The 56,753-nt window shown below is 69.7% G+C and carries 54 protein-coding genes, 4 tRNA genes and 1 pseudogene (1 of these 59 running past the window's edge); 24 read left to right on the forward strand and 35 right to left on the reverse strand.

Annotated features, from left to right (window positions below):
• The 19 genes from B9S57_RS24390 to B9S57_RS24480 form a co-directional block, all read right to left on the reverse strand.
• Window positions 1–337 (reverse strand): hypothetical protein (locus tag B9S57_RS24390; RefSeq protein WP_146057802.1); only part of this gene is annotated, 337 nt, incomplete at its 3' end.
• On the reverse strand, window positions 334–1,638 hold the full coding sequence (locus B9S57_RS24395; protein WP_103517750.1) for a pitrilysin family protein: 1,305 nt from the start codon (window positions 1,636–1,638) through the stop codon (window positions 334–336). The genes B9S57_RS24390 and B9S57_RS24395, both read right to left, overlap by 4 nt.
• Entirely contained in the window at window positions 1,635–2,159 is a 525-nt protein-coding gene (locus tag B9S57_RS24400) for a GNAT family N-acetyltransferase (RefSeq protein ID WP_103517751.1), read from the reverse strand. Before B9S57_RS24400 ends, B9S57_RS24395 begins: the two co-directional genes overlap by 4 nt.
• Window positions 2,156–3,109, reverse strand: coding sequence for an aminoglycoside N(3)-acetyltransferase (locus tag B9S57_RS24405; RefSeq protein WP_181011453.1), 954 nt, complete (start codon window positions 3,107–3,109; stop codon window positions 2,156–2,158). The genes B9S57_RS24400 and B9S57_RS24405 overlap by 4 nt, the downstream gene beginning before the upstream one ends.
• The gene (locus B9S57_RS36280) at window positions 3,106–5,097 is read right to left on the reverse strand and encodes a S9 family peptidase (RefSeq protein WP_103517753.1); all 1,992 of its coding nucleotides are present in this window, start codon (window positions 5,095–5,097) and stop codon (window positions 3,106–3,108) included. The genes B9S57_RS24405 and B9S57_RS36280 overlap by 4 nt, the downstream gene beginning before the upstream one ends.
• The gene (locus tag B9S57_RS24415) at window positions 5,097–6,365 is read right to left on the reverse strand and encodes a TfuA-like protein (RefSeq protein WP_103517754.1); all 1,269 of its coding nucleotides are present in this window, start codon (window positions 6,363–6,365) and stop codon (window positions 5,097–5,099) included. The genes B9S57_RS36280 and B9S57_RS24415 overlap by 1 nt, the downstream gene beginning before the upstream one ends.
• Window positions 6,362–7,519, reverse strand: a complete 1,158-nt coding sequence (locus tag B9S57_RS24420; RefSeq protein WP_103517755.1) for a YcaO-like family protein — start codon at window positions 7,517–7,519, stop codon at window positions 6,362–6,364. The genes B9S57_RS24415 and B9S57_RS24420 overlap by 4 nt, the downstream gene beginning before the upstream one ends.
• Window positions 7,520–7,539: 20 nt before the next feature.
• Window positions 7,540–8,466 carry a JmjC domain-containing protein gene (locus tag B9S57_RS24425; RefSeq protein ID WP_103517756.1) on the reverse strand — a complete coding sequence of 309 codons (927 nt, stop codon included), beginning with the start codon at window positions 8,464–8,466 and terminating at the stop codon, window positions 7,540–7,542.
• Entirely contained in the window at window positions 8,466–9,332 is an 867-nt protein-coding gene (locus B9S57_RS24430; RefSeq protein ID WP_103517757.1) for a JmjC domain-containing protein, read from the reverse strand. The genes B9S57_RS24425 and B9S57_RS24430 overlap by 1 nt, the downstream gene beginning before the upstream one ends.
• Window positions 9,333–9,408: 76 nt before the next feature.
• A complete protein-coding gene (locus B9S57_RS34600; protein WP_018550653.1) occupies window positions 9,409–9,582 on the reverse strand; it encodes a hypothetical protein in 174 nt (57 codons plus the stop codon).
• A 210-nt stretch (window positions 9,583–9,792) separates the two neighbouring features.
• Window positions 9,793–13,692, reverse strand: coding sequence for a DNA-directed RNA polymerase subunit beta' (locus tag B9S57_RS24435; RefSeq protein WP_103517758.1), 3,900 nt, complete (start codon window positions 13,690–13,692; stop codon window positions 9,793–9,795).
• 129 nt (window positions 13,693–13,821) lie between these two features.
• The gene (rpoB, locus tag B9S57_RS24440) at window positions 13,822–17,307 is read right to left on the reverse strand and encodes a DNA-directed RNA polymerase subunit beta (protein ID WP_103517759.1); all 3,486 of its coding nucleotides are present in this window, start codon (window positions 17,305–17,307) and stop codon (window positions 13,822–13,824) included.
• 610 nt (window positions 17,308–17,917) lie between these two features.
• The gene (rplL, locus tag B9S57_RS24450) at window positions 17,918–18,301 is read right to left on the reverse strand and encodes a 50S ribosomal protein L7/L12 (RefSeq protein WP_103517760.1); all 384 of its coding nucleotides are present in this window, start codon (window positions 18,299–18,301) and stop codon (window positions 17,918–17,920) included.
• Between the two features lie 85 nt (window positions 18,302–18,386).
• Window positions 18,387–18,950: a 50S ribosomal protein L10 gene (gene rplJ / locus B9S57_RS24455; protein ID WP_103517761.1), complete on the reverse strand. Its 564-nt coding sequence runs from the start codon at window positions 18,948–18,950 to the stop codon at window positions 18,387–18,389.
• Between the two features lie 397 nt (window positions 18,951–19,347).
• A complete protein-coding gene (rplA, locus tag B9S57_RS24460) occupies window positions 19,348–20,070 on the reverse strand; it encodes a 50S ribosomal protein L1 (RefSeq protein ID WP_103517762.1) in 723 nt (240 codons plus the stop codon).
• A gap of 84 nt (window positions 20,071–20,154) precedes the next feature.
• Window positions 20,155–20,589 carry a 50S ribosomal protein L11 gene (rplK, locus tag B9S57_RS24465; RefSeq protein WP_010058817.1) on the reverse strand — a complete coding sequence of 145 codons (435 nt, stop codon included), beginning with the start codon at window positions 20,587–20,589 and terminating at the stop codon, window positions 20,155–20,157.
• 177 nt (window positions 20,590–20,766) lie between these two features.
• A complete protein-coding gene (gene nusG, locus B9S57_RS24470) occupies window positions 20,767–21,666 on the reverse strand; it encodes a transcription termination/antitermination protein NusG (protein WP_103517763.1) in 900 nt (299 codons plus the stop codon).
• 76 nt (window positions 21,667–21,742) lie between these two features.
• Window positions 21,743–22,030 (reverse strand): preprotein translocase subunit SecE, encoded by a 288-nt coding sequence (secE, locus tag B9S57_RS24475; RefSeq protein WP_103517764.1) that lies wholly within the window; start codon window positions 22,028–22,030, stop codon window positions 21,743–21,745.
• A gap of 106 nt (window positions 22,031–22,136) precedes the next feature.
• Window positions 22,137–22,209 (reverse strand) — tRNA-Trp (locus B9S57_RS24480).
• Window positions 22,210–22,422: 213 nt separating this feature from the next.
• Between B9S57_RS24480 and B9S57_RS24485 the strand changes: the two genes are divergently transcribed.
• Together B9S57_RS24485 and B9S57_RS24490 are read left to right on the forward strand one after the other, a co-directional pair.
• The gene (locus tag B9S57_RS24485; protein ID WP_103517801.1) at window positions 22,423–23,649 is read left to right on the forward strand and encodes a pyridoxal phosphate-dependent aminotransferase; all 1,227 of its coding nucleotides are present in this window, start codon (window positions 22,423–22,425) and stop codon (window positions 23,647–23,649) included.
• A 187-nt stretch (window positions 23,650–23,836) separates the two neighbouring features.
• Entirely contained in the window at window positions 23,837–24,850 is a 1,014-nt protein-coding gene (locus B9S57_RS24490) for an adenosine deaminase (protein ID WP_103517765.1), read from the forward strand.
• On the opposite strand, the gene B9S57_RS24495 is transcribed toward B9S57_RS24490, so the two are convergent.
• Complete coding sequence (locus B9S57_RS24495; protein WP_103517766.1) at window positions 24,843–25,424, reverse strand: TetR/AcrR family transcriptional regulator; 582 nt, start codon at window positions 25,422–25,424, stop codon at window positions 24,843–24,845. The two genes, B9S57_RS24490 and B9S57_RS24495, sit on opposite strands and share 8 nt — an antisense overlap.
• Before the next feature lie 87 nt (window positions 25,425–25,511).
• Between B9S57_RS24495 and B9S57_RS24500 the strand changes: the two genes are divergently transcribed.
• Complete coding sequence (locus B9S57_RS24500) at window positions 25,512–26,147, forward strand: NAD(P)-dependent oxidoreductase (RefSeq protein ID WP_103517767.1); 636 nt, start codon at window positions 25,512–25,514, stop codon at window positions 26,145–26,147.
• A gap of 30 nt (window positions 26,148–26,177) precedes the next feature.
• Here B9S57_RS24500 and B9S57_RS24505 read toward each other — a convergent pair whose 3' ends face one another.
• From B9S57_RS24505 to B9S57_RS24530, 6 genes are all read right to left on the reverse strand, one after another.
• The gene (locus B9S57_RS24505) at window positions 26,178–27,233 is read right to left on the reverse strand and encodes a UDP-N-acetylmuramate dehydrogenase (protein WP_103517768.1); all 1,056 of its coding nucleotides are present in this window, start codon (window positions 27,231–27,233) and stop codon (window positions 26,178–26,180) included.
• Window positions 27,234–27,341: 108 nt separating this feature from the next.
• Window positions 27,342–27,770: a MaoC family dehydratase gene (locus tag B9S57_RS24510; RefSeq protein ID WP_103517769.1), complete on the reverse strand. Its 429-nt coding sequence runs from the start codon at window positions 27,768–27,770 to the stop codon at window positions 27,342–27,344.
• Window positions 27,770–28,222, reverse strand: coding sequence for a MaoC family dehydratase N-terminal domain-containing protein (locus tag B9S57_RS24515; RefSeq protein ID WP_103517770.1), 453 nt, complete (start codon window positions 28,220–28,222; stop codon window positions 27,770–27,772). Before B9S57_RS24515 ends, B9S57_RS24510 begins: the two co-directional genes overlap by 1 nt.
• A gap of 111 nt (window positions 28,223–28,333) precedes the next feature.
• Window positions 28,334–28,498: a 50S ribosomal protein L33 gene (rpmG, locus tag B9S57_RS24520; protein ID WP_003956487.1), complete on the reverse strand. Its 165-nt coding sequence runs from the start codon at window positions 28,496–28,498 to the stop codon at window positions 28,334–28,336.
• A gap of 89 nt (window positions 28,499–28,587) precedes the next feature.
• Window positions 28,588–28,660: transfer RNA gene (locus B9S57_RS24525), tRNA-Met, on the reverse strand.
• A gap of 45 nt (window positions 28,661–28,705) precedes the next feature.
• Window positions 28,706–28,778 (reverse strand) — tRNA-Thr (locus B9S57_RS24530).
• Window positions 28,779–29,085: 307 nt separating this feature from the next.
• On the opposite strand from B9S57_RS24530, the gene B9S57_RS24540 reads away from it, so the two are divergent.
• From B9S57_RS24540 to B9S57_RS24565, 4 genes are all read left to right on the forward strand, one after another.
• On the forward strand, window positions 29,086–30,306 hold the full coding sequence (locus B9S57_RS24540; protein WP_103517772.1) for an amidohydrolase family protein: 1,221 nt from the start codon (window positions 29,086–29,088) through the stop codon (window positions 30,304–30,306).
• A gap of 34 nt (window positions 30,307–30,340) precedes the next feature.
• Complete coding sequence (locus B9S57_RS24545; protein WP_103517773.1) at window positions 30,341–30,997, forward strand: SDR family oxidoreductase; 657 nt, start codon at window positions 30,341–30,343, stop codon at window positions 30,995–30,997.
• Between the two features lie 177 nt (window positions 30,998–31,174).
• Complete coding sequence (locus tag B9S57_RS24550) at window positions 31,175–32,374, forward strand: MFS transporter (RefSeq protein WP_103517774.1); 1,200 nt, start codon at window positions 31,175–31,177, stop codon at window positions 32,372–32,374.
• A 756-nt stretch (window positions 32,375–33,130) separates the two neighbouring features.
• The gene (locus B9S57_RS24565) at window positions 33,131–33,967 is read left to right on the forward strand and encodes a hypothetical protein (RefSeq protein WP_103517775.1); all 837 of its coding nucleotides are present in this window, start codon (window positions 33,131–33,133) and stop codon (window positions 33,965–33,967) included.
• Window positions 33,968–35,126: 1,159 nt separating this feature from the next.
• Here B9S57_RS24565 and B9S57_RS34245 read toward each other — a convergent pair.
• Window positions 35,127–36,143: an RNA-binding domain-containing protein gene (locus B9S57_RS34245; RefSeq protein WP_146057804.1), complete on the reverse strand. Its 1,017-nt coding sequence runs from the start codon at window positions 36,141–36,143 to the stop codon at window positions 35,127–35,129.
• A 197-nt stretch (window positions 36,144–36,340) separates the two neighbouring features.
• On the opposite strand from B9S57_RS34245, the gene B9S57_RS24575 reads away from it, so the two are divergent.
• Window positions 36,341–37,129: an NUDIX domain-containing protein gene (locus B9S57_RS24575; RefSeq protein WP_103517776.1), complete on the forward strand. Its 789-nt coding sequence runs from the start codon at window positions 36,341–36,343 to the stop codon at window positions 37,127–37,129.
• On the opposite strand, the gene B9S57_RS24580 is transcribed toward B9S57_RS24575, so the two are convergent.
• Window positions 37,113–38,120, reverse strand: coding sequence for a regulator (locus tag B9S57_RS24580; RefSeq protein WP_103517802.1), 1,008 nt, complete (start codon window positions 38,118–38,120; stop codon window positions 37,113–37,115). The two genes, B9S57_RS24575 and B9S57_RS24580, sit on opposite strands and share 17 nt — an antisense overlap.
• Window positions 38,121–39,209: 1,089 nt before the next feature.
• On the opposite strand from B9S57_RS24580, the gene B9S57_RS24585 reads away from it, so the two are divergent.
• The 15 genes and pseudogenes from B9S57_RS24585 (at window position 39,210) to B9S57_RS24655 (ending at window position 51,490) form a co-directional block, all read left to right on the forward strand.
• Complete coding sequence (locus tag B9S57_RS24585) at window positions 39,210–39,506, forward strand: hypothetical protein (protein ID WP_103517777.1); 297 nt, start codon at window positions 39,210–39,212, stop codon at window positions 39,504–39,506.
• A complete protein-coding gene (locus B9S57_RS24590) occupies window positions 39,503–40,531 on the forward strand; it encodes a DUF2637 domain-containing protein (protein ID WP_103517778.1) in 1,029 nt (342 codons plus the stop codon). The genes B9S57_RS24585 and B9S57_RS24590 overlap by 4 nt, the downstream gene beginning before the upstream one ends.
• Window positions 40,528–41,157, forward strand: coding sequence for a GGDEF domain-containing protein (locus tag B9S57_RS24595; protein WP_103517779.1), 630 nt, complete (start codon window positions 40,528–40,530; stop codon window positions 41,155–41,157). The genes B9S57_RS24590 and B9S57_RS24595 overlap by 4 nt, the downstream gene beginning before the upstream one ends.
• A pseudogene (locus B9S57_RS36490) lies at window positions 41,154–41,633 on the forward strand (DNA cytosine methyltransferase); the annotation flags it as partial. The gene B9S57_RS24595 and the pseudogene B9S57_RS36490, both read left to right, overlap by 4 nt.
• Before the next feature lie 558 nt (window positions 41,634–42,191).
• Entirely contained in the window at window positions 42,192–42,389 is a 198-nt protein-coding gene (locus B9S57_RS36495) for a hypothetical protein (protein WP_374935983.1), read from the forward strand.
• Entirely contained in the window at window positions 42,389–42,718 is a 330-nt protein-coding gene (locus tag B9S57_RS24605; RefSeq protein WP_103517804.1) for a hypothetical protein, read from the forward strand. Before B9S57_RS36495 ends, B9S57_RS24605 begins: the two co-directional genes overlap by 1 nt.
• A gap of 89 nt (window positions 42,719–42,807) precedes the next feature.
• Window positions 42,808–45,030: a cell division protein FtsK gene (locus tag B9S57_RS24610; RefSeq protein ID WP_103517780.1), complete on the forward strand. Its 2,223-nt coding sequence runs from the start codon at window positions 42,808–42,810 to the stop codon at window positions 45,028–45,030.
• Between the two features lie 139 nt (window positions 45,031–45,169).
• Window positions 45,170–45,421, forward strand: a complete 252-nt coding sequence (locus tag B9S57_RS24615) for a hypothetical protein (protein ID WP_103517781.1) — start codon at window positions 45,170–45,172, stop codon at window positions 45,419–45,421.
• 34 nt (window positions 45,422–45,455) lie between these two features.
• Complete coding sequence (locus B9S57_RS24620; protein WP_103517782.1) at window positions 45,456–45,644, forward strand: hypothetical protein; 189 nt, start codon at window positions 45,456–45,458, stop codon at window positions 45,642–45,644.
• Window positions 45,645–45,655: 11 nt separating this feature from the next.
• Window positions 45,656–46,264, forward strand: coding sequence for a hypothetical protein (locus tag B9S57_RS24625; protein ID WP_103517783.1), 609 nt, complete (start codon window positions 45,656–45,658; stop codon window positions 46,262–46,264).
• Between the two features lies 1 nt (window position 46,265).
• Window positions 46,266–46,589, forward strand: a complete 324-nt coding sequence (locus tag B9S57_RS24630) for a hypothetical protein (protein ID WP_103517784.1) — start codon at window positions 46,266–46,268, stop codon at window positions 46,587–46,589.
• Between the two features lie 84 nt (window positions 46,590–46,673).
• Entirely contained in the window at window positions 46,674–47,543 is an 870-nt protein-coding gene (locus B9S57_RS24635; protein WP_103517785.1) for a bifunctional DNA primase/polymerase, read from the forward strand.
• Window positions 47,544–47,545: 2 nt separating this feature from the next.
• A complete protein-coding gene (locus B9S57_RS24640) occupies window positions 47,546–49,021 on the forward strand; it encodes an ATP-binding protein (protein ID WP_103517786.1) in 1,476 nt (491 codons plus the stop codon).
• Between the two features lie 853 nt (window positions 49,022–49,874).
• Entirely contained in the window at window positions 49,875–50,063 is a 189-nt protein-coding gene (locus B9S57_RS24650; RefSeq protein ID WP_103517788.1) for an AlpA family transcriptional regulator, read from the forward strand.
• A gap of 62 nt (window positions 50,064–50,125) precedes the next feature.
• On the forward strand, window positions 50,126–51,490 hold the full coding sequence (locus B9S57_RS24655; RefSeq protein WP_103517789.1) for a tyrosine-type recombinase/integrase: 1,365 nt from the start codon (window positions 50,126–50,128) through the stop codon (window positions 51,488–51,490).
• A gap of 161 nt (window positions 51,491–51,651) precedes the next feature.
• Here B9S57_RS24655 and B9S57_RS24660 read toward each other — a convergent pair.
• A tRNA-Tyr gene (locus tag B9S57_RS24660) sits at window positions 51,652–51,733 on the reverse strand.
• 162 nt (window positions 51,734–51,895) lie between these two features.
• Here B9S57_RS24660 and B9S57_RS24665 point away from each other — a divergent pair.
• Window positions 51,896–52,384, forward strand: a complete 489-nt coding sequence (locus B9S57_RS24665) for a YajQ family cyclic di-GMP-binding protein (protein WP_103517790.1) — start codon at window positions 51,896–51,898, stop codon at window positions 52,382–52,384.
• 118 nt (window positions 52,385–52,502) lie between these two features.
• Here B9S57_RS24665 and B9S57_RS24670 read toward each other — a convergent pair whose 3' ends face one another.
• The 6 genes from B9S57_RS24670 to B9S57_RS24695 all read right to left on the reverse strand — a co-directional run.
• Window positions 52,503–52,775: a GlsB/YeaQ/YmgE family stress response membrane protein gene (locus tag B9S57_RS24670; protein WP_103517791.1), complete on the reverse strand. Its 273-nt coding sequence runs from the start codon at window positions 52,773–52,775 to the stop codon at window positions 52,503–52,505.
• 79 nt (window positions 52,776–52,854) lie between these two features.
• The gene (locus tag B9S57_RS24675; RefSeq protein ID WP_103517792.1) at window positions 52,855–53,247 is read right to left on the reverse strand and encodes a YccF domain-containing protein; all 393 of its coding nucleotides are present in this window, start codon (window positions 53,245–53,247) and stop codon (window positions 52,855–52,857) included.
• Window positions 53,244–54,107 (reverse strand): zinc metalloprotease HtpX, encoded by an 864-nt coding sequence (htpX, locus tag B9S57_RS24680; RefSeq protein WP_103517793.1) that lies wholly within the window; start codon window positions 54,105–54,107, stop codon window positions 53,244–53,246. The genes B9S57_RS24675 and htpX overlap by 4 nt, the downstream gene beginning before the upstream one ends.
• Window positions 54,108–54,330: 223 nt before the next feature.
• Window positions 54,331–54,795 (reverse strand): large conductance mechanosensitive channel protein MscL, encoded by a 465-nt coding sequence (mscL, locus tag B9S57_RS24685; RefSeq protein ID WP_103517794.1) that lies wholly within the window; start codon window positions 54,793–54,795, stop codon window positions 54,331–54,333.
• Window positions 54,796–54,911: 116 nt separating this feature from the next.
• Entirely contained in the window at window positions 54,912–56,447 is a 1,536-nt protein-coding gene (locus B9S57_RS24690; protein WP_103517795.1) for an NADH-quinone oxidoreductase subunit N, read from the reverse strand.
• Window positions 56,444–56,753, reverse strand: partial view of a NuoM family protein gene (locus B9S57_RS24695; protein WP_103517805.1) — the final stretch only. It continues 1,241 nt past the right edge of the window; only the last 310 of its 1,551 coding nucleotides appear in the window; the start codon falls outside the window, past its right edge — the gene reads right to left on this strand; the stop codon is at window positions 56,444–56,446. Before B9S57_RS24695 ends, B9S57_RS24690 begins: the two co-directional genes overlap by 4 nt.

Genomic DNA, 56,753 nt, shown 5'->3' on the forward strand with positions numbered 1-56,753 from the left:
CGAGGGTGTCGGCGACCCGGCCGCAGACCTCGGCCAGATCGTCCCGGAAGGTGCGCAGCGCGATCACCAGCCGGTCACCGCGCGCCTCGGTCCGGATCACCGCCAGCGCCCCCGCGGCCTCTTCGAGCGCGGCCCCGACCACCTCGGCCGCGACCTTCGTGCGGGTGGTGTGTGCCGAGGGGGCCGGTGCGAGCGGAAGCAGCAGGCGGGCCTCCGCGAGCCCACCGGTCCCCGGCCGGGCGACGGCGACCGCCGTGCCGCGCGGGCCGGCCTCGTCCAGATGCTCCGGCGGCGCGAAGTGCGGTTCGGGCAGGACCGGCGGGGCGGGTGCGTTCATCGGGCGGCTCCTGACGGCACCGGGCCGGCGGGCAGGCCGGCCGGGACGGGAAGGCTGGTGATCCGGGCGCCCGGACCGTTCGCGTAACGGCCCGCCCACCGGGCCACGTCCTCGTCAGGCACCGCGCGCAGCGCGCCGGGCAGCCCGGCCAGGTGGTGCGGGTCGCCGTGGACGGCCGCGCCGACGGCGAGCCAGGAGGCACGGCTGGTCACGGAGTCCAGTTCCGCGTGCAGGTGCAGCGCGGTCTGCCGGCGGATGACGGCGAGCGGCTCCGCGACCTCGGCCCGTCCGTCGGCGATGCGGCCGAGCAGCCGGCGCAGGCACGCCTCCGCCTCGTCGGGCGAGGCGTCCGCCGGGTGCGGGAAGTCGACGGAGAACAGGGTGTCGTGGGCGACGTCGAAGGGGTTGCCGGTGCGGCTCACCCGGGCCCGGAACTCCCCCCAGGTGCGGTCGGCGGGGGTGTGGCAGTCGCAGCGGTCCCCTTGTGTCTCCACGAGTTCGCTGAGCAGCACCGTCGCCAGGTGGCCCGAAGGGTCGGCCGAGGGGGAGGGGCTGCGGAAGCCGCAGACGGTACGGCCCGCCGGGGCCACCCGGTCGGCGCGTTCCCGACGCCGCGGAGCGGTCGACGGCCCCTCCTCGACGGGGGCCCGGCGCCAGGTGGGCCGGGCGGGCAGCGTGCCCAGCGTCCGGGCGACGAGCTCCCGCGCCCGGTCCGGGTCGAAGTCGCCGGCCAGCACCAGATGGACGTTCTCCGGGGCGTACGAGCGGTCGAAGAAGGCACTGAGCGTGTCGGGGTCCAGCCCGCCCAGCGCCTCGGCGTCACCGTAACCGTTGTGCCGGTTCTCCCACGAGTCGTGCAGCAGGTCCGGCAGGTCGAACAGGACCAGCCCGCCGTGCGGCCGCTGGAGGATGTTGCGGCGGATCTCGGCCAGCACCACGTCCTTCTGCGCGGCGACGTGGGCCGCGGACAGGTCGGGATCGGCCAGCCGGTCGTGCTCGATGCGCAGCCCGATCTCCAGCCCGTCCGCAGGCAGCACCGAGGTGAACTGGGTGTAGTCGGCGGCCGTCCGCGCGTTCATGGTGCCGCCCATCGCGAGAACTGCGTCGGTCAGCGGGCGGCTGCTGGACGCGCCCTGGACCAGGACGTGTTCGAGGAGGTGCGCGGCGCCCGCGACCGGCTCGTTGCGGAAGCCGGTGCCCACGTGCAGGCAGACCGCGACGACGTGGGTGCCGGGCAGTGGCTCCAGCAGGACCCGCAACCCGTTGTCGAGCCGCAGGGGCCCGGGTATCGGTCCGGTCATCGCGGCTCCTCCCCGCGCAGAGCGGCGTACAGCACCTGGTCGTGCCAGGCGCCGGCCCGCCACTGGGCCCGGCGCAGGACGCCCTCACGGACGAACCCGGACTTTTCCAGGGCGCGTTGTTCGGCGATGTTGGCGTGGTCGGTCCACGCCTGGACGCGCTCGGCGCGCGTGTGGCCGAAGAGGTACGCCAGAAGCCGGCGCTGGGCCTCGGTGCCGATGCCCCGCCCGCGCATCGAGGGGAACAGCCCGATGCCCACCGTCCAGCAGGACGACGTGTCCGGCCGTCCCCAGGAAGAGCGGAACCACTCGATCCGTCCCGCCGTCTCCCCGTCGGCCGCCACGCTCAGCATGCCTCCGTCGGGGCCCAGCAGCCCGTCCTCGGGGAGCCGGCGGCGCAGCCCGACGGCCGGGGTGAAGCCGAACCACTGGTAGGGGCCGGTCCCCTCCTCGGTGGCGAACTCCCGCTCGAAGAGGCCGAGGTCGGCGTCGGTGACGGGCCGGAGGCAGACTTCATGGGTCACGTGGTGCTCCTGGTGGTGGGTGTTTCCTCGTACACGCGCTCCTCGTACACGCGCTCCTCGTCGGCCCGGTCCGCGAGCAGCACGGGGAGGGGGCCGTCCGCGTCGACGACGTCGCGCCAGCCGGGCGGCGCGACCCCGCGCCGCAGGTCGCGGTGGGCGAGCATGCGGCGCGCCGCGAAGCGCACCAGCGGCCGGACCGGCACCGCACGGCAGACCGCGTCGCCGACGCGCACCGCGCGCACCGGACCGCCGGCCTCTTCGTACGCCGCCCCGACCGCCGGGAAGTCGCCCTCCCAGACGAGGAGTTCAGGTACGTCATACCAGTCGGTCGCGCCGTCCGCCCCGGCGCGGGGCAGCGCCCAGCGGCCGGCTCTGCGTCCCGGGTAGGCGACCTGGTACTCGGCGAGGTGCAGGGCGGTGCAGCGGTCCCACCCCGTCCCCAGCATCAGGACGGTCGCGTCGAGGTCCCACAGGCGGCCCAGCGGGCCCTGCGCGGAGAACCGCCAGGCGTCGGGATGGCTGCCGACGACGGTGGCGGCGAGCGGCCCCTCGGCCGCGAACGACACGTGCGGGTGCGAGGACCGCAGGGCGCCCGGCAGCGACCGCACCAGGTCCGGCACCGCGCCGACGGTCCGCGCCACCGGAGTGCGCAGCGGGTCGTACACGGGCATCTCGGCGGCCACGCCGGAGTGCGGGGCCAGGTCGCGGCGGAGCCAGGTCGAGGGGTGGCAGAGCTGCGGGGTGAAGGCGGGCACCACGAGGGTGCCGTCCGGCCCGAGGGCGTCCCGCAGGGCGAGGTGGACGGTCTGCGCGCCGCCGGCCACGTAGCCGAAGGAGCGCAGCGACGTGTGGACCAGGACCACGCTTCCGGGACCGACGCCGAGGGTCCGCAGTCCCCGGGCGATACCGCCGCGCGTCACGACCGGGCGGGCCGGCCCCGGGCCGGTCACCACCGGCCCTCCCCCGCGTCGGTCCCGGCGTCCGTCCGCGCGTCCGTCCCGTCGCCGGGCGGCCGGAACTCGTCGGCGCAGGCGGTCAGCGCCCACCGGTACCAGGCGCGGATGTTGCCCGGCCGGCTCAGCGGGTGGGCCTCCGTCGGGAAGAACGCCACCTCGCTGCGGGCGCCCTCGCTGAGCAGCGACCGGTGGGCGCGCAGGGTCTCGGTGGGCGGCACCAGTCCGTCGTGGACGCCGTGCGAGAGCAGCACCCGGGTGCCGGGAAGCACCGGGCGGCGGGGAAGGCTCTGCGCGAGGTAGTCGGCCTCGCGCGCCATCAGGTCGCCGTACTCGCGCACCCACTGCCAGCCGACGTCGCTGCCGGCGGCCACCTGGACGAAGTCGAGCGGCGCGGCGTGCGCCGCCACCAGCCGGGGGCGCAGTTCCGCCGCCGTGGCCAGCGCCAGATAGCCGCCGAAGCTGCCTCCCATCAGGGCGAGGTCGGTGGCCTCCAGGCCGGCCTCGGCCCGGAGCATGCGGACCTGTTCGGCGGCGGCCGCGGCGATGCCGGTTCGCCAGGCGCGCCAGCCCGCGCCGACGGCGGCCGAGTATCCGAGGCTCATGGGCGGTTCGACCAGGGCCACCGCGTAGCCGTGCGCGACGAACGGCCAGGGGTTCCACCGCCAGGACCACTCCGTCCAGCTCTTGAAGGGGCCGCCGTGGAAGAAGACCACGGTGCCCCGCGCCGGCCGGTCGTCGGGCAGACAGAGCCAGCTCGCCAGCGGACCGCCCACGTCCTTCACCCGCTGGGTGCGGTGGGCCGCCCGGCCCGGCAGCGCCGGCAGCCGGGTCGTCTCCACCCGTTCGGCGTCCCCCGTGCGCAGGTCCACGACGTCGAGGGCCGGCGGCACGTCCGGCGCGGAGACCAGCACGGCCGCCGACCCGTCCTGTACCCGCAGGTGGAGGACGGAGCCCCGGACCGGCACGGACGTCCAGCCGCCGCCGTCCGGGTCGTGCACGTGGACGGACCGGCGCGGACCGTCCTCGGCCGTGCAGACGAGCCGACCGGAGCGGGTCCAGCCGGCCGGCCGCTGCCACAGACCGTCCGGCGCGGGCAGCCTCCGCAACTCGCCCGTGTCGCCGTCCAGCACGCAGGCGATCTGCGCGGGCGGCTCGCCGCCGGACGGGACCGTGGTGCCCAGGTAGGCGACGGAGCGGGCGCGAGGGTGTTGGACCGGATAGCACAGGTCCAGCCCCTCGAAATCGAGCGGACGCCCGTGCGGCGGCCCCACCCCGTCGACGGTGACCGCGAGCAGTGAGAAGCGGCGCACCCCGCCGGGCGACTGCGCGCACATCCCGAGCAGCAGCGTCCCGGACCCGGCCCAGGCCACTTCGCCGGTGAGCTGCCGGCCCGCCGGCACGTCGATCGGCACCTCGCGCGGCTCCTCCTCGACGCCGGTCGCCAGCAGCAGGACGCGCCAGGCGTCGAGGGGGCGGCGGGCGGCGCCGAGGGAGAGGTCAGAACCGTCGGACCAGACCGCGTCGGATCCGGCGAACAGGCCGCGCGGATGGCGGGCGGAGGCGTCGGCGACGCCGACGACGCAGGCCACGTCGGCGGTCCCGGGCCGGTCGGCGAGGCCCAGCACGCGCCCGGAGGTGTGGTGCAGCACCCGCTCCGGCCCTTCGGCACGGCGCAGCACGACGCTCTGTCCCTGCCGGCGCCGTACGCACACGAATCCGCCCGGCACCCGGACCGCCTCGTCGGCGTACGGCATCGTCCACACAGGGCGCCAGGCGCGTGCGGCGTCCCGCGCGTAGCAGACCAGGGTGGGGACCAGTGCGTTGTCCGGGACCGGCGCCGAGACGCCGAGCAGCACCTCGTCGCCGCCGAACGCGGCGACCTGTCCAGCCCGCGGTTCGAGGACCAGTTCCTCCACGTACCGCATGGCCGTCCCGAAGGGGGTCTCCCCGGCGGGGACCCTCTCGGCGGTGGGGGCGCTCATCAGGCCGCCGTCCTGGCGAGGCGGTCGACCAGTTCCAGATCGAAGACCCGGGCCAGCCGGGCGGCCTCGGTCCCGTCCCGGAACCCGCGCTCCAGGACGCACAGCCGGTACTCGTGGTCGTCGCGCGCCTGCCACAGGTCGCGCAGCACCCGGTGGCAGCGCTCGGTGGGCACGGGCGGGCTGCCCGCCGGCGGCAGCAGGCGCAGGCACCACTGCTCGACCTCTGCGGTCGAACCGTCGGCCAACGCCTCGGGCGGCAGGTCGTGGTAGACCAGTCGGCCCGGCGGCAGCCGGAAGGTGCGGGCCAGCAGCCGCTCGTCCGCCGTCCAGCCGACGGTGGCCGCCGTCGACCGGGCCAGCAGGGCTTCGGGGCGCGGGGCCGGCGGGAAGCCCGCGGCGGCCAGCACCCGCCCGGCGTCCGCACCCGGTCCGGGACCGGTGGCGGCCAGCCGCAGGGCGTAGGCGAGGTGCCGATCGGGGAAGTCGGCCGCGAACAACTGCAGGCAGGCCAGCGCGATCCGGGCCGTCACGCGGGAGCCGGACGTCAGCGGCCGGTGGTCGAACTCCCCCTCACGGCCGTACGAGCTGCGCCAGACGGACGCCGCAGGGACGGAGACGGCCTCGGGGGCGTCGCCGGCGGCCAGCGCGAGCAGGGCGTCCTGCTTCTTCACGTCACCGTGGACGTCGATCTCGGCGAGCACCGCCGCCACCGCCTCGCGTGCGTCCCCCGCCCGGTGCAGCAGCGCACGGGGAGAACGCTCGGTGAAGTGCAGTGCCGCCGCCGCCCGTTCGGCCTCCGCCGCGGCCCGCTCGTCCAGCTTCCCGGCGGCCAGGAGTGTTCCCGCCGCGTGCCGCACCGCGACCAGCGGCAGGGTCAGCCCGCGCGCGGCCGTACCGTCCTCCTCGCCGTCGTCCACGTGCAGCAGCGCGACGTCGGAGTCCGCGACGAGCCGCCCGTCGCGCGCCTGCTCGTAGACGTGGCCGATGCCCCGCATGCCGAAGCCGTCCAGCTCCGCGGCGCGGAGCGCGCCCAGGCTGGCAGCGCCGGTGACGTGCACCCCGCGGGCGAGCTGGGCCAGGATCTCCTTGTGCCTGATCGGGGCGAAGTGCTGGTAGACGCCGTCCACGATCAGGATCCGGTCTCCGGGGCGCGCGTCGAGCGCGTACAGGTCGCCGTGCCGGACCGGCGGCAGATAGGTGCACCCGTGGTCGGGGCGTTCGGACGGGGGCAGCGTCGGGCCCACGAACGCGAAGCGGCGGGACGTCACACAAAACTCCTGCTCGTGAGTTCCTGCGGGCGCGGATGCTCCAGGGTCAGGCCGAGGCCGGGGGCGAAGACCTGGACCACGGGTGGCCAGGGCGCCTCCGGCGGGGTCAGGTCCACGGCGAGCACGGGCCTGCCGGTGGTCGCTCGGACCGCCTCCACCACGCCGTCCAGGACCTCGTCCAGCGGCCGCGGGGGCGGTTCGTCGAGCGGCAGCGCCTCCGGTTCACCGGTCGGTCTCAGCGGTGGCCGGGTGGCGGGCCCGGACCGGCGGAAGGTCCAGTCGGGGATGTCGTCGCGGGCGCCGCTGATGGTGGAGCCACGGCTCTGCACCGCCTCCATCAGGGCCCGTTCGGCCGCGATGGCGGCCACGGTGTGGCAGCCGGAGCCGCCGAAGACCTGCCACATCTCCGGCTGGATCAGCCAGCAGGTGTACGTCCACGTGCCAGGTACGGACTCGATCCGCTCCAGCACGATCTCGGCGCCGGTCGCCCGCACCCGCTCCACCACCGGGCCGAGCCGGTCCCCCAGCCCGTCCGGGTCCACCCGGACCGCGCCGCCCGGTGCGAGCCGGGCGAGGGAGTCGCGCTCGACCAGTTCCAGCAGCCCGTGCAGGGCCGCCTCCACGTGGTCGTTGCCGCCCGCCAGCCCGTTGGTGGTGGTCACGAACAGCGGCGGCTGCCAGCCGTCCGCCGCCCAGCCGCGCAGGCCGACGGCAGCCGCCGGCACCGGGGCCGCCCGGCCGGACACCAGATCCCAGCCCTCGGTCCACTCCAGCGCCGTCCGGTCGTCCGCCAACGAGACCGGGTGCAGGGACATTTCGCGTACGCCGTAGCCGGGATCGACCCCGGTCGCCGGGCCGCGGTGGACGACCGACGGGCGTACCTCCTCCGCCGCCGCCACCTCCAGTGACTCCACGACCGCGGAGATACGCGCGGCGCAGTGCGTGAGGCCCTTGCCCGCGCTCGCCACCAGGGTCGCCGCCGCCGGCCGGATCGCCGACCACACCGGGACCCCGAGCACGTCGAGGTCGGTGAGATCGGCGACCCGCGTCACCCCGCGCCCGGGGAGCAGGGGGGCGAGCCGCGCCCACGTCTCCTCCGGTTCGACGCCGCGCAGCGTCCCGCGGGTGGTGACCGGCGGTGCCCCGCCGGTCATCCAGGGAGCGTGCGCAGGGCTCACCTGTGTTCCCTGCGCAGCTTCACCGCCGCGTCGCGCACGCGCCGCTCGTCGGCCTCCGCGAGATGGCCCAGCAGTGCCTTGCGGACCGTCTCGACTCGCTCGTCGAGGCTCCGGGTGTGGTGGTCGCGCTCGATCTCGGCGAAGGCTTCACTGCCCATGAAGGACGCCAGGAAGACACTGGCGAGGTTCTCCGCTGTGGGCTCCTCGACGGTGATCGCGATGTGGATCGAGTTGCCCTCCCGCGCCGTCGCGCAGTGCGGGGTGCCGTGCGGCATGTAGAGCACGTCGCCGGGGCGCAGCGTGGTCTCGATCCGCTGGTCGTCGGCGATCACGCCCTCGTGCAGCACGGAGTCGCTGGTGGATCCGGGGTGGATCCGGCCGAACGTCCAGTCCTTGACCCCGGCGATCTGGAGGACGAAGACGTGCGCGCCGTCGTAGTGCGCCTGCATCGCCGTCTTGCCGGGCGGGCTGAGGAAGACGAAGGACTCCAGGCCGCCGCTGAAGTGCGGCTCCATGCCCTTGACCAGCGCCCGGATCCGGGGGTGCCAGTGCTCGGCCTGGTTGAACTTGAACGTCCCGCCCGCCTCGAAGTCGCTGCGGATCTGCTCCTCGCGGACGTAGCCCGGCAGTTCGTGCCCCACCACGCTCCGCTTGGTGGTCATGTCGCTGATCGCGGTGCGGACGCCCTCGTTGAAGGCGGTGAAGTACGGCCGCGAGAGCATCCCGCACTCGACCTCGTCCCACATCTCCCGCTCGGTGATCAGGCCGGTGAGGTCGTGCGGGGCGCGCAGCACCACGGGCTGGTTGGCCCAGTGGTCCCGGAAGAAGGCGTCGGTGTCGCCGACCAGGTGCTCCAGCAGGGTGGGGGTCCCGGCGGGGGCCTCCTCGGTCCGCGGGGCGGGGACCGGTGCCGTCGTCGTCATCAGCTGATCGCCTTTCGCATGGAGTCCAGTGCGGTGCGCGTCCAGACGCGGCCGTCCAGGTCGCCGGCCGTACGGGCGAGCGCCGCCCGTACCTCGGCGGTGCGCGCGTCCAGCGGACGCGTGTGGAAGTGGTGGACGAGGTCTTCCTGGTCCTGCAGGAAGCGCTGGAGCACCGCGTCCACCAGGTCCTCGGGCGTGGGCCCGGTCAGGGTGAAGGTCAGGTGCATCGAACCCCCGTCCAGGGCGACCGCGTCATGCGGCCAGCCGTGCGGCAGGTACAGCACGTCGCCGGGCTCCATGGTGAACACGTGGGTGGGGGCGGAGCTGTCGACGTCCAGCCCGGCCCGCGCGCCGATCTGGTCGGGCGAGGCGTGCAGGTGCCACTCCTTGCGGCCCTCCACCTGGATCGCCAGCACATGGGCCGCGTCCCGGTGCGGCAGCATGCCCTGCTGCGCCTCCGGGGTCCAGAAGATGTAGGAGTTCGCCGCGCAGTCGGTCTGCTGCTCCAGACTGCGGGCCAGATCCCGGGTGGGGCGGTGCCAGTCGGCGACCTGGTTCAGCTTCAGGCTGGCGCCCGCCGCCATGTGCCTGCGGATCGCGGGGGCGTCCGGGAAACCGCCCACCTTGTGGCCGATGACGTCACGGACCGTGGTGTACGACGAGGGCGCCGGCGCTTCGCCGCTCTTGAGCAGGGTGAAGTAGGGCCACTTGAGCAGGCTGGCGTCCAGTCGGGCCTCGATGTCTGCCGAGGACAGCAGCAGCGACGGGTCGACGGCGTTCCTCACGATGCGGTGCGAGAGGCCCCACGTCGCCTCTCCCAGGAGCTCCTCCCGCAACGAGGCGGACAGGACATTGGCTGTGCTCATGCGATCTTCCAATCCCTCTGCTCGGTGGGGCCCGGGGGCGCAGAACACCCCCGGGCCCCGTTCGACCGCGGAGCCGTCAGGCCTCGTTGATCTGGCTCATGACCATCATCGGAGCGTCCTGGGACTCGTCGTGGTGCAGGACCGACGCACGCTCCGGGTCGATGACGCCCTCGCCGGCCAGGCGGGACTCCGCCGGGTTCGCGACGAGCTCGGTGTCGTTCAGGGACTGCAGAACGTCACGCAGTGCCATATCAGCAACCTCCGTGTAGACCACTGCCGATCAGTGGCGACGGAGCAATGACCGCACACCGCGCTAAGGGGACCTCTTAGGCCGCTCTAAAGCCGCAGCTCACAGAATTTTCGGAGGGATTGGTTCCGGACTTCGGAGTCCGGGTACGCCGAAGGGCGGCCACCCCGTGCGTAACGGGGTGACCGCCCTCCGGTCGGTCGAACGACTCGCCTACTGGTTGTACGGACCGTAGTCGTAGTCCTCCAGCGGGACGGCCTGGCCGGAGCCCGTGCCGAACGGCGAGTAGTCGATGTCGTCGTAGCCGACGGCCGAGTACATCGCGGCCTTGGCTTCCTCGGTCGGCTCGACCCGGATGTTGCGGTAGCGGGACAGACCCGTACCGGCCGGGATGAGCTTACCGATGATGACGTTCTCCTTGAGGCCGATCAGGGAGTCCGACTTGGCGTTGATCGCCGCGTCGGTCAGAACCCTGGTCGTCTCCTGGAAGGACGCCGCCGACAGCCACGACTCGGTGGCGAGCGAGGCCTTGGTGATACCCATCAGCTGCGGACGGCCGGAGGCGGGGTGACCGCCCTCGGTGACCACACGACGGTTCTCGGTCTCGAACTTCGAACGCTCGACGAGCTCGCCCGGCAGCAGCTCCGCGTCGCCGGACTCGATGATCGTCACACGGCGCAGCATCTGCCGGATGATGATCTCGATGTGCTTGTCGTGGATCGACACACCCTGCGAGTTGTAGACCTTCTGGACCTCGCCGACCAGGTGGACCTGGACCGCGCGCTGACCGAGGATCCGCAGCACGTCGTGCGGGTTGGTGGCACCGACGGTGAGCTTCTGGCCCACCTCGACCGGGTCGCCCTCGCCGACCAGGAGACGGGAACGCTTGGAGATCGGGAACGCCGTCTCCTCGCTGCCGTCGTCCGGGGTGACGACGAGCTTCTTGGTCTTCTCGGTCTCCTCGATGCGGACCCGGCCCTTGGCCTCCGAGATCGGGGCGACACCCTTGGGGGTACGCGCCTCGAAGAGCTCGACGACACGGGGCAGACCCTGCGTGATGTCGTCACCGGCCACACCACCGGTGTGGAAGGTACGCATCGTCAGCTGGGTACCGGGCTCACCGATGGACTGGGCGGCGATGATGCCGACCGCCTCACCGATGTCGACCAGCTTGCCGGTGGCGAGCGAGCGTCCGTAGCAGAAGGCACAGGTGCCGACCGCGGACTCACAGGTCAGGACCGAGCGGGTCTTGACCTCCTCGACGCCGGCGCCCACGAGGGCGTCGATCAGGACGTCACCGAGGTCGACGTTGGCAGGCGCGATGACCTTGCCGTCGATGACGACGTCCTCGGCGAGCATGCGGGCGTACACCGAGGTCTCGACGTCGTCCGTCTTGCGCAGGACACCGTCGGCACCCTTGACCGCGATCTTCAGCTTGAGGCCGCGGTCGGTGCCGCAGTCCTCCTCGCGGATGATGACGTCCTGCGAGACGTCCACCAGACGACGGGTCAGGTAACCCGAGTCGGCGGTACGCAGGGCGGTGTCCGCCAGACCCTTACGGGCACCGTGCGTGGAGATGAAGTACTCCAGAACGGTGAGGCCCTCACGGAAGGACGCCTTGATGGGACGGGGAATCGTCTCGTTCTTGGCGTTCGACACCAGACCACGCATACCCGCGATCTGACGCATCTGCATCATGTTTCCTCGGGCACCCGAGTCGACCATCATGAAGATGGGGTTCGTCTTCGGGAAGTTCGCGTTCATCGCCTCGGCAACCTCGTTGGTCGCCTTGGTCCAGATCGCGATGAGCTCCTGCGTGCGCTCGTCCTTGGTGATGAGACCGCGCTCGTACTGCTTCTGGACCTTCTCGTCCTGCTCCTCGTAACCCCTGACGATGGCCTTCTTGGCCTCGGGGACGACGACGTCGGAGATGGCCACGGTCACACCGGAACGGGTCGCCCAGTGGAAACCGGCCGCCTTCAGGTTGTCGAGCGTCGCCGCCACGATGACCTTGGGGTAGCGCTCGGCCAGGTCGTTGACGATCTCGGAGAGCTGCTTCTTGCCCACCGAGTAGTCGACGAACGGGTAGTCCTCGGGCAGCAGCTCGTTGAAGAGCGCGCGGCCCAGGCTCGTACGCAGACGGAAGGTGTCACCCGGCTGGTACTCGGGCTCGCCCTCCTCGGCGACCGGCGGCACCCAGCCACGCGGCGGCATGGTGCCGACCGGGAAGCGGATGTCGACCTTCGCCTGGAGCGAGAGCTCGCGGGCGTCGAAGGCCATGGTTGCCTCGGCCGTGGAGCCGAACGCACGGTCCGTGCCCTTGACGTTGCGGCCCTCTTCGTCCGTGGTGAGGAAGAAGAGGCCCAGCACCATGTCCTGGGTCGGCATCGTGACGGGGCGGCCGTCGGCCGGCTTCAGGATGTTGTTCGAGGACAGCATCAGGATGCGGGCCTCGGCCTGCGCCTCCGCGGAGAGCGGCAGGTGCACGGCCATCTGGTCACCGTCGAAGTCCGCGTTGAACGCGGTGCAGACGAGCGGGTGGATCTGGATGGCCTTGCCCTCGACCAACTGCGGCTCGAAGGCCTGGATGCCGAGGCGGTGCAGGGTGGGCGCACGGTTCAGCAGCACCGGGTGCTCGGCGATGACCTCTTCGAGGACGTCGTACACGACGGTGCGGCCACGCTCGACCATGCGCTTGGCCGACTTGATGTTCTGCGCGTGGTTCAGGTCCACCAGGCGCTTCATCACGAACGGCTTGAAGAGCTCCAGAGCCATCGCCTTCGGCAGACCGCACTGGTGCAGCTTGAGCTGCGGACCGACGACGATCACGGAACGCGCGGAGTAGTCCACGCGCTTGCCGAGGAGGTTCTGACGGAAACGACCCTGCTTGCCCTTCAGCATGTCGCTGAGGGACTTCAGGGGACGGTTACCGGGACCGGTGACCGGGCGACCACGACGACCGTTGTCGAAGAGGGCGTCCACGGCCTCCTGGAGCATGCGCTTCTCGTTGTTCACGATGATCTCGGGGGCACCGAGGTCGAGAAGGCGCTTCAGGCGGTTGTTGCGGTTGATCACACGGCGGTACAGGTCGTTCAGGTCGGAGGTCGCGAAGCGGCCACCGTCCAGCTGCACCATCGGACGCAGGTCCGGCGGGATGACCGGCACGCAGTCGAGCACCATGCCCTTGGGCTTGTTGCTGGTCTGCAGGAACGCGGAGACGACCTTGAGGCGCTTGAGCGCACGGGTCTTCTTCTGGCCCTTGCCGGTGCGGATGATCTCGCGGAGGCGCTCGGCCTCCTCGTCGAGGTCGAAGGACTCCAGGCGCTTCTGCAGCGCGGCGGCGCCCATGCAGCCGTCGAAGTACGTGCCGAAACGGTCACGCAGCTCGCGGTAGAGCAGCTCGTCGCCCTCGAGGTCCTGGACCTTGAGGTTCTTGAAGCGGCTCCACACCTCGTCGAGACGGTCGATCTCACGCTGCGCACGGTCGCGCAGCTGCTTCATCTCACGCTCGGCACCTTCGCGCACCTTGCGGCGCACGTCGGCCTTGGCACCCTCGGCCTCGAGCTCGGCCAGGTCGGTCTCGAGCTTCTTGGCGCGGTTCTCGAGGTCCGAGTCGCGACGGTTCTCGACCTGCTGGCGCTCGACGGAGACGTGCGCCTCCAGCGACGGGAGGTCGCGGGTGCGGCGCTCCTCGTCGACGAACGTGATCATGTACGCGGCGAAGTAGATGACCTTCTCGAGGTCCTTCGGCGCGAGGTCCAGCAGGTAGCCCAGGCGCGACGGGACGCCCTTGAAGTACCAGATGTGGGTGACGGGAGCGGCAAGCTCGATGTGGCCCATGCGCTCACGGCGCACCTTGGCGCGCGTGACCTCGACGCCACAGCGCTCACAGATGATGCCCTTGAAGCGGACACGCTTGTACTTGCCGCAGTAGCACTCCCAGTCCCGGGTCGGACCGAAGATCTTCTCGCAGAAGAGTCCGTCCTTCTCGGGCTTGAGCGTGCGGTAGTTGATGGTCTCAGGCTTCTTCACTTCGCCGTGGGACCAGGTCCGGATGTCGTCCGCGGTGGCAAGGCCGATCCGCAGCTCGTCGAAGAAGTTGACGTCGAGCACTTGTCGTCAATCCCTCTTTCGGGGGTTCGAGCCCCCTCGCTTCACGCGAGAAATCGGGGCACTTCAGCAATGGTCTGAACGGGTCCGGGGAGGGCCGGCCGGATCACGTGGATCCGGCCGGGCAACCCGTCAGACCTCTTCGACGCTGCTCGGCTCGCGCCGGGACAGGTCGATACCGAGCTCCTCCGCCGCGCGGAAGACGTCCTCGTCCGTGTCGCGCATCTCGATGGACATGCCGTCCGAGGACAGCACCTCCACGTTGAGGCAGAGCGACTGCATTTCCTTGATGAGCACCTTGAAGGACTCGGGAATGCCCGGCTCGGGGATGTTCTCGCCCTTGACGATCGCCTCGTAGACCTTCACGCGGCCGGTCACGTCGTCGGACTTGATCGTCAGGAGCTCCTGGAGGGCGTATGCGGCGCCGTAAGCCTCAAGGGCCCACACCTCCATCTCACCGAATCGCTGACCACCGAACTGCGCCTTACCACCCAGCGGCTGCTGCGTGATCATGGAGTACGGGCCGGTCGAACGCGCGTGGAGCTTGTCGTCGACCAGGTGGTGCAGCTTGAGGATGTACATGTACCCGATCGAGACCGGGTCCGGGAACGGCTCGCCGGAGCGGCCGTCGAACAGGTTGGCCTTGCCCGAGGGCAGGACCAGCCGGTCGCCGTCGCGGTTCGGGATCGTGGCCTGGAAGAGGCCGGTGATCTCGTCCTCGCGCGCACCGTCGAAGACGGGGGTGGCGACGTTGGTGCCGGGGGCGACCTGGTCCGCGCCGATGGCCTGCAGGCGCTGGGCCCACTCGTCACCGAGGCCGGAGACGTCCCAGCCGCGGCTGGCGAGCCAGCCGAGGTGGATCTCCAGGACCTGTCCCGGGTTCATTCGGGACGGGACACCCAGCGGGTTGAGGATGATGTCGACCGGGGTGCCGTCCTCCAGGAACGGCATGTCCTCGATCGGGAGGATCTTCGAGATGACGCCCTTGTTGCCGTGACGGCCGGCGAGCTTGTCACCATCGGTGATCTTGCGCTTCTGCGCGACGTAGACGCGGACCAGCTGGTTCACGCCCGGCGGCAGCTCGTCGCCCTCTTCGCGGTCGAAGACGCGGACGCCGATGACCTTGCCGATCTCGCCGTGCGGGACCTTCAGCGAGGTGTCGCGCACCTCGCGCGCCTTCTCACCGAAGATCGCGCGGAGCAGGCGCTCCTCCGGGGTCAGCTCGGTCTCACCCTTGGGCGTGACCTTGCCGACGAGGATGTCGCCGGCGACGACCTCGGCACCGATACGGATGATGCCGCGCTCGTCGAGGTCGGCGAGGACCTCTTCGGAGACGTTCGGGATGTCCCGGGTGATCTCCTCCGGGCCGAGCTTGGTGTCACGGGCGTCGACCTCGTGCTCCTCGATGTGGATCGAGGAGAGGACGTCGTCCTGCACGAGGCGCTGCGACAGGATGATCGCGTCCTCGTAGTTGTGACCCTCCCACGGCATGAACGCCACGAGCAGGTTCTTGCCGAGCGCCATCTCACCGTTCTCGGTGGCGGGCCCGTCGGCGAGGACCTGGCTCTCGATCACGCGGTCGCCCTCGGAGACGACGACCTTCTGGTTGACCGAGGTGCCCTGGTTGGAGCGCGAGAACTTGGCGATGCGGTACGTGGTGTACGTGCCGTCGTCGTTCGTCACGGTGATGTAGTCCGCGGAGACCTCCTGGACCACACCCGCCTTCTCGGCCTTGAGCACGTCACCGGCGTCGGTGGCACAGCGGTACTCCATGCCGGTACCGACCAGGGGCGCCTCGCTCTTGATGAGCGGGACGGCCTGACGCATCATGTTCGCGCCCATGAGGGCACGGTTGGCGTCGTCGTGCTCGAGGAACGGGATCATCGCGGTCGCGACCGACACCATCTGGCGCGGCGAGACGTCCATGTAGTCGACGTCGTCACCGGGGATGTAGTCGATCTCCCCGCCACGGCGGCGGACCAGGACGCGGGCCTCGGTGAAGCGCATGTCCTCGGAGAGCGTCGCGTTCGCCTGGGCGATCACGAAGCGGTCCTCTTCATCGGCCGTCAGGTAGTCGACGTCGTCGGTGACGACACCGTCGACGACCTTGCGGTACGGCGTCTCGATGAAACCGAAGGGGTTGATGCGCCCGTAGGAGGCGAGCGAGCCGATCAGACCGATGTTCGGGCCTTCGGGCGTCTCGATGGGGCACATGCGGCCGTAGTGCGACGGGTGAACGTCACGGACCTCGAAGCCGGCGCGCTCACGGGACAGACCACCCGGGCCGAGGGCGTTCAGACGACGCTTGTGCGTCAGCCCCGACAGCGGGTTGTTCTGGTCCATGAACTGGGACAGCTGGCTGGTGCCGAAGAACTCCTTGATGGAGGCGACGACCGGCCGGATGTTGATCAGGGTCTGCGGCGTGATCGCCTCGACGTCCTGGGTGGTCATGCGCTCGCGCACGACACGCTCCATACGGGCGAGACCCGTGCGGACCTGGTTCTGGATCAGCTCACCGACGTTACGGATACGGCGGTTGCCGAAGTGGTCGATGTCGTCGGTCTCGACCATGATCGAACGGCCGGACTCGCCGACCGTCTCGGTCTCGCCGGCGTGCAGCTTCACCAGGTACTTGATGCTGGCGATGATGTCGTCGCTGGTGAGCACACCGGCGTCGAGCGGCTCGTCGGCGCCGAGCTTCTTGTTCACCTTGTAGCGGCCGACCTTCGCGAGGTCGTAGCGCTTCGGGTTGAAGTAGAGGTTCTCGAGCAGCGTCTGAGCGGCCTCGCGCGTGGGCGGCTCGCCCGGACGCAGCTTGCGGTAGATGTCGAGCAGCGCGTCGTCCTGGCCCTGGGTGTGGTCCTTCTCCAGGGTGGCGCGCATCGACTCGTACTCGCCGAACTCCTCGAGGATCTGCTCGGTGGTCCAGCCGAGCGCCTTCAGGAGGACGGTGACGGACTGCTTGCGCTTACGGTCGATGCGGACACCGACCATGTCGCGCTTGTCGATCTCCATCTCCAGCCAGGCACCCCGGGACGGGATGATCTTGGCGGAGAAGATGTCCTTGTCGGACGTCTTGTCGATGGAGGAGTCGAAGTAGACACCCGGCGAACGCACGAGCTGCGACACGACGACACGCTCGGTGCCGTTGATGACGAAGGTGCCCTTGTTGGTCATGAGCGGGAAGTCGCCCATGAAGACCGTCTGGGACTTGATCTCGCCGGTCTCGTTGTTGGTGAACTCGGCCGTGACGAAGAGCGGCGCGGCGAACGTGAAGTCGCGCTCCTTGCACTCGTCGATCGAGTTCTTGGGGGGCTCGAAGCGGTGGTCGCGGAACGTGAGCGACATCGACCCGGAGAAGTCCTCGATCGGCGAGATCTCCTCGAAGATCTCCTCCAGGCCGGACTTGGTGGGGACGTCTTGTCCGCTGTCCAGAGCAGCCTCGACGCGAGCCTTCCAGGCGGCGTTGCCGAGGAGCCAGTCAAAGCTCTCGGTCTGCAGCGCGAGGAGGTTCGGAACCTCGAGGGGCTCCTTGATCTTTGCAAAAGAGATGCGCAGCGGGGCGGTGCTGGCACCGTTGTTCGTATTCGAGGTCGAGGCGTTGCGCGAGGCGGCCAAGAGGGGGTCCTTCCGAGGGCTCGGACTCACTACGCGCGTACCGGCCCCAAGCCGCACACAGAGACAGGAATCCCAAGGTGAGGGAAGGTCCGGTCATCGGTGCTAGGCGTGGGCATGCCCCTGGTGACGGGCAGGAGGCAGCTAACAGGCAGCGCAAAGGGTCAGTGTAGCCAAGCGGCACACTGATGTCCAGTCGGGGTTCTCAGAGACCCACGTTGCTCTCAACAGCTGTTCTCAACACCTATGAATAGCCCTCGCGCGGTGTGCGCTCTTCTTTACTGCCCTCTTCGCTCTCGATCCATGCCTCGGATACGGATCGAGATGACGACGCGTCCTGAGAATTGCGCGCCGCGTGCGGTTCGTCAAGGCCCCCAGGGCCCCGGCGGACGACCGGCGATCTTCACCTGCGCCCGGAGGACGCCTGTTGACGCCTCGCGGCGCCCCGGAGAAACGCACGGCGAAGATCACCCTACTCGCCGCGCGCCGAAGTTCAAGGCAGCCGCCGGGGGCACGCCAAAGGGCGACCACCCGGATGGGTGATCGCCCTTTGCTGTGGGACATCCCCGCCTCACGGCAGGGGCTGTCCCACGGAGTCAGATGACTCGCAGGGTCACTTGACCTCGACGGAGGCGCCGGCGCCCTTGAGGGACTCGGCAGCCTTCTCGGCGGCCTCCTTGGCGACCTTCTCGAGGACGGGCTTCGGGGCGCCGTCGACGAGGTCCTTGGCCTCCTTGAGACCCAGCGAGGTCAGCTCACGCACGACCTTGATGACCTGGATCTTCTTCTCGCCGGCACCCGTGAGGATGACGTCGAACTCGTCCTGCTCGGCCTCGGCCTCGGCGGCGGGGCCACCAGCGGCGGGACCGGCAACGGCGACGGCCGCGGCGGCGGTGACGTCGAACTTCTCCTCGAAGGCCTTCACGAACTCGGAGAGCTCGATGAGGGTGAGCTCCTCGAACTGGGCGAGCAGGTCTTCCTGGCTGAGCTTCGCCATGATGGCGTCCTTCCACTAATTCGGCAGGTGCCGGATGTATATGTAGGCGGGCGTACGGGCCCGCTGCGAGCCGTGGAGCGGAGTGTTACTCCGCCACCTCGGCGTCGGCGGGAGCCGGGGTACCGGCACCGCCCTGCTCGGCCTTCTTGGCGCGAAGCGCTTCCGCGGTGCGGACGAACTTCGACGGCAGAGCCTGGAAGAGCTGCGCAGCCTGAGTCTGCTTGCCCTTCATGGCGCCGGCCAGCTTGGCGAGCAGAACCTCGCGGGACTCGAGGTCCGCGAGCTTCTTGATCTCATCGGCGGACAGCGCCTTACCGTCAAGGACACCGCCCTTGATGATGAGGTTGGGGTTGTCCTTGGCGAAGTCACGAAGACCCTTCGCCGACACCACCGGGTCACCGGTGACGAAGGCAACCGCCGTCGGACCCGAGAACAGGTCGTCCAGCGTGTCGATCCCGGCCTCGTTGGCCGCAATCTTGGTCAGCGTGTTCTTCACCACGGCGTACTGGGCGTTCTCACCGAGCGAACGGCGCAGCTCCTTGAGCTGTGCCACGGTGAGACCCCGGTACTCGGTCAGCACGGCGGCGTTCGAGCTGCGGAACTGGTCCGTCAGCTCGGCTACCGCGGCAGCCTTGTCGGGCCTTGCCATGAGCGTCGGCCTCCTTCCGGGTGATGAGGACCGCTCAGAAGGGGCCGGAAAAGACGAAACGCCCCGGCGCAGGCGCCAGGGCGTAGCTCGACCGGACGAATCCGGGAGCTTTCCACAGTCACCTGCGCAGGTCGCCCGTTCTTGACGGATCCTTCGGTCGCCGTTCCCTCTTACGAGGACCCGGCAACGACCAGCGGTCTTTGGCTTCCTGGTGAGCGTACGCGACCGGGGCCGTCCGGAGCAAATCCGTCCCGGTTCGACCGGTGCGAGAGGTTTAGGCGCCCCTCAGGCGGCTCACGGACTCCCCCGTACGTACGAGGACGGGCCCCGCACCCTCCGAAGAGGCTGCGGGGCCCGTCCCATGCCGTGACCGCGGCTACCGGATGAGCACAGAGGCTCAGACGGCGGCCGGGTCCTCCTCGACGAGGAGGTTGCGCACGCGGTTGGCGTCCAGCGGGATGCCGGGGCCCATCGTCGTGCTCATGGTCGCCTTCTTGATGAAGCGACCCTTCGCGGCGGACGGCTTCAGACGGAGGATCTCCTCCAGGGCGGCGCCGTAGTTCTCGACCAGCTTCGTGTCATCGAAAGAGGTCTTTCCGATGATGAAGTGCAGGTTCGAGTGCTTGTCGACGCGGAACTCGATCTTTCCGCCCTTGATGTCGTTGACAGCCTTGACGACATCGGGGGTGACGGTGCCGGTCTTCGGGTTCGGCATCAGACCACGCGGACCGAGCACGCGGCCCAGGCGGCCGACCTTGCCCATGAGGTCCGGCGTGGCGACGACGGCGTCGAAGTCCAGACGGCCCTTCGCCACCTCGTCGATGAGCTCGTCGGCGCCGACGATGTCGGCGCCCGCGGCTTCCGCGGCCGCAGCACGGTCACCGGTCGCGAAGACCAGGACCCGGGCGGTCTTGCCGGTGCCGTGCGGGAGGTTCACGGTGCCACGGACCATCTGGTCGGCCTTGCGAGGGTCAACACCCAGGCAGAACGCGACCTCGACGGTGCCGTCGAACTTGGTGGCGGCGGTGTCCTTGGCGATACGGACGGCCTCGAGCGGGGCGTACGTACGCTCCCGGTCGATCTTCGCGTCCGCAGCGCGGAGGTTCTTGCTGCGCTTCACATCTACTCCTGATGATTTTTCAGAGTGTGGAGTCGTGGTGCGGACCAGCGCTTGGTCCTACCACTGTGGGGCTACGGGGCTGACTCAGCCTTCGACCGTGATGCCCATGGAACGGGCAGTGCCAGCGATGATCTTCGACGCGGCGTCGAGGTCGTTGGCGTTCAGGTCGGGGAGCTTGGTCGTGGCGATCTCGCGGACCTGGGCGGCCGTGAGCTTGGCGACCTTGGTCTTGTGCGGCTCGCCGGAGCCCTTGTCCACACCCGCGGCCTTGAGGATCAGCTTGGCGGCCGGCGGAGTCTTCGTGATGAAGGTGAAGGAGCGGTCCTCGTAGACCGTGATCTCCACCGGCACGACCATGCCACGCTGCGACTCGGTCGCGGCGTTGTAGGCCTTGCAGAACTCCATGATGTTGACGCCGTGCTGGCCCAGTGCGGGACCGACCGGCGGCGCCGGGTTGGCCGCACCGGCGTTGATCTGGAGCTTGATAAGCCCCGTGACCTTCTTCTTCTTGGGAGGCATTGCTCTCTCCGGGTCCTAGTGAGAGTGTTTCGCCGCCATTCCGGTCATCCGGATGGAGGCATACCGCACAACGATAACGGGTATAGCTGCGCGACCAAAAACCGAGCAGGTCAGACCGGCTGCGAAGCCTGTCTGACCTGCTCGGTAGGCATGTGTCCAGAAGCGGCGGAAAGGCCGTCAGTTCTTCTGGATCTGGTCGAAGCTGAGCTCGACCGGGGTCTCGCGACCGAAGATCTCGACGAGGCCCTTGACCTTCTTCGAGTCGGCGTTGATCTCGTTGATCGTCGCCTGAAGGGTCGCGAACGGGCCGTCGGTGACGGTGACCGAGTCGCCCACCTCGAAGTCCAGGACCTGGACCTCGACCTTGCGGGCCGGAGCCGGCTTGCCCTCGGCCTCGGCCGCCTCGCGGGCCGCCTTCTCCTCGGCCTCGGGGGCGAGCATCTTGACGATCTCGTCCAGGGTCAGCGGGTACGGGTCGTAGGCGTTGCCCACGAAGCCGGTGACGCCCGGCGTGTTGCGGACAACACCCCAGGACTCGTTCGTCAGGTCCATGCGCACCAGGACGTATCCCGGGAGCTTGTTCTGACGGACGTTCTTCCGCTCACCGTTCTTGATCTGGACGATCTCTTCCTCGGGCACCTCGGCCTGGTAGATGAAGTCCTCGACGTTGAGCGAGACGGCGCGCTGCTCCAGGTTGGCCTTCACGCGCTTCTCGTAACCGGCGTACGTGTGGATGACGTACCACTCGCCGGGAAGTCCGCGCAGCTCCTCGCGGAGGGCGGTGACGGCGTCGACGGGGGCGGCCGGCTCGGCCTCCTCGTCAGCCACTTCGTCCTCGGCGGGCTCGGCCTCTTCGTCGGCCTCGGCGGGCGCGTCGGCCTCGGCGGGCGCGTCGGCCTCTTCGGACTCGGCGCGCACGGCGTCCTGCTCGGCGGGCTCACCCGCGGCGGCGTCAGCAGCTTCGACCTGGTCCGGGGCCACGGCATCCGCCGCCTCGACGATGTCGAGCTGGTCCTCGGCGGACTCGACGGCGCTCGCCGTGGGCTCGGCGTCGTCGTTCAGGTTCGGGTCAGACACGATGGCTGCTTCTTCCTGGATACATATGGGTGGAACACGCGAAAAAGGGGCGCCTGTGGGGCGCCCTTCGCGAGGATCAGCCGAAGACGTACTTGATGACCCGCGCGAATCCGAAGTCAATCACGGTGACGAGGCCGATCATCACGACCACGAATGCGATGACCACGGCGGTGTAGGTCGTGAGCTGGTTGCGCGTCGGCCATACGACCTTGCGGAGCTCGGCGACGATCTGGCGGTAGAACAGCGCGAGACGGCCCAGAGGGCCCTTCTTGCCGCGCTTGCCGCCCTTCCGGGCCTTCTTCTTCGACTCGGGGGCTTCGTCCTCGGCATCAGGCATGTCGATGGAGCCCACGGCGTCCGTCACGCTACTCACCTGATTCCGGGTCGTGGCCGTGCCGCGCCCGGTGGAGCCGCACGGCGGTGCATTGAAGTACGTACATGCGCACACATCCTGGCGAAGGAGTGTGTAGCAGGGCCGGAGGGACTTGAACCCCCAACCGCTGGTTTTGGAGACCAGTGCTCTACCAATTGAGCTACGACCCTTTGTGGTTTCCACCAACCTACCGCATCTCCCCCGGTGGGCCGGTGGGGAAACGGTGCGGCTGATGAAGGCCAACGACAGGTGAGTGTACGTGCTCAGCGGCCTCGCGTCGAACAGACAACAACCGACCGGTCCTGTCCGGATGCTGTCCGGGTCCTGTCCGGTCCCTGAAACCCCTGTGCCCGGGCCTTTTCCGGTCTGCGAGCATGGGGGGCATGAGCGCTGCAACTTCTCCGTCCGAGCGCCGGGTCTCGGCCCGCATCGGTGCGATCTCCGAGTCCGCCACCCTCGCCGTCGACGCCAAGGCCAAGGCCCTGAAGGCCGCCGGGCGTCCGGTGATCGGCTTCGGCGCCGGCGAGCCCGACTTCCCGACCCCCGATTACATCGTGGACGCCGCGATCGAGGCGTGCCGCAACCCGAAGTACCACCGCTACACCCCGGCGGGCGGGCTCCCCGAGCTCAAGGCCGCCATCGTGTCGAAGACGCTGCGCGACTCCGGCTACGAGGTCGACGCCTCCCAGGTCCTGGTGACCAACGGCGGCAAGCAGGCCATCTACGAGGCCTTCGCCGCCGTCCTCGACCCGGGCGACGAGGTCATCGTCCCCGCCCCGTACTGGACCACCTACCCCGAGTCGATCCGTCTCGCCGGTGGTGTCCCGGTCGAGGTCGTCGCCGACGAGACCACCGGTTACCGCGTCTCGGTCGAGCAGCTCGAAGCCGCGCGCACCGAGCGCACCAAGGTCGTCCTGTTCGTGTCGCCCTCGAACCCGACGGGCGCCGTCTACAGCGAGGCCGACACCGAGGCGATCGGCCGCTGGGCCGTCGAGCACGGCCTGTGGGTCATGACCGACGAGATCTACGAGCACCTCGTCTACGGTGGCGCGGCCGCCGCCTCGCTCCCCGCCGTCGTGCCCGAGCTGCGCGACAAGTGCATCGTGGTCAACGGCGTCGCGAAGACCTACGCCATGACCGGCTGGCGGGTCGGGTGGATCATCGGCCCGAAGGACATCGTGAAGGCCGCGACCAACCTGCAGTCGCACGCCACCTCCAACGTCAGCAACGTCGCGCAGGCCGCCGCGCTGGCCGCCGTGTCGGGCCCGCTGGACGCCGTCGCCGAGATGCGGAGCGCCTTCGACCGTCGCCGCAGGACGATCGTGCGCATGCTCAACGAGATCGAGGGCGTCCTCTGCCCCGAGCCCGAGGGCGCGTTCTACGCGTACCCGTCGGTGAAGGGCCTGCTGGGCAAGGAGATCCGCGGCAAGCGCCCGGCGGACTCCGCCGAGCTCGCCGCCCTCATCCTGGACGAGGCCGAGGTGGCCGTGGTGCCGGGCGAGGCCTTCGGCACGCCGGGCTACCTGCGGCTCTCCTACGCGCTGGGCGACGACGACCTCGTCGAGGGCGTCTCGCGGCTCCAGAAACTGCTGGGCGAGGCCCGCGACTGACGCTCCTCACCTGAAGAAGGGCCCCCTGGCCAGGGGGCCCTTTTTTGTTCGAACCGTAATCCCATAAAGGAATCCCTTCACCGCGTCGGCCCACAAGGGGAAGATGTCTGTCTCGCGGCTACCCGACCCGAGGGTGACGTTCCCTCCACCTGGTCGGCCGGCGGAAAATCCCTGCGAAGATTCAGGGATGGAGCGTGACGTAAGGCTGTTGCCCAAGGCCCACCTGCACCTGCACTTCACCGGGTCGATGCGGCCGACGACCCTGCTCGAACTGGCGGACAAGTACGGGGTCCGTCTGCCCGAGGCCCTGACCGGCGGCGAGCCGCCCCAGCTGCGTGCGACCGACGAGCGCGGCTGGTTCCGCTTCCAGCGCCTCTACGACATCGCGCGGTCCTGTCTGCGTTCTCCCGAGGACATCCAGCGGCTCGTGCGCGAGACCGCCATGGAGGACGTCGCCGACGGTTCCGGGTGGCTGGAGATCCAGGTCGACCCCACCTCGTACGCCCCGCTGCTCGGGGGGCTCATCCCGGCCATCGAGATCATCCTGGACGCCGTGGACAGCGCGGCCCGGGAGACCGGCCTCGGGATCCGGGTGGTCATCGCCGCGAACCGGATGAAGCATCCGCTGGACGCCCGGACGCTGGCCCGGCTCGCCGTGCGCTACGCGGACCGGGGGGTCATCGGCTTCGGGCTCTCCAACGACGAACGCCGCGGGATGGCCCGCGACTTCGACCGCGCCTTCGCCATCGCCCGTGAGGGCGGTCTGATCGCGGCGCCGCACGGCGGTGAGCTCTCGGGCCCTTCCAGCGTCCGGGACTGCCTGGACGACCTCGACGCGGCCCGGATCGGGCACGGCGTACGGGCGGCCGAGGATCCGAGGCTGCTGCGCAAGCTCGCCGAGCGGGGCGTGACCTGCGAGGTCTGCCCGGCGTCCAACGTGGCGCTCGGCGTCTACGAGAAGCCCGCGGACGTACCCCTGCGCACTCTGTTCGATGCGGGGGTGCCGATGGCGCTCGGCGCGGACGACCCGCTGCTCTTCGGCTCGCGGCTGGCCGCGCAGTACGACCTCGTGCGCCGTCATCACGCGTTCACCGACGAGGAGCTGGCCGAGCTGGCGCGGCAGTCCGTGCGGGGGTCGGTGGCTCCCGTCGAGGTGCGGGAGAGACTGCTGGGCGGGATCGACGCCTGGCTCGCTAGCTGATGCCGCCCAGCAGGGTGCGCGCGAGGGACGCGGCGAAGTCGTCCAGCGGCTGCGGGGTTCCGCCCGCCGCGTAGGCGAAGGCGCGTTGCGCGCAGGCGCCCAGCAGCAGCGAGGCCGCGGCATAGGTGTCCGCCCCGGGGGCGACGCGGCCTGCCCGCTGCTCGGCGCGGAGATAGGCGTCGAGGCCTTCGATGGGCTTGTGCGGGCCTGCGCCCATCTCGCGCATCGCCTCGTCGTGGCGGTGCTTGAGCCGGGGGTCGGCGTGGAGCGAGGCGAGCACCGGGAAGCTCTGCTCGTAGAAGAGCGCCGCCTGGCGGGCGACCTCGGTGAGATTCCGCTCCAGCTCCCCCCTGCCCGGTTCCAGGTCGCTCAGGAGGGGGCCCAGCTTCGGCATCCGTTCGCCGAGAACGGTCACGAAGAGCTCCTCCTTGCTCCGGAAGTACTTGTACAGCGCCGCCTCGGAACAGTCGGCTGCCCTGGCGATCTCCTTCGTCGTCGTCCGGGCGAGGCCGATGCCGAGCATGAGCTCGTGCGCCGCGTCGATGATGCGGATGCGGGCCGGCTTCTGCTCCATGCGTGCTCCAGAAAGGCTTGACGAGGGGGTGAGCGTCCACTCACCCTAGGGGTAAGTGAATACTCACTCACTCGAAGGGCGTGTGCCATGAGGATCACCGTGTTCGGCGCGACCGGGGCCATCGGCCAGGAGATCGTGCGGCAGGCGCTCTCGGCGGGGCACGAGGTGACGGCGGTGGTCCGCGACCCCGGCCGCCTCCCGGAAGGGCTGCGCGAAAGCGGACCGGACGGGGTCGTGCCGCTGGGCGACGCGGCTGCCGTGCGGGCGGCCGTCGCGGGGCGGGACGCCGTGCTGTCGGGGCTCGGTGCCCGGGGCCGGAAGGCCGGCGACGTCGCGGAGCGGCTCACCCGGCAGGTGCTGGGGGCGATGGAGGCGGAGCACGTGCGGCGGCTGCTGGTGGTGAGCGCGGCACCGGTCGGCCCGGAGCCGGCGGACGACCCGCTGCTGGACCGGGCGGTCCGCACGGTGATCGGCGCGGTCCTCAAGGAGGTGTACGCGGATCTGACGCGGATGGAGGCCGCCCTGGCCGCCAGCGCCACGGAGTGGACGTCGGTGCGTCCGCCGAAGCTCACGAACGGCCCGCTGACAGGGACGTACCGGACGGTCGTGGGCGGCACGCCCCGCAGCGGGCGGTCCATCGCGCGGGCCGACGTGGCCCACGCGATGCTGGCGCTGATCGACGACCCGGCCTCGGTGAAGCAGGGCGTGGGCGTCGCCTACTGATCGCCGCCGCGGGGCCGCCCGAAGAACGACCTACAGGCTGACGCCGACCGTCACCGGCTCGTTGACCAGGGTGACCCCGAAGGCCTCGTGGACCCCTGCGACGACCTCGCGGGCCAGGGCCAGCAGGTCCTCGGTGGTCGCCCCTCCACGGTTGGTGAGGGCGAGCGTGTGCTTGGTGGAGATGCGGGCGGGCCCCGTCCCGTAGCCCTTGGTGAAGCCCGCCTTGTCGATGAGCCAGGCGGCCGAGGTCTTCACCTGTCCGTCGCCCGCGGGGAAGGCCGGGGGTGTGGTGTCCGCCCCCAGGCGCTCGGCGGCGCGGGCCAGGAAGGCCGCGTGCTCCGCCTCGTCGAGGATCGGGTTGGTGAAGAAGGACCCGGCCGACCAGGTGTCGTGGTCCTCCGGGTCCAGCACCATGCCCTTGCCCGCCCGCAGCCGGAGGACGGTCTCGCTGGCCGAGGCGGCGGGAACGCGCTCGCCCTGCTCGACGCCCATGGCCCTGGCCGTCTCCGGGTAGCGGAGCGGCGCGGACAGGCCGCCCGCGTCCTCCAGCCCGAAGCGGACACGGAGCACGACGAAACGGTCCGGCTCGGCCTTGAAGCGGCTGTGGCGGTAGGAGAACGCGCAGGCCTCGTTCGGGAGGGTGACCGTCTCCCGGGTCCGCCGGTCGTAGGCGACGACCTCGGTGATGACCGAGGACACCTCCTGGCCGTAGGCGCCGACGTTCTGGATCGGTGTCGCCCCGGCCGACCCGGGGATCCCGGCGAGGCACTCGATCCCGGCCAGCCCCGCCTCGACCGTACGGGCCACGGCGTCGGTCCAGACCTCGCCGGCGGCGAGTTCGAGCGCCGCACCGGAGAGCTCGAAGCCCTTCGTCGCGATGCGGAGGGCCGTTCCGTCGAAGCCCTTGTCGCCGATGACCAGGTTGGAGCCGCCGCCGATGACCAGGAGCGGGGTGCCGCTGTCGTCGGCTTCGCGGACGGCCGCGATCACCTCGGCGTCGGTGGTGGCCGTCAGGAGGCGGCCGGCCGGTCCGCCGAGCCGGAAGGTGGTCAGGGGGGCGAGGGGGGCGTCGTGGAGTTCCTGCACGGGGACAAGAGTACGGTCCGCGGCCCCGTCGTCCGGGTGGGGCCACGGAGCGCGCGGAGGGCGCCCTCCGAGGAGAGCGCCCTCCGGCCCGTCACGTGCGGCTCCGCGTCAGGCCAGGCGGACGACGGCGCGGGACATGCCCAGCACCTTCTTGCCGTCGCTCATCGCCGTCAGGTCGACCCGCACCAGGTTGTCGTCGAGCTTCGCGGCGACCTTGCCGCTGACCTCGATCAGCGCCCCGGTGCCGTCGTTCGGCACGACGACGGGCTTGGTGAACCGCACCCCGTACTCGACGACCGCGCCCGGGTCACCGGCCCAGTCCGTGACCACACGGACCGCCTCGGCCATGGTGAACATGCCGTGCGCGATCACGTCCGGCAGTCCGACCTCCGTCGCGAACTTCTCGTTCCAGTGAATCGGGTTGAAGTCACCGGAGGCGCCCGCGTACTGCACCAGGGTGGCCCGCGTCACCGGGAACGACTGCGCCGGCAGCTCCGTGCCGACCTCGACGGCCCCGTAGGCCATGCTCGCCGTCATCACGCCTCCTCGGCGGCGCGCGCCACCAGCTTCGTCCACGCGGTCACCACGTGTTCACCGGACTCGTCGTGCACCTCGCCGCGGATGTCCAGGATGTCGTTGCCCGCCATCGTCTTGACGGCCTCGATGGTGGAGGTGACCGTCAGCCGGTCCCCCGCCCGGACGGGGCGCCGGTAGGCGAACTTCTGGTCGCCGTGCACCACACGGCTGTAGTCCAGGCCCAGCTGGGGGTCCTCGATCACCTGGCCCGCGGCCTTGAAGGTGATGGAGAAGACGAACGTGGGGGGTGCGATCACGTCCGAGTGCCCGAGAGCCTTGGCGGCCTCCGGATCCACGTACGCGGGATTGGTGTCACCCACCGCTTCCGCGAACTCCCGGATCTTCTCCCGGCCGACCTCGTACGCCGGGGTGGGCGGATAGGTCCGCCCCACGAAGGACTGGTCGAGCGCCATGAGCCCGGTACCTCCTGATGAAAGTCGAATGGGGCGGGGAACCACCCCAACCACCAGATAAAACGACACGAGGCCGCCCCCAGTGGGGACGGCCTCGTGTACGAGCCTGTTTCAGCGCGTTTCGCGGTGCGCAGTGTGTGAGTTGCAGCGCGGGCAGTGCTTCTTCATCTCAAGACGGTCCGGGTTGTTACGCCGGTTCTTCTTGGTGATGTAGTTCCGCTCCTTGCACTCCACGCAGGCCAGCGTGATCTTCGGGCGGACGTCGGTGGCAGCCACGTGAGTGCTCCTTGGACGGACGGATGGACGGATGAACGCATAAAAGAGTAGCCGATCGAAGGACCGACCCCACAATCGGCTACCGTTAGTAGCGGTGACCGGACTTGAACCGGTGACACAGCGATTATGAGCCGCTTGCTCTACCGACTGAGCTACACCGCTTTGATGCCGGGCTTCCCCGCCGAAGCGGAGTCACCCGATCACCAGAGCCCCAATGCGGAATCGAACCGCAGACCTTCTCCTTACCATGGAGACGCTCTACCGACTGAGCTATTGGGGCGAGCGAGGAAGACATTACACGGTCTCTCGCCGATCGCCCAAATCCGTTTCCGGTGCCCTCGCCGGGCCCCGCACGGACCCCCGTCCGGCACCCGCCGCCACCCCCCTGATCAGGCCCTTGATCAGCACGTACGCGATCTCCGCGGACGACCGCGAGACCCTCCGGACGCTCCCGTCCCGGCTCGCGCCCGCCGCCGCCCCACAGAGCCACATTCGTACGACTAATTCGCTCCTCCGCGGAGTGGGCGGAGCGCGCCCCTAGGCTCGGCGACCCTGCGTGATCATGAATTCCCTCCAGGAGCGGCGCGATGCCCGACAGCCACAGCGAGGCGCCCGCACTCCTCCTCAGCGGGGCCAGGCTCGCGGACGGGCGCACCGTCGACGTGCGGATCGACGGCCCGCACATCGAGGCCGTCGGCACGGCGGGCAGCCTCACCACCCGGGGGACCCGACTGGACCTGCGCGGGTACCTCCTGCTGCCCGCCCCCGCCGAAGCCCACGCCCACGCGGACACGGCCCTCACCGGCACCGTGACGGGCCCGCCGTCCTACCGGCCCGAGGACGTGCGGCGCCGCGCCACGGAGGCCGCGCTGCTCCAGCTCAGCCATGGGGCCACCGCGGTGCGCGCCCACGTGCGCGTCGGCGACGTACAGGGCCTCGGCTCCCTCGAAGGCGTCCTGGGGGCCCGCCGCTCCCTGCGCGGCCTCACCGAGCTGACCGCCGTCGCCGTGCCCCGGCTCCTCACCGGCGTCGCGGGTGCCGACGGGCTCGCCGCGCTCCGTGACGCACTGGACGTGGGCGCGGGCGTGGTCGGCGGCTGCCCCGACCTCGATCCCGATCCCGCCGGCCACACCGAGGCGGTCCTGGAGCTCGCCGCCGCCCACGGTCTGCCCGTGGACCTGCACACCGACGGCGACGACCCCGCCCGGCTCGCGCGGCTGGCCGCCATGGCGGGCGGGCTCCGCCCGGGCGTCTGCCTGGGCCCCTGCGCGGGCCTCTCGCGGCTTCCCGCCGACGAGGCGGCCCACATCGCCGACCGGCTCGCCGCCGCCGCCGTCACGGTGGTCTGCCTGCCGCAGGGCGGCTGCTCCGGCACCCTGCTCCGCGGGAGTCCGCCCGTACGACTGCTGAGGGCGGCCGGGGTGCGGGTGGTGGCGGGCGGCGGGGCCCTTCGTGACAGCTCCAACCCCGTCGGCCGCGGCGACCCCCTGGAGGCCGCCTACCTGCTCGCCTCCCAGGACGGGCTCGGCCCGGAGCAGGCCTACGACGCCGTCTCCGCCACCGCCAGGGCGGCTCTGGGCCTGCCGGGGGTGCGCATCGAGGCGGGCTTCCCCGCCGAGCTGCTCGCCGTACGCGGGGAGGGGCTGGCCGGCGCCCTCTCCCTCGCGTACAGCCGCATCGTGGTGCACCGGGGACGCGTGGTGGCACGGACCAGCGCCGTACGCGAGTACTGCGACTCCGAGGCCGCGGCCGCCCTGGACCTCCCCCGGCAGGGACGCACCGATTCCGGCCCCGTCAGCGGGCCTTGAGCGCGAGCGCCTCGCACGGCGTACGGTCGGAGGCATGCGCATTGTCATTGCAGGTGGACATGGTCAGATCGCGCTGCGGCTGGAGCGTCTGCTCGCCGCGCGCGGTGACGAGTCGGTGGGCGTCATCCGCAACCCTCAGCACGGCGAGGACCTGATGATGGCAGGGGCCGAGCCCGTCGTCCTCGACCTCGAATCGGCGTCCGTCGAGGACGCTGCGGAGGTCCTTCGCGGAGCGGACGCGGCGGTCTTCGCGGCCGGTGCGGGCCCGGACAGCGGCTCGGCGCGCAAGGACACGGTGGACCGCGGAGCCGCCGTGCTCTTCGCCGACGCGGCGGAACGCGCGGGGGTGCGCCGCTACCTCGTGGTGTCCTCCATGGGCGCCGACCCCGGTCGCTCCGGCGACGAGGTCTTCGACATCTACCTGCGGGCCAAGGGCGAGGCGGACGCGTACGTACGCTCCAGGAGCGGCCTGGACTGGACGATCCTGCGACCCGGAATGCTGACGAACGACGCCGGTACCGGTCAGGTGCTCCTCTCCGCGTCGACGGGCCGCGGCCCGGTCCCCCGCGACGACGTGGCCGCGGTGCTCGCGGAGCTGCTGGACACCCCGGCCACCGCGGGCCTGACGCTGGAGCTGATCAGCGGGTCCACGCCGGTGACGGTCGCGGTGAAGGACGTCGCGGGGAACTGAGAAGGCCCCTCCGCCGTTGTACCGCTCCACGTCGATGACGCTCCGCGGGCCGGTCCCGTGGAGCAGCACCGGCCGTGGCGGCGCCCTTGGGCCGTGGCCGGTGCGGTTCCCTGCCCCGGAGACGGTGGCGCGAGGCGTTGCCGCATGCCGGAGCGTCCCCGGGATAGCGTCGGCCGCATGGACGGAGGCCGTGACAGCCGAGGTTGGCTCCCCTGCTACGCCGGTGGGGCGGTGTTCGCCGTGTGCATGGCCGGGACCACTCTGCCGACCCCTCTCTACAGCCTCTACCGGGACGAACTCGGCTTCTCCGAGCTGACCGTGACCATCGTGTACGCCGTGTACGCCTTCGGTGTCATCGGAGTGCTGCTGCTGGCCGGGAACGCCTCCGACGCGGTGGGCAGACGCCCTGTGCTGCTCTGGGGCCTGGGGTGCGCGGCGGCGAGCGCGGTCTGCTTCCTGTGCGCCTCCGCCCTGGGCTGGCTCTTCGTCGGGCGGCTGCTGTCGGGCCTGTCCGCCGGGCTGTTCACCGGGGCCGCCACCGCGTACGTCATGGAACTGGCCCCGGGGAAGGGCTCCCCCAGGGCCTCGTTCGTGGCGACGGCGGCGAACATGGGCGGCCTGGGGTGCGGCCCTCTGCTCGCCGGGCTCCTCGCGCAGTACGCGCCCTGGCCGCTGCACCTGCCGTTCATCGTGCACCTGGTGCTGCTGGCCGTCTCGGCCGTCGTCCTGCTCGGTCTGAGGGAGACCGTGCGCGAGCGGCGCCCCCTGAACACCGTCCGCCCGCAGCGGCCCGGACTGCCGCCCGGGGTCCGGGCGGTGTTCAGGCCCGCGGCGCTCGCCTCCTTCGCGGGGTTCGCCCTGTTCGGGGTGTTCACCTCGGTCAGCCCGGCGTTCCTGGCCGAGTTCCTGGACGTGGAGAACCACGCCGTCAGCGGGCTGGTCGTCGCGCTGGCCTTCTTCGCGTCGATCGCCGGGCAGTCGGCGGTCGGCAGGATCGGGGAACGGCGTTCACTGCCCCTGGGCTGCGCCGGCCTCCTCGGCGGGCTGGCCCTGCTCGCGGGCGCTCTCTGGTGGCAGCTGCTGCCCCTGGTGGTGCTGAGCGCGCTCCTCGGCGGCGTAGGCCAGGGGCTGACCTTCCGGGCAGCCCTGGCCCAGGTGGCCGCGGCGTCGCCCCCGCACGAGCGGGCGGCGGTCATCTCGACGCTCTTCGTGGTCGCGTACGCGGGCATCTCGCTGCCGGTGATCGGCGTCGGCGTCCTCTCGGGCCACATCGGCCTCCAGGACGCCGGGCTGGTCTTCATCGCGTGCATGGCCGTCCTGGTGGCGTCCGCCGGCGTCTATCTCGTGCGGCGGCCGGCGGGGGGTGCCGGGGCGTGAACACCGCCCCGGCGCGCCGGCCGCACCGGTTCATCGGCCCTGCCTCCACTTCCCGTGGCGAGTGACGGCCCCCACGGGGAGAAAGGAGATTCTGACGCCGCCGCACCGAAGTCGTTCGCAAGAGCCGGGCCCCATAGGTCAGTTCGGCCAGCGCCTCTTGGCTGCCATGTACTTCGCGACCCGAAGTGATGCTGGGCCTCCGGGCCAGGCCCCGGGCGCAGACGAACGGCTCGTGGGGTGCCCTTCTCGGCTTCGGCCTGCTTGCGCTACTGGCCACCCCGATGGCCCGGTACGCCTTCAACTTCGGAGCACACGGCCGCAACGTCGCGTCCCATCCGTCCTTCGCCTACGCCGAACCGACCGGCTTGTGCGTGGCCCCACGAGCCAGGAACCCCATGCCTGGAAGGAGAGTTCGACGGCGCCGCCCTTCGTTGCGTGGCCGGGGGCGTGTGGTTCGCACAATCTGATCACCGTGGAGAAGGGCTATGCGGGTCGGCGCCCTCGGACATGGGTCGTCACCCACGAAGGCGCGCACGCGCTGGACGCCGAGCTCCGTGCCCTGCGTGCCCTCGTCCTCCGCCTGGAAGGCCCTACGGCTGCCGGCCGGCCCGGCGTGTGACCACCGGTTCGGCGATCCGGGCGTACAGGTGACCGCGCCGCAGCACGGCACCGCTGCGGTCACGCAGCCTCGGCGCCCCGTTCGGGCCCCATAGGGACAAGCGGTACGAAAAGACACCAAAGGGATAGGCTCGGCAGGTGAGTCGAACCGAGGAGACCGCCGAGGGCGCAGGCCCGTTCACCACCCGGCTGACCTGGCGCCTCAGCGATGGAGGCACTGCGGTCTGGGAGTCACGGCGGGCACGCAAGCGCGGCCTGCTCACCGTGCGGGCCGCAGGCGAACCGGAGGCCCTCTCCAGGCGCGCGGACAGCGCATCGGTGGAACGCCTCCGCCTGCTGAACGCCATGGCCGCGGGTGCGTTCGTGATCGGTGGGGGCCTGTTCGTCTTCGGCGCCGCGGTCGTCCAGTTCGGCACCGGCCGCGCGACGGGCGCCTGGATCTACTTCACCGGCGGCCTGTTCTTCACCACGGGCGGCTACGCGTCCCTGCTCCAGGCGGTCAACACTCCCCGACGCGACAGGGAAGGCGGGTCCCTCGCCGCACAACGCTGGAGGTGGTGGAGCTACGAGCCCGGCCGGATCGACTGGCTGAGCACCTTCCTGCTGTTCGCGGGAACCCTGGTGTTCGGGATCAACCTGCTCAGCTCTCTACTGCAGGGACTCTCCGTGCAACAGGTGAACCGGCTGGTCTGGGCCCCCGACCTGATCGGCTGCACGCTGTTCCTCGTATCCGGACACCTCGCCCTGCTGGAGGTCTGCCACGGCCGGCCCGGCCTACGCCTGCGCGACCTCGGCTGGTGGATCGTGGCGGTCAACCAACTCGGATCCGTGCTCTTCATGGTCTCTGCACTGGCCGACTTCACCCGCCCTGCGACGGGAAGCGTCGTGAACGTCGACATCGCGAACTGGGGCACCCTCACGGGCGCACTCTGCTTCTCCGTCGGCGGCGTGCTCCAGGCCTTCGAGCGGCCCTGATCCCTCCACCCGGGAACAGCCACAGTCCCCGGGGGCCGGAAGATCAGAGGTGGCCCCCAGCCCGGTGGCCGATCGACGCGCTCCCCGGCCCGGCATGCATACACACGAAAAAACCCCGTCCGACCTGCTGTTCAAGCAGGTCGGACGGGGTTTCCCGTCCTGTGGCGGCGCCAGGGTTCGAACCTGGGTAGGCTGAGCCGGCAGATTTACAGACCGCGCGAGGGTGGCCTTTCCACCTGCGCTTTGTCCCGACCAGGACTCACGCGTCCCACTCCTACCCCACTGCCAGGCAGTTCGTGCAGTGCCGACGGGAACACCACTCGGCCGACTCCAGTGGCAACTACCGCTGCACCCCTCGGGACCTCTGTCTCCGAGAGGGCGTTCCAGGCGGCGAGGGTCAGTCGGCTGAGTTCAGGTATCCGCTGCGATTGAACGGCACCGCGGGAACGGCTACGCGCAAGGTCACGAGGCTGCCAATCACCAGAAGTACGCCGCCGGCGGCTGTTCAATGGAGGGGCCATTGCCAGTTGCAGCGCGTGCTCCAGCGCGAGTCCGCAGACCGCGGAACCCATGGCCTCGACCTCCAGCTGTTCGGGCCGTGGCGCTTCGGATAGCAGCAGGGGCCAGCGGATCACTACCACCTTCTCCCAGATCTCGGGTGGCACTGTGTTGGCCAAGTGATGGCTCTCGCCCACTGGAAGGTCGCGTAGGCGACGTTCGGCCTGCTGTGTTTGCCCTACGTAGCAAAGCCCTGCGCCTGACGCGAACACCCCGTAGAGCACCGGGCCGGTAGTGGCAGGGCTGTCGTCGTGCATCCCGGTCAGGAGGGCTCCGACTCGGTGAGCGAACTGGTATCGGCGCTCCTGCCACCGCTCCAGCAGGGAGGTGTCCCCCAGCAGAGTCGAGAGCGAAGATCGCCAGGCGCGACAGGCGTCCTCGTACACTTGATCACTCACAGGCCCCCCAAAAAATCATCCACGCTGCAGCGTAGGCCGCCGCACCGAGGGCCACGAAACGGCTAAGAGCCGTCCCATCGACAGTCTGCGTCACATTCGCGGTATGACCTGCTCGTTTCCCCCGTAGCATTGTTCCTGCCCCACGCCTTCCCCGCCACCGTGCCCCGAACCTTGCGTGCGGCCGATTGGGCGGACGCGAGAGGTCAACTGCGGGGAAGTAGCCCTTTTCTATTGAGAGCATTGACGCACTGTTGATATTTGGCCAGAAAATTATCACTGGCAGACGTCAAATCAGCAAGCGTCCGCCGATAGCGCACGTGGTCACTATCTTTCCATTCTGGCGGAATCTCCGTGTACTCATTATCGGGATGCCTCACTTTCGGATAGAACATCCCGGCAAATTCTCCGCACAAGAGATCGAGAGATTTCACCAGTTCCCCATATGCAGCCGCCGCCTCGGAATCAATGAAGTCGACGAAGTCGTCACTCAGCTGCTTCTGTGCCACATACGCAGCGTTACTGACCCACACTGGGACTCTATGCATCGAAAGATTTTTTTGCACTGCGACCCACTTGACATCCAGGGGGATAGCCTCGACGAGCCGTGCCGCCTTTGCTTGATCTGGCACCTGATTCTGTGCCGCGGAAGCCGCGCCACCAGAGCCACCCCCCGGCGCCCACCCGGCAACAAGCATGCCTTGCAGCTCCGCCCTTGGCAGCCATTGCGTTCCATCACCTGTCCGCAATGGCACGGCGATTGAAGTCCCACTCGGCCTGCCCTTCCAGTCGCTGGGCCCCGGCACAACGAAGGGCATCACCCCGGCAGGCTGGGCTGGGATATCGATACACAAAATCCCTGATTCGTCGCCACAATCAATCCATTCGACTTGCAAGGCTCGCACAGTGGGTGTTATACGCTCGTGGATCAACTTACGATACTGGTCAATATTGACCTGCGATCGAGGGACCGGCCTGAGCTCTGAAATTATTTCACTGTCATGCTTAGGAACGGTCTTGAAGCCAACGAGCAACAGCCCTCCACCTGCCGCGTTAGCGAATGCCGCAACATCTTTAACCAACTCTTCAGCCCCACTCGGCTGCTTCAACTGATAAGGGTGACTCTTAACGTCCAGCCAAACAGATTCAGGCGTCCCAAGGAGTTCGCTATACACGCGATCATGTAGTGCACGGCGTACGTCTTCAATACTTTTTGCCACCATGGGCATTAGTATCCAGCATCAGGCGGCGCACCTCCGCCGTTATCTCAAAAGGGCATCATGTAGAGACAGACGTGCCGGCCGCCATCTGGCCAGCAGACGCCTACACACCTGCTCGATACTCGCCGCCTCCAGCACTGCGCCCTATGCGCGGCCGCTACCCTGGTACGCACCACGTCAGAACGGAGAGTGCTCCGCGGATGGGACCGAAGACGACGAAGGTCTACGAGACGCTTCGCGCACGACTCACGGCAGGCGAGTACGCCCCCGGCGACAAGCTCCCCTCAGAACGCACGCTCGTGGAAGAACTCGGCATCGGGCGGACGGCTCTACGGCAGGTGCTCGCTCGTCTCGTCTCCGAGGGACAGCTGGAGGTTCGCGGACGGAGCTCGTACCGGGTACCGGGCGCGGTGAGCGTTCAGCGCCCGGAGGGGTTGGAGCCCTGGCGCATCCACGGCGAGCGCGATGTCTACGACAACCGATGGGTCAAACTCCAGCTTTGGGACGTGGAGCCCCCCGGAGTGAAGCGGTTCGAGCACCACGTCGTAAGACTTCACCACGTAGCAGTCACGGCCGTCATTGATGATCAGGACCGCGTCCTGATGATGTGGCGGTACCGCTTCGTTCCGCAGCAATTCGGTTGGGAGCTCCCGGGCGGCATCGTCGACGAAGGAGAGGACCCAGCAGACACGGCGCTGCGGGAAACCGTCGAAGAGACGGGATGGCGGCCCAAGTCGCTGGAACATGTCGTGAGCTATCAGCCCATGATCGGCATGGTCGACTCGCCACACGAGATTTTCGTAGCGCACGGCGCCGAGAAGGTCGGCGAGCCAACCGACCTGGAAGAGGCCGGCCACATCGAGTGGGTACCGCTCGCGGACATCCCCGGACTCATGGCCCGCGGTGAGTTGCTGGGCTCTGGCACCCTGGTTGCCCTGCTGCACATCCTGGCGACACGGCGCACTCAGGGACTCACAACCGCGCACTGAGCAGATCGACGCGACGACGCTGCCGGACCGAGCCGGTACGGCTCGCCAACAAGCGAGCCTGCCGCAGGTGCGTACCCGCGTCGTCGTACTCGGCTCGTGTGAGGTGCGCTTGTGCCAGGTCGGCGTGAAGGCCGCCGCGAGCGCGCACGAAAGTTGGGTCCATGACCTCAAGCGCACCGTAGAGGCTGGCTACTGCGGACTCCTCCCCGAGAAGAGCGAGCACGTTGCCTTGCCACCTGGCGAGATGGGCGCCGTTCAGGAAGATACTCAGCATGTCCGGGTCTCGGTCCTCGGGGCCCGGCGGAATGACGACCATGGCTGCTTCCAGCGCGTGCCGACATGCGTCCGGCATGCCGGCATGCGCGCACATCTCAGCTTCCGCGGCGTACAGCCACGCCCGCAGCCGTGCGGAACCGGACGGTCCGACAGTGCGCTGAGCGTCGCGCACCAGGTCGACGGCGAGCGCTGCCCGCCCTGCCTCGCAGAGCACGTAGGCCTGCTCACCCATGGCGTGAGCCAGGTACATCGGCTCTTCAGCGTCGCGCGCCGCACGCTTGGCGAGTTCGTAATGCCGCCACGCTCGCTCAACCGCTCCCGAGTCGATTGCCTGCCATGCTGCGAGAGTCGACGCCCCCGCGAGCGCGAGGGCCACGGGTCGGCGTGCGCTGGGCAGTACTGCGAAGTTGAGCGCGTCTTCGAGGGCCGAAAGGTGGCCGGTCATCTGGTCGACCAGGGACGCGGCGCCCCTCTGTCGGTCCATGGTGCGCAGTAGCTCGGTCTGGTCGTTGAACGCCTTCACCATGGACTCACCGACGCTGCTGGCCGAATCGATCCGACTCAGTAGGTCATCGTATCCGTCCGCGGTTGGCACAGCCGGTACCGGGCCGGCGTCCCGCAACTCCCCGTCCGTGACCCCGAGAAGCTGCCGTAGGACGCGCGCGTACCGGTCTGAGATGGTGCGTTTGCCGTTCTCCCACTCGGAGACGTACACCCGCAGACTCGCGGTCGACGCAACGTCCGTGAGGTGCCGCCGAGCGTACTGCTCGATCTCGCGGACCAGTCGCTCTTGAGACCAGCCGCGCGCCTTCCTCGCGCTTCGAAGTCCTGCGCTCACAGGCCACCCCTCCGACGGCAGACGACGCCCTAACTGACCTTCCCAGGATGCCGCACGTTGCCGCAGGTCAACAGGGGTTAACAAGCCCCGAGTTAAGCCCTGTTGGCTACCGGCGGCCTGCTGTGGGCGGTCTCCTGAAAGGGCACCGCAGCGAGGTGACCGCCACCCGATAAGGCGAACCACCTTGACTCTGGTGCGCACCAGATGCCAATCTTCTGGTGCGCACCAGTTACCGGCTTGATGCCGGTGGCGGCGTGAGAGGGCGGGGACGCTGCAATCCCGCTAAAGGCCAGGTAGGACGCAATGGGCTTCGGCCCAACTGGCGAGGTGGCCCGGCGACCGCGAGCAACGGCCGGAGTGTGGGGACGAGGTCCCCCTTGCAGTGCTCCATCCCATTCGGCCAGCCGAGAGGAACCCAATGATCAGACGATGTACCGAGGCGTTGCCCGCGCTGGACCGGCGCAGGTGACAACGCCCTTCGTGTCGGTGGCCGCGTAGTCCAGGCCGCCAGTTCAGACCGTGGTCCCCGCGACTATCGCGGGGCCGGTTGCCTCCCTCGCCCGTCCGGCTCCTTTGCGGGCTCGTACGGGCGGGGCTGAGGGGAGCCGGAAGGTCCGGAACCAGGAGCGGCACCCCGGGGGCAACCGGGGTGCCGCTCGATACAGGCACCTATGTAGGAGGCACCTGTGGTCAGCAGTCTGACAGACCAGGAACGCGACGAACTCTCCAAGAAGGTCAGCGAAGCCAACCGCCGTTCCACCGGCGGCTCCGGCCGCTGAACACGCATCGCCCCGGATCACGGTGTGAGGCTGCCGGATCGAATCCAGCCCGGGGCACTCGCCGCCAGCTCTGGCGGCCGGGCTCGCCACGTGACGTGGCAGCCCATCCCTGAACGGCGCGCGGCCCCGGTGCTCGAACACCGGGGCCGCTGTATTAGGCCGTTCCACCGACAGGAGAAAACGACCCATGAAGAACATTGTGGCCGGTCACGTCGCGGCCAGCACCACCGAGTTCATCGAGCTGGCCCTCGGCACGCCGCTGGATCTCTGGCTGGGAGCCGAGGGAGAGAGCGAGATGGAGCGTGCGGCCCGTATGGACGCGGCCCGTGACATTCTCGCCGACAGCCCCGACCTGCCCGACCGTGTCAGCCGGGTCGCCGCCGAGGCGATCGAGGCTTACGCCCCCGAGCTGTTCAACGTCGCGCTGCTCCCCACCCGCCGGGCGGCTGGCCGTCGTCAGTACCGGGGCGGTGTGGCGGCATGACGACTACGAAGCAGAGCGCGGATCGGCCGGCGGTTCCGCCGCTGACTCGCCCGGAAATTGGCCTGGCCGGGATCGGTGCACTCGCTGCGGCCGGTGTCGGCGCCCTCGGTTTGATCTCCTCGTTCGATGCCGTGTCCGAGGCCGCGGCCCGGTGGGGGTTCAGTGAGCCGTGGATGGTCCCTACCGGGATGGACGTCTCCATCCCGGTGTTCTCCGTGGCGTACCTGCTGCTGATCCGGATGGACATGCCGCTTGCCTGGGTCCGGTTCGTGCCCTGGATTCTCACCCTGGTCACCTGCGGTCTCAACGTCTCCGCGGGGCAGGGGATGTCTGCGAAGGTGGCACACGGGACGATGCCGCTGCTGTGGGTGGTGTTCTCTGAGATCGGCGCCCACATCTACGCCTCCCGCATCGGCGCGGTCACCGGCCGGCGCATGGACAAGATCCGCGCCTCGCGGTGGCTGCTCGCCTTCCCCTCCACATTCGCCCTGTGGCGCCGGATGACGCTGTGGGAGATCACCTCCTACGCCGATGCCCTGGCCCGCGAGCGGGAACGCGTACTGGCCCGCGCTGAGCTGCGCGAGCAGCACGGGCGCCGGTGGCGCTCGAAGACACCCCGCCGCGAACGGGTCCTCCTCAAGCTCGGTGAGGTCAACCCCACACCCGAGCAGGAGACGGCGCCGACCGAGCCGCCCACGACGAAGCCGGATCCTCAGCCGGAACCGGAGCAGGCGGCCAAGCCGAAGCCATCCTCGAAGCCGTCGGCTCGCCGGAGTGTGAGGCCGAAGGTGAAGCCGAGGCGGACCCCGGAGGAGATTCTCACCGAGGCCCGGGAGGTCACCACGGTGTGGCCGGACGCGGCCCTTACCGCGGACGGCATCCGTGAGGCGGTACGCGTCTCTGCGGCGACCTCTCGCACGTTGCGCGACACCCTCAAGGCAGAGCGCGCCGCTCTCCCGCTGCACTCCGTGGCCACTGAGCAGGACGACGACGGTGACGCCATGGCCGGGGCGGTGGCGGCATGAACACCCTGTTATCCGCCCTCACTGCTGCCGGTCCGATCGCGGCCGGATGGTCGGTCCACTCGCTGTGGCTGCGCCGCTCCCTGCGTAGCGCTCGTAGGGACCCGCTCACCGGGCTGCACACACGGGACGGCTTCACCCGCCGCGCCGCCACCCTGCTCAAGGATTCCCGGGCGGTGGTGGTCCTCGCAGACGTCGACCGCTTCAAACAGATCAACGACAACTACGGCCACGCAGCGGGGGATGCCCTGCTGAAAGCGACCGCGGACCGGCTGGCCCACTACGTCGGCCGGGCCGGTGTCGCCGGGCGGCTCGGTGGTGACGAGTTCGCCGCCGTCGTCATCGACGACCACGGCACCGTCTCGGACCTTCTCTCGGTCCTGCACGGCGTGCTCGCCCGCCCCGCGGACGGCTTGGACCCCGCCGTGCACACCACGGTGTCGCTCGGCTGGGTCCGCGCCGCCGACCACCCCGGTGAGGACCTGTCCGGTCTGCTGCGCCGGGCGGATGAGGCGATGTACGCGGCCAAGCAGGGACGGGCCGGTGTTCGCCGGGCGGGGCTCGGCAGGCTGCTCGCCACATGGTCCGGCCGACGTGCCGGCCGACGCGGCACGGGGGTGGCGGCATGAACGCTCTGCGGATCGGTTCGGTGTGCTCGGGCTACCGGGGCCTGGACATGGCCGTGGAAGCGGTCTTCGGCGGCAGCCCGGCATGGGTCGCGGACAACGATCCGGGCGCCTCCCGCGTCCTGGCCCACCACCTCCCCCATGTCCCGAATCTGGGAGACATCACGGCAGTCGACTGGCACCAGGTCGAGCCGGTGGACATCTACTGCGGCGGGTATCCGTGCCAGCCGTTCAGCACCGCCGGCCGACGGAAGGGAACCGAGGATGCCCGGCACATCTGGCCCCACATCGCCCATTCCCTTCGCGTTCTACGACCCCGACTCGCGGTCTTTGAGAACGTCGCAGGGCACCTTTCACTCGGATTCGACAGCGTCCTCGGTGACCTTGCCCGCATCGGGTTCGATGCGGACTGGTGCACTCTTCGCGCGTCGGACATCGGCGCCGCCCACCAGCGCAACCGCCTCTTCCTCCTCGCCTGGCCTGCCGACACCAGCGGCCAGGGACTGGCGCGGCGGTGGGCAGAGGGGACAGCTCCCCACCGCCGTCGGCTCGCTGCTGCCGACACCCTCGACGTCGGAGGCGACGGGGGCGGGGCACGCGGCTCAGGGCGGGATGAACCTGCGACACGTCGTCTCGTTGCTGCCCACACCGAGGGCATCGGCGAACGAGAACCGGCAGACCAAACGCACCCCCTCGCAGGAAGCAGGGACGCACGGCCTGTGCTTGGCGGCCGAGGTCTGCGAGCTCTTGCCGACACCGACGGCGACGCCCTACGGGAACAACCAGTCGGACAGCCCCGGCGCAGCGGTTCGGCCATCACTGAACTCTCTCGCCCCGGCGCTCCTGCCGACGCCAGTCGTCGCGGACTCGAACAACACCGCGAACTTCCGACCGGACGGGACGCCGTACGGCAAGGGGTACGGCCGGACGCTGACGGACGCGACACGGCTGCTGCCCCGAACTGGGGTGGATACGGACCGGCGATCGAACGGTGGGAAGCGGTCATCGGGCGCCCCGCCCCCTGGCCAGTTGACGATATGGGACGCCTGAACCCGCCCCTGGTCGAGTGGCTCATGGGACTGTCCGCCGGGCACGTTACCGATGTTCCCGGCCTGTCCCGCACCGCCCAGCTCAAAGCGCTGGGCAACGGCGTCGTCCCGCAACAGGCCGCCGCCGCGCTCCGGTACCTCGCCGCCAGGCAGGAACCCGGCGCACGGTGGGGGAGGGCAGCGTGATGTCCGAACCCATCGTCGCGGCCGACCTGTTCCGCACCGTGATGGCAGCGGCCGGAGGTCGCTGCCAGTGCACCGGGCAGTGCGGACAACCCCACGCCAAGACCGACGGCCGCTGCCCCCGCGAGCACGACACTTACGCGGGCAAGCACGGCGGCCCCGTCCGGCTCATGGCCGCAGCCTCCGACCCGACCCTCACCGACCGCCAGGCGGCATCTCTGCCCGCCGCCCGGCTGCGCGCCTGGTGCCCCGGCTGCTTCACCGCCGCCCAGCGCACCGCTCACCCCATCAACGAACAGCACGCCGAGCAGGGCGGCTTGTTCGCTCTGTGAACCGAACCGCTCAACAGGGCCCGGGCGGTCGGCCTACCAAAGCGCCGTCCGGACCCCTTCCAACCCCAGTTGTCCGGGAAGGACTGTCAGTGAATCACGACGACGAAAGCGAACTTTTCAACCGACTCGAAGCCGACATGAACACCCCCGCCGGACCCGACTCGGGCGGGGAAGTAGTCGACCTCGGCAAGGCACGGTCGGCTCGGATCGAGTCGGCCGACCCTCATGCCGACCGGTCGTCCGACTCGGCTCCCGCCGGGTCGGGTTACGGGTCGGGCGACCCGACCGCGCCGATGATGGTGGATGGTCCGGCGGAAGTCGGGCCTGGGTTCATGGGCCGGATCGTCGGGGCCAAGCGTCGGGCGATCCTGCCCGTGTGGCTGCGCTCCACCACCGAGCTGCGGACCGCGACCCGGTGGGCCGCAGGCCACTACGGCCACCTCGCCGGGTACCACACGCTGCGCTCCCCGTACTACGCCGCCCGCCTCACCTTCCAAGCCCCCGTCGGGGCGGCGAAGTTCATGGGCGGGACGATGCGGTGGGTGTCCGACCGGGAGGGCGAGCCGGTCCGGCTCGCTTCCGTCCGGCGCGAGGACGCAGCCGAGTACCTCAAGCTCTCCCGCCAGCGTGACGGCCGGGTCCGGCTCCGCACCCTTGCGGCGGTGCTGGGCATGTTCGTCGGGATCGGTGTCGCGCTCGCCATCTACGTCCTCGCCCCCGGCTGGCTTCAAGTCCTCTCGGTCGGGGCTCTGCTGCTGGCCCTCGGGTCGGCCGGCACTCAGGCCGACGCCCCCGTCATCACCCGCGCGGTAGAGATGACCAAAGCGCCCAAGCTCACCAGCGACATCGTGCTTCGGGCCCTGGGAGCACTGGGCATCACCGCGATCAACCAGGTGCAGAGCAAGGGCCGGGACGGGTTCACCTTCACCGCCCCAATCACTCGCGACGGCCCCGGATGGCGTGCGGAGGGAGACCTGCCCTACGGCGTCACGGCCACCGACGTGATCGAGCGCCGCGACAAGCTGGCCTCCGGGCTGCGCCGCAAGCTCGGGTGTGTGTGGCCCGAGCCGGTCCCGGACGAGCACACCGGGCGCCTGGTGATCTGGGTCGGTGATCAGGACATGTCCACGGCCACGAAGCCCGCATGGCCGCTGATCAAGGGCGGTTCCGTCGACCTGTTCAAGCCGGTCGCCTTCGGTACTGACCAGCGCGGACGCTGGGTCGAAATCACCTTGATGTACATCGCAGGCATCATCGGAGCGATCCCCCGCATGGGCAAGACGTTCCTGCTCCGCCTGCTCCTGCTCATCGGCGCCCTCGACTCCCGGGCCGAGATCCACACCTACGACCTCAAAGGCACCGGCGACCTCGACCCCGTCGGCGAACGCGTCTCCCACCGCCACCGGGCCGGGGACGAGGACGAGGACATCGAGTACGCGCTCGCTGACCTGCGGGAACTGCGTACCGAGCTCCGACGCCGGGCCAAGATGATCCGCTCCCTTCCCCGGGACATCTGCCCGGAATCGAAGGTGACGTCCGAACTGGCGGACAAGCCCAAACTGGGCCTCCACCCGATCGTGATCGGGGTGGATGAGTGCCAGGTCTGGTTCGAGCACCCCAAGTACGGGGCCGAGTTCGAAGAGATCTGCACCGACCTGGTCAAGCGCGGCCCCGCCACCGGCATCGTCCTGCTGCTCGCCACCCAGCGCCCGGACGCAAAGGCCCTGCCCACCGGCATCAGCGCGAACGCGTCGGCCCGGTGGTGCATGAAGGTCATGGGCCAGGTCGAGAACGACATGGTCCTCGGTACAAGCAGCTACAAGCGGGGGATCAGGGCCACGATGTTCTCGTGGAACGACAAGGGCATCCTCTACTTCGTCGGTGAGGGCGCCGACGCGAGGATCGTCTCTGCGGTCTACGTGGATGCCCCCGCCGCCGAGGTGATCGGGCTGCGGGCCCGCCGCCTGCGCGAGGCTGCCGGACGCCTCACCGGGCACGCTGCCGGGGAGTCGTTCGAAGAGCGCGAGTCGTCCGGGTTCGACCTGCTCGCGGACATCCTCGCGGTCGTGCCGGCCGAAGAGCCGAAGGTGTGGTCCGAAGTCGTTGTGGCCCGCCTCGGTGAGCTGCGGCCGGACGTCTACGGCGGGTGGGAGCCCGAGCAGCTGGCCGCCGCCCTCAAGCCGCACGGCATCAGCACCGGCCAGGTATGGGGCAAGACGGAGGCCGGGAAGGGCGCCAACCGGCGCGGTATCGAGCGCTCCCACATCCTCACCGCGATTGCGGAGCGTGACGGAAACCGGGACGCGGGCTAGCCGGTTTCGCCGCTAGACCTAGCAGCACACCCCGCTAGGTCTAGCGGCACCGCTAGCGGCACATCTGCCGCTTGATCAGCGCACTAGTTCCTAGCGCCCCACCTGCGCAAACCCCGAAATCAGGCCCGGGAGGCCCTTCATGACCCCTGCCCTGCTCGCTAGCGCACTCCTTCTATTCATCACGCTCAGTTACAGCGGTCTGTGTGCGGTCTCGCCGTTCGGGGCCTGCCGCAAGTGCCGAGGCTGGGGCTTCGCGACCAAGACCGACCGCAAGGGCCGGGCCAAGCGAGGCAAGGACTGCCGCCGCTGCAAGGCCACCGGCAAACGCATCCGCATAGGCCGCCACCTCTTCAACGTCGCCGCCCGCCTCCACCGCGACGGCACCCGCTGAACCCACCCACCACCGCACCGGAAGGGGGCCCGTCGTGGCCGTCACCGTCTCCCTAGTCCTGCTCTTCGGACTCGTCCTGTTCTTCCTGCTCCGCTCCAACAGCCTCGGCTGGGGCGCCGCGTTCATCGCCGTCATGTTCGGGTTCTTCCTCGCCTCCACCGGCGCCTCCGGCCCGATCAACGAACTCACCACCGCCGTCATCGACGCCATCCCGGACCTGTAGGAGGCAACGCCATGAACGAACCCCTGATCCAACGCCACTGGGTCGCGCTCGCGGTCCCGAAGGTGGCCCCCGCCGTCGCCACGTCCACCGTGCTGATCCTGGGCCGGATCTGGAACGCCAACGGCGCCGAACACTCCACCGGCAACGCCGCCTTGATGGTCGTCCTCGCCGCAGGTGCCGCAACGGCCGGAGCATTCGCCTCAGCCGGTCGCGCCGGTGACTCTGTCATCGCCGGGACCGCGTTCGCGACGTCCGGCGGGCTCGCCCTGGCAGGCGTTGCCGGATACGCCGACGGTCTCCCGCTGCCGCTGCTGATCTGGGTGCTCGCCACCACGGCCGCATACGGCATCGCAGCCCGCTACTGGCGCACCGACCGCCGCGACACCGTGGCCCACGACCGGCAGACCACCGTCCGGCGCGAGGACCGCGCCCACGTCGAACGCGTCGAAGCCCTGCGAGCCGGGGCACAGATCGAGGTCGCCCGCACCGGCGCGGCCTACGCCGAACAGCTCGCCACCGCACTCATCACCCGCGCCGCCCTGCCCGGCTTCGACCCTGCCGCACTCACCCACGCCGGACTCCCCGAACTCCCCGCCACCGGCACCACCAAGGAGCACTGACATGAGCACTGGCAACGAACAGTGGCCGACCCCGAGCGCGGCATACGCCAAAGCCCCGGGCATCGTCCGTGAAATCGGATGGACCGCTCAAGCAGCAGCCGACAGGACCTTCGGGTCGCGCATGGGCCGGGAGTTCTGGCTTCGCAAGGCCGCGCTTCTGGACCGCATCGCACTGGCTGAGGAAGCCGAGAGACGCGGCCGGGACGCCACCGGAGCAGCCGAGCACGCCGCCGCACGGCTGATGGACGTGGACGACCCGGACACCATCTGCGACCCCCGCCACTACGTCCGCCAGCAGTACGCCCTGTGGGCCAACGAACAGTAGCTATGCCGAGGGCGGCCCCTCTCACGCCAATGAAGCGGGCCGCCCTCGTCCAGCAATCCTCATCAGAGAACTGGAGACACCAGCATGACTCAACCTGTCCCGATCCGGCGAGCGCCCGGGCCCCTGCTCGCCCTCGCCCTCGAACTGGCTGCCCGCACGCTCCCCATCCTGCCGCTGCGGGCCGGGAAGCTCCCGTTCGGCAACTGCCGGCCCTGCGCGAGTAACGCGTGCGGTGGCCGCCCGGTCATGAAGACGTCCGGGCCGTGCGAGTGCCCCGGCGTCTGCCATGGCTGGGCAGCCGCCACCACCAACAGCGCCATCCTCGCCTCCCCGCCGTGGCTGCGAGCATGGGAGCAGGCTCAGGCAGTGGCCTACCACCCCGGCGGGGCCGGGCTGACCGTCGTGGACCTCGATCACGCCGACGCCATCGAGTGGGCCCGCCAGAGTCTCCCCCGGACCCGCACCGTGCGGACGACCCGGGGCGAGCACTGGATCTACCGCGGGACGATGCAGTCCGCGAACGCGGTCCGCGACGGCGTCGACATCAAGTCCACGATGGTCTACGCCCGGTGGCTCGGGCCCGGCACCGGGGCCATGGCCGACCTGCCCGAAGCCGTCCGCGCCCTGGTTGTCAGGGAACCGTCCCCGGTCCGACCAGCGCACCACGATGCCCGCGTGCCTGCGCCGTGCGGGGGCGGGGAGTGCCGCCACCGCACGCCCGCCTACCTGAACCGTGGCATCACCATGGCCGAGCAGCGCATCACCGAGGCCACCAGCGCGGTTCACGCGACCGTCTACCGCACCTTCCTCGCCGTGCTGTCCGCCCACGGCCGGTGCGGCTGCCTGACCGACACTCACGTCGCGCGGCTGTTCGCCGCCGCTCAGGCCAAGGGCGAATCCGCCCGGCACTGCACCGACGCGTGGACCAACGCGCTGACTCGGTTGGGATTGTGACCATGGCAGACGACGAGAAGAACCCTGCCCGCGAGGTCATCACCGACTACGCGCAGGCGCACTTCCGGTACTTCCGCACCGCCGACGGGACCGTCTACGCCCAGAAGAACGGCCACCCGGTGGCCCGCCCTATCCGCTCCCAGGGCACGACGGGCAGCCACCGGCAGGAACTCATGGTCGGCCTGTTCAAGGACGGGCGCGGCGTGTTCAACGGGACCGCGCTCAAAGAGGCGCTGGACCTGATTGAAGCTCTGGCACTGACCGAGAACACCCAGGCCGTGCAGATCCGCGTCGCCCCCGGATTCGACGAAGCGACGTGGCTGGACCTCGGACGCAGCGACGGGCAGTCCGTCCGCATCCACCCCACCGGCTGGGACATCACCATTCCCGACCCGCGTGAGGTGTGCTGGCGGCGCACCCAGCTCACCGGGGAACTCCCGTTGCCGGTCAAGGACACCGACGGCAAGGGCATCGATCTGCTGTTCAGGCTGACGAACTTCGCCAACGCGGAGACCGAGTGCCTGGCCATGGCGTGGCTGGTCGGCTGCCTGGGGCCGTCGGTGCCCGTCCCTGCCCCGTTTCTCACCGGCCCGCAGGGGGCGGGGAAGTCCACGGCCGGCCGGATGCTCGTGAGGATCATCGAGGGCATGAGCGGCGACCTGCGCCGGGCGCCCAAGGATGAAGAGAACCTGATCGCGGCCGTGGCTGCGGGGTGGGTCACCGCGCTGGACAACCTGTCCCACATGACGCCGGACCTGTCCGATGCCATGTGCTGCATCGTCACCGGAGCCGAGTCGGTCAAGCGCGCCCTGTTCACCGACGGGGACGTCCACCGGGCCCGCTACCGCCGCCCCCTGCTCCTGACCGGCATCGACGTCGGCGTCATCCGCCCCGACCTCGCCGAACGGCTCCTGCCCCTGCGGCTGGAGCGCCCCCGCGCCCGCCGCACCGAGGCTGAACTGTGGGCGGAGTTCGAGGACGCTTTGCCCGTCATCCTCGGCTCGCTCCTGGACCTCGCCGTCAAGGTCCGCGCGGCCGACGCGGAGACGCCCACCGACCTGCGGATGGCCGACTTCGCCCACCTGTGCGCGCAGGTCGACGCGGCAACCAGCCTCGGAGCGCTCAACGCCTACCGGGCCAGCCTGGACGACCTGAACGACGACGTGATCGAGGGCGATCTCCTCGCGCAGACCGTTCTCCAGCACGCCGACAGCATCGAACCGGGCGGCGAGCAGCGGATGACGTCCACCCAGTGGCTGCAGTGCCTCAGCGGCGTCTACAGCGGCGACGAACTGCGGCCCCTGCCCAAAGGGTGGCCGACCACCGGCAAGGTCCTCTCCGACCGCCTCAAGCGCCTCCAACCGACGCTGGCCGCCCGTGGAGTCCTCATCGACTCGGGGCGCACCCGCGAGGGCCGCTACCTCGAAATGACCCGCCGAGCCACGGCGCCCCCACACGAGCAGACCGGAGCGTTCTGACCCGCAGCCCGTTCACTCGGACAAGCAAGAAGAGCACCAGCCCCCGGCCGCGCGTGCTCTTCTTGCTGTTCGGCGGAACGCCGCCCGCTGGTCGCGCCGCGCAGCGGCCCCTCATTCACGCTCTGAGAGAGCGCCGGACCACTACAAACACCCCTTCTTTTTTTCCTAAGTAGGGAAGCTCTGCGTCACAGCGTCACGCCGACGGAAAAAACAGCCCCTGGCCTGCGGCTACAGGCGTGACGCAGACGGAAATCTCTGCGTCATCCCGCGTCACCTGCGTCACGCCGTGACGCAGCCCGTGACGCACCGATGACGCACCCCCACACCCCTGCGTCACACAAAACACCAGGTCAGGGGCCCGCGTGACGCTGGTGACGCTGTGACGCAGAAATCCGCACCTAGGACAGGCACGGTCCCGGTGTCCCGTGACATCGAAGTTGGACCGTTTGCCATCGAAGGTGACGCGGGGCGCTATCTGCGGTCAGCGCTGATCGCGCCGTGCCTCCCGGATGGCGCGCATGTGCTGGGCATCTCGCTGCTCAGCGTGCTGCCGAGACCGTGCTATCAGGGGGCCCATCACTGCCCACACTGCCGAGATGATCAAGCATCGGCCCGCGAAGTCCCACCCCCACGCCAAGTCGCCCGCCCACGTCATGACAGCGCTCATCACGACTCCCGTCGCCACCGCTGCGCCGATCCGCTTCCACCACATATCCAGCAGCTACCCACTCAGGCATCGCAGGAGCGCCTGCGAGCAGTCCAACTTCGATGGCAAACGGTCCAACTTCGGTGTCACGGGACACCCGGAACACCCATACCTCGAAGTCCTGTCACTCTCCCAAGGAGTCGCACCATGGCCCGCCCCAAGATGCTCAAGCTCCCGGAAGTCCTCGAAGAGATCGACATGAGCCGCGCCGCCTTCTACCGCATGCGCGCACGGGGTCAGGCACCCCGCATCCAGAAGCTGCCCAACGGTCACCTTCGCGTCAGCCGTGCCGACCTGGACGCCTGGTGGAAGTCCTGCGAGCAAGCCGCCGCGTAAGAACACCGCAACAACCACACGGGGCCCGTCACGTCGACGGGCCCCTTTCGCATGGGAGCAGTATGCAGACGTACGACGTACGGATTTGGACAGTGCGGCAGCGAAAGGACCGCAACCAGAGCTCTGCGGAACTCCGGTGGAGGACGGGATCCACTCCCCATTCTCAGACGTTCCGCACCAAGACTCTCGCCGAGGGGCGGCGGGCGGAACTGCTCCGAGCGGCCCACGCAGGGGAGCCTTTCGATGAGGCGACCGGCGTACCTGTTCGGGAGCTACGCCAGCGCAACGACGTGAGCTGGTATCAGCACGCACGCCAGTACATCGAAATGAAGTGGCCGCACTCCCCCGGGTCCACACGACGGACCCTCGCCGAGGCCATGGCGACCATTGCGCCGGCACTCGTCACAGACACCAAGGGCATGGCCGACGCCAGGACCGTACGCACTGCACTGTATGGCTGGGCGTTCAACATGACCCGCCGGGCGGAAGAGCCCCCACCCGAAGTCGCCAAGGTTCTTGCTTGGTTCGAGCGCAAGTCACTGCCCACGTCCGCACTGGCCGACCGCATGCATGTCCGGGTCGCGCTCGATGCCCTCACCAAGAAGCTGGACGGGACCACTGCCGCTGCCTCGACCATTCGCAGGAAGCGGGCGATCTTCCACAACGCGCTCGGTTACGCCGTCGACGCGGGGCGCCTATCTCAGAATCCTCTCCCCCAGGTCCAGTGGAAGGCACCCGAGCAGGTGGAGGAGGAGCTGGACCCCGCGACCGTGCCTGACCCTCGCCAGGCGCTCGCCCTCCTTAATGCCGTTCGGACGCAGAGCGCGAGAGGTCGGCGTCTGGTGGCGTTCTTCGGGTGCATGTACTACGCGGCTGCACGGCCGGCCGAAGTGATCGGGCTCTGCATCTCGGACTGCGATCTCCCCCGGCGTGGCTGGGGCGCTCTGCGGCTCCGTGAGACGCGCCCGCGCTCAGGTGCTGCCTGGACCGACAGTGGCACGTCACACGACCGGCGCGGGCTCAAGCATCGCCCCAGGAAGGCGGTGCGCTCCGTACCGATCCCACCTGACCTGGTCGCTCTGCTCCGCTGGCACGTCACCGCCTTCGGGGTCGCGCCTGACGGTCGGCTCTTCCGCACCCAGCGCGGTGGGCTGGTCCAGGACACCGGATACGGGGAGGTGTGGGCAGAAGCCCGCTCGCGGGCCCTGGCTCCTGCCCAGCGGAGTTCCCCACTGGCCAAGCGGCCGTATGACCTACGCCACGCGGCAGTCTCGACCTGGCTGAGTTCCGGTGTGGAACCTCAGGTGGTCGCACAGCGCGCCGGCCACAGTGTGGCCGTTCTCTTCCGCGTCTATGCCAAGTGCCTGGACGGTGCCGCGGCGACGGCCAATGCCCGGATCGAAGCGACCCTGCGGGGCGGGCGGTAGCCCTGAACCTTGCCCCACGCCTGCCCCACACAAGCTGGTCAGCACGCGAGATTCAGTGAGACAGAGTGGGACTTAAGGCACTTATGGGTCTCGTCGTCACTGGCCCATGAAAGAGAGCCCGTGAACAGCATTTCTGCTGCTCACGGGCCCTCTCGTTCGTGTGGCGGCGCCAGGGTTCGAACCTGGGTAGGCTGAGCCGGCAGATTTACAGTCTGCTCCCTTTGGCCACTCGGGCACACCGCCTGGAACGACGCCTCGGTTCCCGTGAGGGCGCCTTGGCGACGTCGTAAACGATACCCGATACCCAGGGGTGCTACGCCACCCGGTTGATCAGCGCCGGGGGCGCGCGCGGGTGGCTAGGCTTTGTGCCGTACCCAACGCATACGACACAAGGAGCCACACGTCATGGCCGACTCCAGTTTCGACATCGTCTCGAAGGTCGAGCGGCAGGAGGTCGACAACGCCCTCAACCAGGCCGCCAAGGAGATCTCCCAGCGCTACGACTTCAAGGGGACGGGCGCGTCGATCTCCTGGTCGGGCGAGAAGATCCTCATGGAGGCGAACGGCGAGGAGCGGGTCAAGGCGATCCTCGACATCTTCCAGTCCAAGCTGATCAAGCGCGGGATCTCCCTGAAGTCGCTGGACGCGGGCGAGCCGCAGCTGTCCGGCAAGGAGTACAAGATCTTCGCCACGATCGAGGAGGGCATCTCCCAGGAGAACGCCAAGAAGGTGGCGAAGATCATTCGCGATGAGGGTCCGAAGGGCGTCAAGGCGCTGGTCCAGGGCGACGAGCTGCGCGTCAGCTCCAAGAGCCGGGACGACCTGCAGGAGGTTCAGGCGCTCATCAAGGGCAAGGACCTCGACTTCGCGGTGCAGTTCGCCAACTACCGGTAGACGGTCGGACGGTCGGCTGCCGTGTGCAGCGGACCGGGGCGGGGCGGGGCGTGCCATGCGGCACTTCCCGCCCCGTTGCCGTGTCCGCGGGGATCACACGGGGATCAGGCCGGCGGGGTCAGCGGCGCTCACGGGAGTTGCCGAAGAGCAGCCGGTAGGCGATCAGCAGGACGAGCGAACCGGCGATTGCGGCGACCCAGGTCGCCGCGTCGAAGAAGTCCGTGCTGATGGGGCGGTCCAGGAAGCGTGAGGACAGCCAGCCGCCGAGGAAGGCACCCACGACGCCTATCAGGGTGGTGCCGATGATGCCGCCGGGGTCGCGGCCCGGCAGGAGGATTTTGGCTATGGCGCCGGCCAGCAGCCCGAGGATGATCCAGCTGATGATGCTCATGTTCGCGTTCCTACCCGTCACTCGTTCCTGCAAGCCATGACGCTCGCAGGACGGGTACGGTTGCCTGCCGGCTGTTCCGTCAGTGCCCCACGAGCGGCCGGTCGCTGGGGACGATCTCCTTGCCGAAGGGCATCAGGGAGACCGGGATGAGCTTGAAGTTGGCGATGCCCAGCGGGATGCCGATGATCGTGACGCACAGGGCGATGCCGGTGCAGATGTGGCCGAGCGCGAGCCACCAGCCCGCCAGGATGACCCAGAGGACGTTGCCGATGAGGGAGCCGCCTCCGGCGCCGGGACTGTCCACGACGGTGCGGCCGAAGGGCCAGAGGGCGTAGACGCCGATGCGGAACGCGGCCACGCCGAAGGGGATGCCGATGATCGTGATGCAGAGCAGAAGCCCTGCGGCCATGTAGCCGAGGAACATCCAGAATCCGCACAGGACCAGCCATATGACGTTCAGGATTGCGTTCATGGTCGATACCCTGCCATCTGCTCGAGTCGGGCGATGCGTTCAGCCATGGGCGGGTGGGTGGAGAACATCTTGGACATGCCCTGGCCGGGACGGAACGGGTTCGCGATCATCATGTGGCTCGCGGTCTCGATCCGCGGTTCGGGGGGAAGCGGAAGCTGCTTGGTCCCGGCGTCGAGCTTGCGCAGAGCGGACGCGAGGGCCAGGGGGTCACCGGTGAGCTGAGCCCCGGACGCGTCGGCCTGGTACTCGCGGGACCGGCTCACGGCGAGCTGGATCACGGAGGCGGCGAGCGGGCCGAGGATCATGATCAGGAGCATGCCGAGAAGGCCTGGGCCGTCGTCGTCGTCCGACCGTCCCACGGGGATGAGCCAGGCGAAGTTGACCAGGAACATGACGACGGAGGCGAGGGCTCCCGCGACGGAGGAGATCAGGATGTCGCGGTTGTGGACGTGGCTCAGCTCGTGTCCGAGGACGCCTCGCAGCTCACGCTCGTCGAGGATCTGGAGGATGCCCTCCGTGCAGCACACGGCCGCGTTGCGCGGATTGCGGCCGGTGGCGAAGGCGTTGGGGGCCTGCGTCGGGGAGATGTAGAGCCGGGGCATGGGCCGGCGGGCGGCCGTCGAGAGTTCGCGGACGGTGCGGTAGAGCTGCGGTGCCTCGAATTCGCTGACCGGACGGGCCCTCATGGCGCGCAGGGCGAGCTTGTCGCTGTTCCAGTACGCGTAGGCGTTGGTGGCCAGCGCGACGAAGAGGGCCACGATCAGGCCGGTCCGTCCGAAGAAGCTGCCGATGACGATGATGAGGGCCGAGAGGCCCCCGAGGAGTACGGCGGTCTTCAGCCCGTTGTGCCGGCGGTGCACGGTACGCCCTCCAAGTGGTGCAGCAGGGGGACCCTTGCTCGGTGGTGCTCCACTGCCCAGTGGAGCCTCCCGTACTGGTCAACGCGAGGCGAAGGAAGCTAGTTCCCTTGTGCGAGGTGGCCGCGGGCACAGGCAGCAGGGGCGGATCCTGGTGGATCCGCCCCTGGGCCGTACGGGTGGCGTGGTGCCTGCGCGGGCGGGTGGTGCCCCCTGCGGCAGTGGGTCAGCGCTGGGCGGGGAGTCCCGCGAGCGCGCGTGCCTCGGCGTCCGGCACGACCTCACAGGTGCAGTGGGCGCAGCGGCTGGCGACGGAGGGGATCTCGCTGAAGCAGTGGGGGCAGTCGCGGAGGGCGGCCTTGATGTCGGCGGCCTTCTCCTCCTCCTTGGCCGTGAAGCGGTTCTGGACCTTGGCCATGGGGAGGACGACCAGGAAGTAGAGGACCGCGGCGGTGATGAGGAAGGCGATCGCGGCACTGACGAAGAGGCCGTAGGGGAACTTCACGTCGTCGACGGTGAAGACGGCCTTGGTGAAGTCGCCGGTGCCCCGGGTGAACAGGCCGATCAGCGGCACGATGAACGCGTTGCTGAAGCCCGTGACCACGGCGGTGAAGGCGGCTCCCACGGCGAGGCCGATGGCCATGGAGATGACGTTCCCGCGGAGGATGAAGTCCTTGAACCCGTTCAGCACCGCTCTGGCTCCCTCTGTGCTCTTCATGTCGTACCCGTCCTGCGTCCCCTGTCGTGACGCGTGCACGCATGACCATGCCCTGTGCGCGGCTCCGTGGGCAAGCCGGTCGGAGCCGCTCAGAAGAGGCTGACGGCGGCGAAGCGGAGGATGAGCTGCGGAGCGCCGGACAGTGTGATTCCGGCTACGGCGGTGAGGACGATCACCAGGGTGAGCGGGGCGGGGACCCGGTGCCGGTGCGCCGGTGGCGCCGTTCCGGGGGGCGTCTGGGCCTCGGGTGCGCGGAAGAGTTCGGCGGTCCACCGGAGGTAGTAGTACAGCGCGATCACCACGTTGACGGCCATGACCACGGCGAGCCAGCCGAGTCCCGCGTCGACGGCCGCGGAGAAGACCGTGACCTTGGCGAAGAGGCCGACGATGCCGGGCGGCAGGCCGGCGAGGCAGAGGAGGAAGAAGCCCAGGGCGAGCGCGGCCAGGGGACGGGTGGCGTACAGGCCCCGGTAGTCGCTGAGCCGGTTGCCCGGGTGGGTGCGGGCGACGAGAGCGGCGACCGCGAAGGCTCCGAGGTTCACCACGGCGTACATGAGCGCGTAGGCGACGGTCGAGCCGATCCGCGTGTCGTCGGAGTACGCGGCGGCGGCGATCGGCACGAGGAGGTAGCCGGCCTGGCCGACGGACGACCAGGCGAGGAGGCGTACGGCGCTCCGGGCGCGGGTGGCGCTCTGCCGGAGTGCCGCGAGGTTGCCCGTGGTCATGGTGAGCGCGGCGAGGACGGCCAGGGCGGGGCCCCAGACGTCGGCGTACGACGGGAAGCCGATGACCGTGACGAGGACGAGGCCGGAGAAGCCCACCGCCTTGCCGACGACGGACAGGTACGCCGCGATGGGCAGCGGGGCTCCCACGTAGGTGTCGGGGACCCAGAAGTGGAACGGGGCGGCGGCCGTCTTGAAGGCGAAGCCGACGAGGGTGAGGACGACACCGGCCTCGGCGAGGGTCGTGAACCTGCCGGGGACGTCGTCGAGGCGGGTGGCGATCTCCGTGAGGTGCATGGTGCCGGTGGTGGCGTAGACGAAGCTGACGCCGAGGAGCATGACGGCGGTGGCGACGACCGAGGAGAGGAAGAACTTCAGGGCCGCTTCGGAGGAGCGCCGGTCGCCGCGCTTGATGCCGACGAGGGCGAAGGCCGGCAGCGAGGCGACTTCGAGGGCGACGACGAGGGTGGCCAGGTCGCGGGCGGCGGGCAGGAGGGCGGCACCCGCGGCGGAGGACAGGAGCAGGAACCAGAACTCGCCGGCGGGGAGCTTACGGGTGTCGCCGATCGAGAGCAGCGCGGTGAGCAGCGCTCCGCCGAGCACGAGTGCCTGGATGACGAGCGCGAAGTGGTCGGCGGTGTAGCTGCAGGCCTGGCTCCCGCCGGTGAGGCAGAAGGTGGAGCGGTCGCCGTCGCGCAGCGGGATCAGCATGGCGAGCGCCGCCACGAGCCCGGCGACGGCTCCGTAGCCGAGGAGCGGCTTGTGCCGTTCGCCGGTGAAGAGGTCGGCGACGAGGACGAGCAGGGCCACGGACGCCGCGATGACGGGGGGCGCGATCGCGAGCCAGTCGACGGACTGGACGAGGCTTGCCGCCCCGGTTGCGCTGTCGGCTGCCACGGTCACGACTTGCCTCCTGCGAGGAGCTTCTGCACGGCCGGGTCGGTGAGGCCGAGGAGGACGGCGGGCCAGAGTCCGGCGAGGACGGTCAGGGAGGCGAGCGGGGTCCAGGCGGCGAGTTCGTGGCGCTGGATGTCGGCGACCGGGTGCGGCTGCTCACTGTGCTCGCCCATGCAGACGCGGCGTACGACGATCAGCATGTACGCGGCGGTGAGCAGGGTACCGAAGGCGCCGATCGCCATGAAGGTGAGGAAGGCGGGGCGGCTGAGCCCTTCGGCGGGGTCGAAGGCGCCGAACAGGGTGAGCATCTCG

The sequence above is a fragment of the Streptomyces sp. SM10 genome (assembly GCF_002910915.1).
GTDB lineage: Bacteria > Actinomycetota > Actinomycetes > Streptomycetales > Streptomycetaceae > Streptomyces.

Coding starts and splice junctions, on each gene's coding strand:
- B9S57_RS24395 (WP_103517750.1), bottom strand. CDS start 1,638: ATGACCGGACCGATACCCGGGCCCCTGCGGCTCGACAACGGGTTGCGG.
- B9S57_RS36280 (WP_103517753.1), bottom strand. CDS start 5,097: ATGAGCGCCCCCACCGCCGAGAGGGTCCCCGCCGGGGAGACCCCCTTC.
- B9S57_RS24420 (WP_103517755.1), bottom strand. CDS start 7,519: ATGACCGGCGGGGCACCGCCGGTCACCACCCGCGGGACGCTGCGCGGC.
- B9S57_RS24425 (WP_103517756.1), bottom strand. CDS start 8,466: ATGACGACGACGGCACCGGTCCCCGCCCCGCGGACCGAGGAGGCCCCC.
- B9S57_RS24430 (WP_103517757.1), bottom strand. CDS start 9,332: ATGAGCACAGCCAATGTCCTGTCCGCCTCGTTGCGGGAGGAGCTCCTG.
- B9S57_RS34600 (WP_018550653.1), bottom strand. CDS start 9,582: ATGGCACTGCGTGACGTTCTGCAGTCCCTGAACGACACCGAGCTCGTC.
- rplL (WP_103517760.1), bottom strand. CDS start 18,301: ATGGCGAAGCTCAGCCAGGAAGACCTGCTCGCCCAGTTCGAGGAGCTC.
- rplJ (WP_103517761.1), bottom strand. CDS start 18,950: ATGGCAAGGCCCGACAAGGCTGCCGCGGTAGCCGAGCTGACGGACCAG.
- rplK (WP_010058817.1), bottom strand. CDS start 20,589: ATGCCTCCCAAGAAGAAGAAGGTCACGGGGCTTATCAAGCTCCAGATC.
- B9S57_RS24485 (WP_103517801.1), top strand. CDS start 22,423: ATGAGCGCTGCAACTTCTCCGTCCGAGCGCCGGGTCTCGGCCCGCATC.
- B9S57_RS24490 (WP_103517765.1), top strand. CDS start 23,837: ATGGAGCGTGACGTAAGGCTGTTGCCCAAGGCCCACCTGCACCTGCAC.
- B9S57_RS24495 (WP_103517766.1), bottom strand. CDS start 25,424: ATGGAGCAGAAGCCGGCCCGCATCCGCATCATCGACGCGGCGCACGAG.
- B9S57_RS24500 (WP_103517767.1), top strand. CDS start 25,512: ATGAGGATCACCGTGTTCGGCGCGACCGGGGCCATCGGCCAGGAGATC.
- B9S57_RS24510 (WP_103517769.1), bottom strand. CDS start 27,770: ATGACGGCGAGCATGGCCTACGGGGCCGTCGAGGTCGGCACGGAGCTG.
- B9S57_RS24515 (WP_103517770.1), bottom strand. CDS start 28,222: ATGGCGCTCGACCAGTCCTTCGTGGGGCGGACCTATCCGCCCACCCCG.
- B9S57_RS24540 (WP_103517772.1), top strand. CDS start 29,086: ATGCCCGACAGCCACAGCGAGGCGCCCGCACTCCTCCTCAGCGGGGCC.
- B9S57_RS24545 (WP_103517773.1), top strand. CDS start 30,341: ATGCGCATTGTCATTGCAGGTGGACATGGTCAGATCGCGCTGCGGCTG.
- B9S57_RS24550 (WP_103517774.1), top strand. CDS start 31,175: ATGGACGGAGGCCGTGACAGCCGAGGTTGGCTCCCCTGCTACGCCGGT.
- B9S57_RS34245 (WP_146057804.1), bottom strand. CDS start 36,143: ATGGTGGCAAAAAGTATTGAAGACGTACGCCGTGCACTACATGATCGC.
- B9S57_RS24575 (WP_103517776.1), top strand. CDS start 36,341: ATGGGACCGAAGACGACGAAGGTCTACGAGACGCTTCGCGCACGACTC.
- B9S57_RS24585 (WP_103517777.1), top strand. CDS start 39,210: ATGAAGAACATTGTGGCCGGTCACGTCGCGGCCAGCACCACCGAGTTC.
- B9S57_RS24590 (WP_103517778.1), top strand. CDS start 39,503: ATGACGACTACGAAGCAGAGCGCGGATCGGCCGGCGGTTCCGCCGCTG.
- B9S57_RS24595 (WP_103517779.1), top strand. CDS start 40,528: ATGAACACCCTGTTATCCGCCCTCACTGCTGCCGGTCCGATCGCGGCC.
- B9S57_RS36495 (WP_374935983.1), top strand. CDS start 42,192: ATGGGACGCCTGAACCCGCCCCTGGTCGAGTGGCTCATGGGACTGTCC.
- B9S57_RS24605 (WP_103517804.1), top strand. CDS start 42,389: ATGTCCGAACCCATCGTCGCGGCCGACCTGTTCCGCACCGTGATGGCA.
- B9S57_RS24615 (WP_103517781.1), top strand. CDS start 45,170: ATGACCCCTGCCCTGCTCGCTAGCGCACTCCTTCTATTCATCACGCTC.
- B9S57_RS24625 (WP_103517783.1), top strand. CDS start 45,656: ATGAACGAACCCCTGATCCAACGCCACTGGGTCGCGCTCGCGGTCCCG.
- B9S57_RS24630 (WP_103517784.1), top strand. CDS start 46,266: ATGAGCACTGGCAACGAACAGTGGCCGACCCCGAGCGCGGCATACGCC.
- B9S57_RS24635 (WP_103517785.1), top strand. CDS start 46,674: ATGACTCAACCTGTCCCGATCCGGCGAGCGCCCGGGCCCCTGCTCGCC.
- B9S57_RS24640 (WP_103517786.1), top strand. CDS start 47,546: ATGGCAGACGACGAGAAGAACCCTGCCCGCGAGGTCATCACCGACTAC.
- B9S57_RS24650 (WP_103517788.1), top strand. CDS start 49,875: ATGGCCCGCCCCAAGATGCTCAAGCTCCCGGAAGTCCTCGAAGAGATC.
- B9S57_RS24655 (WP_103517789.1), top strand. CDS start 50,126: ATGCAGACGTACGACGTACGGATTTGGACAGTGCGGCAGCGAAAGGAC.
- B9S57_RS24665 (WP_103517790.1), top strand. CDS start 51,896: ATGGCCGACTCCAGTTTCGACATCGTCTCGAAGGTCGAGCGGCAGGAG.
- B9S57_RS24670 (WP_103517791.1), bottom strand. CDS start 52,775: ATGAGCATCATCAGCTGGATCATCCTCGGGCTGCTGGCCGGCGCCATA.
- B9S57_RS24675 (WP_103517792.1), bottom strand. CDS start 53,247: ATGAACGCAATCCTGAACGTCATATGGCTGGTCCTGTGCGGATTCTGG.